Source organism: Mesorhizobium sp. LCM 4576 (assembly GCF_001854815.1).
Classification (GTDB): domain Bacteria; phylum Pseudomonadota; class Alphaproteobacteria; order Rhizobiales; family Rhizobiaceae; genus Mesorhizobium; species Mesorhizobium plurifarium.
Genome location: NZ_MDDT01000089.1, coordinates 1 through 57671, shown reverse-complemented (window position 1 = coordinate 57671; position 57671 = coordinate 1). Strand labels below are relative to the sequence as shown.

Below are 57671 nucleotides of genomic sequence, written 5' to 3'. Positions count from 1 at the left end.
CGAAAGCTACGAGCAGGCGATCGGCGCCGGCGGCCGTGGCGTCAAGGCGAGTCTCGCAGCCTTCGGCGCCGCATGCGACCGCGCGCGCGGCATCGCGGCAGCTTCGGCCGGCGAGAAGGCGGCGGAACCTGCCGCTGCCGAACCCAAGTCGACGGCGAAGGTCAGCGGCCCCGAAACCCTGCTGAAAGGCTGGCAGGAGCTTGCTGCCCGCGTCGCAGCACTGCCGGAGCCGCTGCGCGACATGGCCGAACGCGGCCTGAGAAAGGTCGTCGATTACCAGGACATCGCCTATGGCGGCGAATATCTCGACCGGCTGGATAAGGCCGTCGCGCTCGACAATGCGGAGCGCGGCTATGCGCTGTCGATCGCCGCGGCAAAGCATCTCGCCAACGCCATGTGCTACGACGACATGATCCGCGTCGCTGACCTCAAGACGCGTTCGACCCGCGACAGGCGCGTGCGCAGGGAAGTCGGGGTCAAGGAAGGCTCGGTCCTGCAGGTCACAGAGTATTTCCATCCGCGCATCGAGGAATTCTGCGGCACGCTGCCGGCGGGGCTGGGCAGCTACATCGAGAGCCGGCCCAGGCTCGCCGCCTTCCTCGACCGCCGCATCAATCGCGGCCGCCATATCCGCACCGACAGTTTCACCGGYTTCGCCATGCTGTGGCTCATCGGCGGCCTGCGTCGCTGGCGCCGCCGCCTGCTACGCCACAAGGTAGAGCTTGAGCATCTGGAGCGTTGGTACGGCCTAGCGCTCGGCTATGCTCGCCAAGACTACGCTTTGGCCGCCGAAGTCCTGAACTGCCGCCGCCTGATCAAGGGCTACAGCGACACCCATGCCCGCGCCCAGTCGAAATTCGACCGGGTGCTCTCGGCTTTGCCGATGCTCGAAGGACGCGACGATGCAGCCGACTGGATCCGCCGTCTGCGCGAGGCGGCTCTCAAGGACGAGAAGGGCGACATGCTGGGCGGCGCGCTGAAGACGGTGGYGACGCTCAATGAAGGCGTTGCTCGCTAACGAAGATGTGATCCGCACCGCTCCGACGGAATTCGGCCCGGTCCTCCGTTTCACGGAGGTAGGGATGAATTACGGAGACGAACCTTATGCTCACCAAGTATTTCCTGCCCATCGCCTTGGCCGCCGGTACATTGATGCTGTCCGGCGCCGGCTCGCAGGCTATGCCGCTTGTCAAGCCGAGCGCCGCGCCGCTGCCCATCGAAACCGTCGGCTGGCGCTGCGGCCCCGGCTGGCACATGAATCGTTGGGGCAGATGCGTGCCGAACGGCCGGGTGATCATCCGCCCGATGCATGTGCGCCATTGGCACCCCGGCTTCTGGTCTCACGGCCGCTGGCACCCCGGTTTTTGGAGCTGATGCTCCATCGAGGGGATCGACGCCCGCGCCGACAACGGCGCGGGCGTTTTCGTTCACCCTACCAGATCCCGCATCGGCTTCACCGCCGCCGACTCCGGAAACACCTTGTCGCCAAGCACCGCCGCCGACAGACCGAACTGATCCGCCAGCAATCCCTTCAGCACCGCGCGCACATCGCTGGTCGGCGCGAGGTCGCGGCCTTCGTAGAGTTGCGCCGGCTTCAGTCCCGGCCAGTCGGCGATGACGCGGCCGCCCTTGATCGCGCCGCCGGCGAGCAGCACCACCGTGCCGGTGCCGTGGTCGGTGCCGACGGTGCCGTTGATGCGCGCCGTGCGGCCGAACTCGGTAATGGCGACCACCGCCGTGTCCTGCCAGCGCCCGCCCAGCCCCTTCTCGAATTCCTCGAAGGCGCCGTCGAGGCCGCCGAGCAGATTGGCGAGCCGGCCGGTGGCGCCGCCTTCGTTGACATGCGTGTCCCAGCCGTCGAAGGCGAGCGCTGCGATGCGCGGCCCGTCGTCGGCCGCCATCAGCCTCGCCGCGCCCTGCGCCGACTGCCGCATGCCTGCGGCATTGTCGAGGCCGCCTTTCGGTTTCATGGTCTTGCCGTCAAGCTGATCGCCCAGCGCCATCCGATCGGCATCGAGCCCTTTCTGCAGTGCTGCCGCCAGCACCGGATCGCGGTGGTTGTAGAGGTCGAGCACGCGCTCCGCCAAGGCATCCCCGGGCGTCGGCAGGGCCTGCGGCGCCCAGCCGAGCACGGGGGCGCCACCGCGGATCACCAGCGGCGTCGAAGGCCCGACCGCCAGCCCGCCGAGCTTAGCCACGCGCTCGCCCGCCGGCAGGCTGGCCAAGGCCCGGTTGAGCCAGCCGGTGGTGGCGTTGCCGGGACCCGGAAGGCCGCTTTCCAGCACGTCCTGGCCGTCGAAATGCGAGCGGTCGCGATAGCCGGTCGCCGCCGCATGCACCACCGCCGCCTGGCCGGCCTTGAACAGGCGCRCAAACACCGGCATCGCCGGGTTGACGGCGAAGAAACCGTCGAGCGGCAATGCCGGGTTGGCGCCTGAGAGCGAAAGCGCGATGTCGCCATGCAGGCCGGCATAGTCTGGATCGCCGACCGGCCCGACGGTCGACAATCCGTCCAGCGCGCCACGCAGCACGATGACGATCAGGCGCGGGTCACTCTTGTCGGCCGCGCGCGCGAAGCGCGGCAGATAGGCCCAGGCAAACAGTGCGCCGCCGCTCATCAGCACCGCGCGGCGGGAGAGGCTGGGGGTTTCGCAAAGAAGGCTCATGGCCATATCTCCGTGTTGGATCACCGGCGTTGGAATTCCGGCGCCATCAACAGCAGCGCCAGGCCCTGCTGCTTGGACTCGGCGCGCGAGATCGCCTRCCGCGTCTCGGCCGAGACGGATGTGCCGATCAGCGACGCCAGCGTCTCGTCGGGATCGCCGATGTCGTCCGCCTGCTTCGCGGCCTGCCAGGCGATGTCCAGGCGCGTCTTCAGACCCTCGGCGGAGGCCCATGCGTCAGTCAGGTCGGAAAAGCCGTTCGGCCCCGGCGGCTGCCACAGAGGTTCGCCGAGCACGCTTAGCCAGCGGAGCGACCGCTGCGGTTCGTTGCCGGCGCTGGCGCCGACCGCCCGCCGCAGCGCCACGACATAGTCCAATGGCGAGCGCAGCTTGGTCAGCGGCGTCGACCAGGCCTCGGGCATGTCGATCAGCGTCAAGGCGATCGAGCGCAGGTCGCCGTCGGTCCGGCTGAAGACCGTAGCCAGACGGGCGACCGCCGCCGGCGGCGGATCGTCCGCGATGAAATGGCGGGCAAGCTTGCTGGCGATGTGCTGCGCCGTGGCCGGATGGCGGGCAATATCGTTGAGCGCGGCCTCCGCCTGATCCATGCCGCCGTCGGGATAGGTCTTGCCGAGCAGCACCGCCTGGCCCGGCTGGTGCGCATTGGCGTTGAAGACGAAGCTTCCCGGCTCACCCAGCTGCCCTTCGCGTCCGGCCATTGTCCAGCCGGTCAGCATGCCGGCGAAGCTGGTGACGTCGGCCTGGGCATAGCCGCTGCCGACGCCCAGCGTGTGCAGCTCCAGGATCTCGCGGGCGAGGTTCTCGTTGAGGCCGCGGCCGCGCCGCTTGCCGGCGCGGGAATCGGGGCCGATGGACTGCTGGTTGTCGAGATAGAACAGCATGGCCGGGTGGTGCTCGACGGCCAAAAGCATGTCGGCGAAGCGGCCAAGCACGAAGGGCCGGATCGCCTCGCGCTCGAAGGCGCCGGCGCAGGCCCGCACGACCGGCGCCTTGGCGACGGAGACGCAGAAATGGTTCGACCAGAAGCCGACAAGCCGTTCCACGAAACCGGGCGTCGCGGCGAGCGCCTTGTCGAAACGGGCCTGCGCTTCGTCGCGATAGATATCGGCCTCGACACGTGGCACCGCGGGTTTGGCCTTTGTAACGACCGGGCCGGCTGGATCATCCGCTGCCATCGGCTGCATGGCGGCCGACGCCTTCTCATAGCGTGCCGCCTTGCGCTCCATGGCTGCCGCCATGCTGGCCTGGATCGCCGCCGTGCTGTCCAGCAGCCCGGCATTCCGCGGGTCGTCGGGGGAAATGAGTGCGATGTCCTGCTGCTTGAGCTCGGCCTTGAGATAGCCGCGCGGATCGGCGGCGATCTTGCCGAGATCATCACCGGGTTTTGCGCCGAGGCCGAAGCGGTTGAGCGCGACCAGGGCCGGATCCGGCGAGGCGGAGTTTGAAACGGGTGCGGCCAACGAAGCCTCCGTCCGAAGCCGATGCAAATCGTGTCGGTCGACATGTTMCATGAGCGCAAGAGCGCTCACCACGCCGGCCGCAGCACCGGCGCCATGAGCGGGTCATCACCAGCGGCGCCAGTGGTGCCAGCGATGGTAAGGATGCCAGACCGGACCGATATAGACGCGCGGTCCGCCCCAGTAATAATAGCCGGGATAGATCACGCGGCGGTTGCGCACGCAGCGGCCCCAATAGTTGGGATGCCAGCCCGGACCGCAGCCCCAGGCGACGGGCTCTATCATTGCAGGCGCCGGCGCRACCGGCGCGACCGCCATGGCCGAGGCGGCGCTTGCCGCGACCGTTCCRCCGATGGCGAGCGCGGCCGCGAGCGAATATTTCGTCAGACTGTTCATGGGATACTCCCGAAGGTTCCGAGGTTGAAGAGAACCTGCCCGCCGCCAAAGGCGGTCACAGGTCTGTCCCTCTTTCCCTTGAACGGGGCGCGCCCGCTCTTTCCGTCGCCGCCTATGGCGATTTTTTTGCAGGCGGCGGCGGCCTGCCGGCGCGCCGAAGCAGCGCGTCCGCCAGCAGCTTCCGGTCCTCCGGCGATCCCGATGCAGCGAATTTGATGATGCGCTGTTCCAGCCGCGTGCGGACGGTGACATCGGCATTGCGCGCCCGCTCGAGCGCCGCGGCAAGCGCGTTGCTGTCAAGGGTCGGCTGCTGCAGCAGGTTCGCCGCCTCGCGCCGGGCGGCCTGTCCGTCGAGGACCACGTCACGGGACTCGCGGCGCACCTCGCGCAGCGCCTGGCGGAAGATCTTGCGGTCGGCGGCAGGCAGCCGGCCGCCCGCCGATTCCAGCGAAAAGCCCGGATTGGATTTGCCAATCATCCAGCCGGCACCGCCGGCCACCGCGCCGATCAAAAAGACATTGAGCACCAGGGATGCCGCGACGAGACGGGGGTTCATAGATCCTCCTCGGCCTGGTCGGCATCGGGTCCGGCGTCGCCGAAAGATGTCGCATTGGCGTCCATCACATAATGATCGGGTTGGATATCCGGGGCAACGACGGTCACCAGCGCCAGCCCGGCCACGGCCCCGGCGAGCCCAACGCCCGCAAGTCCGAAGCCCAGCCACCAGAACCGGCGGCGGCGCTCCTGCCTGACCTCGGTCGCGGCGCGGGCGACGATCGCGTGATACAGCGCCGGGCTGGGTGCTTCGACGCGATGCCGGTCGAGCATGGCGTCGAGCCTGCCGGCGCGCCGCAGGATGGCGCGGCCCTCGTCGGTCCCGGCAAACAGCATGGCGGCGGCCTGTTCGGCCGGCGGCCAGCGGTGCAAGGCGCTTCCATAGGCATCCGCCAGCGCGGCGAAGCGCCCGGCATCCATCGGCCCGTTCGTGGTTTTCTCAGCCATCTCGTTCCCCCTTCCGCCGTTTTGACATGGCCCCCCACGTCCTTGCCCGCGAAGCCGGCAATGCCCTTGCTGTCTCAGTCATTGCCATCGTCTCCAACGAGCATGGCCTGCAACGTGCGACGACCCCGCGCGAGCAGGCTTTCCAGCGCATCGACGCTGACCTGCATGGCGCCGGCGGCCTCGATGTTGGACAACTCCTGATAATACACCAGCACGATCGCCTCGCGCTGGCGCGGCGCGATGCGCAGCAAGGCCTGGCTGACCCTGCGCTCTTCGTCGCCAGGCATTGCATCGGGAAGCGGTGCGTCATCGGCCACCTCCGGCAGCTCGTCCGTCGTCCATTCGCGCCGGCGCCGCAGCCGGTCGTAGCAGAGGTTGAGCGCCACCCGGTGGATCCAGGTGTCGAAGCGCGCCTGCCCCTGGCGCCAGCCCGAGGCGTGGCGCCAGATGCGCACGAAAGTCTCCTGGGCGACGTCCTCGGCCTCCGCCGCGTCGCCGAGCATCCTTGTGGCCAAGGCCAGGATGCGCGGCAGCTTGCGCGCCACCATCGCCTGCACGGCTACCGCGTCGCCGGCGCCGATGCGGCGTACCAGTTCCTCGTCCGGATCGGCGCCCATCAATCGGGGCGCTCGCGACTGTCATTGTGCGGCATAACCTCTTGGTCATTGCTCCTGCTTGGGAGCGGATTTGTGGCCCGGCCTCTCGTCGGCGCCAAGCACGCCGTCGCCATTCTTGTCGAGCCTGGCGAAGCGCTTGGCCAGCAGGGCGTCGAGCTCGCCCTTGTCGACGAAGCCGTCCTTGTTTGCATCCATGCGCGCAAAGGATTTGGCCGGATCGCCCTTGGCCTTGCRCGCGGTCTGGAAAGCGGTCCATTCGGCGGGGCTGACCTTGCCGTCATTGTCGGTGTCGGCCCGCATGAACGCCTTTTCCCGGCGGGCCTCGAATTTTTCCAGCATCAGGCCCGATTTGGTTTGGTCAGCTTTGGCGGCAGTCGAGCTGTCCGGCGTCGTCTGYGCGGGGGCAGGGGTTGTCGTCTGGGCGACCGCGACAGCGGTCTGCAAGCCARGGGCTACGGCGAATAGGCGGATCATGCTCTCGTCTCCGGTTGGGCGCGGCCATTGGCGGCCACGCTTCAGCCATTGAACGCGGCGACGAGCAAAATCCGTCGGTCCTTTTTCGACCGGACAGAAATCCCCGGGATCGGGCGCGGCCGAACCGGAGGATTTCCAGGGCCAGAAGGCGACGACTATCTCGGCTGGTCGACGACCACTAACTGGTCCGGCTTGAAGCCTGCATGCTGCGGCGTCCAGACGTCGCCCTCGCGGTTGAACCAGTGGCACAGATACGTGCCGGAAGCCGCACCGTCGCTGACGGTCATTTCCGGGCCCCCGGATTTCAGCCTGACGACGTCTCCGGTCTTGAAACTATTGGGCATTTCGACCTCCCATGCTGACACAGGGAGTTTCCCACCAACATCGATTCCCGACAATGGCCGAGATGCGCATGTTAAGTGGTGCAGGACGGGAAGCCGTGGCCCGGATCATGCCGGGCTTTGGCGCYGAAACGAGTGGCCGATCGCTCCTTCGGTTCAATCGGTGTCGCGCGGGGGAGCGGCCGGCTGCGCCGATTGGCTGTCTTCTCTAGCCGGGCGGACGGTCATGGACATTTCATCGGGCCACAATGCCTGGGCCTTCGTCACCRCCGCCAAAAGATTGTCCGCCTCGACGCTTCCGATTTCAGTCAGAAGCGGGTTGCTGCCTCCTGCCTCGAAATCGAYGTGATAGACCGTCCAACGCCTCATTGCAGTTCCGACAATTTGCGTCTTCGCACGGGCACGCGGATGGAAGCCCGGCTCGCTTTTTGTGGGTAGGCTTTTGAGGTCCGCAAGCCGGGCATGCGCCGACCGATGGGCGGGGGGCTTGGGGTTATCAGCCGGCGCGATCGCGAGACTGTCTGATTTGCCCGCTAGCTCACAATCGACCGAGGTCCATCCTGCCGGGCKCATTGGTCTGAAAGAACCAAAGATATAGCCCCTTATTCCGTTGGGGCAGATTGCCTCCGCCGGTGATCTTTTGTCACCTGGCCCCATTGCCTATGGTTCACGGGCAGGCCGCTCAAGGCTCGGCCTCCGGTAACGGCTTGGTTCTCGTGGAGAAATTTGGTGCCGCTTGCGTGACTCGAACACGCGACCCCATCATTACGAATGATGTATCCAGATATCACTGTCGATAATTAGGCATAATCGTCTTCTGCATAAGTGATTGATTAAAGCGGATTTCTGGGATGGCTGGTTCGAAATGGATCGATATGCATACTTGTGCATAATCGCCGATTTTGTTACCCATTGTTACCCATAGCTTTAGAGGTAACGACCGTGCCGAAGAAGAAACTAACCGACGCTTTCATCCGCAACGTCGCACTGCCGGCGGGGGCTGGCCGTATCGACTATTTCGACACGCTGCTGCCGAGCTTCGGCGTGCGGGTTTCTGCCAAGGGGTTGAAGACATTCTTTGTTTTCGATCGCGTCGGCGGCAAGCTCCGGCGTATGGTGCTTGGGCACTACGTCCCCGACGCCTTCGGCCTGGCGGAAGCGCGCGACAAGGCCAGGGCCTTCAAGACCAGCGCGGAGCGTGGCGCCGATCCCGTCGCCGAGGCGAAGCACGAAGCGGCTGCCGCCGAGGCCAGCACGTTTAGCAAGGCGGTGGAGAGCTTTCTGGTCAATCGCCAGGCACATCTGGCGGACAACACGTATCGCGACTACAGCACGTTCCTCCAAGGCCCTGCCGTGGCCGATTGGAAGGACCGGCAGCTTGCCTCGATCAGCCGCGCGGACGTGACGGCGGTCCTCGACAACCTCGATGGGCAAGAGCAATTCGCAGCGAGCAACAAGGCGGTCGCTTATCTGCGCGTCTTCTTCAATTGGTGCGCTGACCCCGATCGCGGCAACCTGATAGACCGTGCACCGACTGATCGCCTGCGCATGCGCCACGACAACACGAAACGCGACCGCGCCCTGACCGACGAGGAATTGGCCGTCGTGGCGACTGCGCTCCACGACGACGACGCAACACTCCGCATCATGTACGGCCTCAACGACGCGCCCCCCTTGGCCGATCTTTGGCGTGATTTCTTCTTGGTGCTCGCTCTCACCGGCCAGCGACGCACCGAGGTCGCCGGCATGATGTGGAGTGAGCTTCGCGAACTGGACGGCAAGGCGCCGGTTTGGGAGCTGCCTGGCAGCCGAACCAAAAACGGTCTGCCGCATTCGGTGCCGCTGGCACCGGCGGTCGTCGCTATATTGCAGCGGCGTAAGGTGCAGGCCGTTGCCGAACGCGAGCTGGCGGAAGCGTCTGCGAAGCTCAACGGCGGCAAGGCGGGGCGCCTGCCGTTCGTCTTTTCGGGCAGCGGCGGCGAGGAACCGGTGTCCGGTTTCAGCAAGGCCAAGAGCCACCTTGACGCCCGCGTGTCGGCGATCTGCACGGCCCTTGGCCGTCCGGCCCTGCCGCACTGGACCGGCCACGATCTGCGGCGGACCCTGGTGACTGGACTTAATGAACTTGGCTTTCCGCCGCATGTGGTCGAGGCCGTCGTCAACCACGTCTCCGGCGCGGCCAGGGCCGGCGTTGCCGGTGTCTATAACCGGGCGCGTCACTTGCCCGAACGGCGGGCAGCCTTGAACGCGTGGGCGCTTCATGTGACTGCCTTGGAACCGACTCGCGCGAGCTGATCCTGGGCCGCGCTGGATTAAAGGCGCACGGCGGCGCAATTTGGCATGCATCTTGCTTCCGACAATTGACAGCGGCCTTTGTAATTCGATATAATGGAAGCTATAAAAGGTCTCGTGGGCTCCCGACGTATCAAAGGGATGCATGCTCATCGAGCACCTGAATAGAGAGTGGCCGACGACGATCCCGTGTGGCCACTGTCAATGCCCTCCGGCTGGGATGCAGCAGCAAAGCCGCGCGATCTCCCCCTAAACCAATCCACGGCCGAAGTGCGCCCAGCGTTTAAAACGCCCTCGCGCGCCTCCCCCGGCCGAACCGTAAAGAGGACGCGCCATGACTGCGCTCGAAATGCTTGACGATCCGTTGCTGACGACCGCCCAGGTCGCCCAGCGGTACAACTTCCATCCGCAAACCCTCCGCAATCTTCGTTGCTACGGCAAAGGCCCGAAGGCCATCACGCTGCCCGGCGGTCGCGTCCGGTATCGCGCCAGTGATCTCCTGGCTTGGGAGCTGTCGCTGGAGCCGACTGAGGCAGCCGCATGACCGAGATTTCCAACACCGAGATCGAGGCGGCGGAGCGCTGGCTCGCGAGCTATTTGATCGGCAACGGCAAGCCGATACGRCTCCCGAGCATACTGCGCAGCGCCGTGAAGGCCGGCCACAAGTGGCGTCACGTGCTTCGCGCTCGCTTCAAGCCGAGCAACGGCATTGTCGCGGCCCGGAACCGCGACGGCGAGTGGACCTGGACGCTCTCGACCGGCGAGCAGAAGGAGGCGGCATGACTACGCCCGACGAGATTATCGTGGATGCCATCTTGGCGGCCGAGCGGGACCGTCAGTTGAAGGCGATCGTCCACGCGGCTGACCTGCCGCTTGGCTACAGGGCGATCTTCCGGGGCGGCGGCACTCTCGACAGCAAATGGTCCATCGAGTGGCAGCCGAAGGTGCCCGACGACATCAAGAGTCCTCGCATGCGGCGGAAGCTCATGCGTGCTTACAAATCGGCTCGCAAAGTCTTCCTGGAGCAAGTTGCCGAAGTCGTCGGCAGCATGGCCGTCGTCGATCTCGACGGCAGCGAGCCGACAATCGTCAAGCCGTCGTGGTCGAGGGCGGCAGCATGAACTGGACACACATAAAGGCCACCGCGAGAGAGGCGCCCGCGATGGCCAAGAGTAACACCGAGAACATCACCCAACACGAAAGTTCAGGAAATGTCTGCCATTAAGTCTAATGTTTCTGCCCCCAATTTTCAAGCCTCACGCGTCGATTTCGCGTTGTGGTKCGCCAGCACCATCGGTCCGGTGTTCCGCTGCATCCGCAACGGCAAGCAGCCGGAGAAAGAGGGTTGGCAGYAAGACGCCACGACCGACGAGGCGACGATCCGCAAATGGTTCGATCGCCCCAATCCGCCGAACATCGGCATCGCCACGGGCGGCGCTTCTCGCGTCATCGTCGTCGACCTCGACCGCAAGGACGGCAAGGACGGCGGCAAGGCTCTGGCAGCCCTCGCCGAGGCGCGCGGCACGACCCTGGCCGGCACCAAGACGTTGACCGTGGCGACACCCTCCGGCGGCCTTCACCTGTTCTATCGCGTGCCTGCCGATGTGGCGGCCATGACGGGCAACGTCAGCGCTCTCGGCGAAGGGATCGACATCCGGGCTGCCGGCAATCTTGTCGTCGGTGCCGGATCGAAGATCGACGGCAAGCCGTATTGYGTCCACAACGGCGGCACCGTCCCGATTGCCGACATGCCGCAGTGGCTGGTCGACGCCTTCGTGGCCAGCAAAGCCAAGGCCGAGCCGCGCAAGGCGCCGGAGGCCCTGGAGCTGGACACGCAGGCCGCAATGGCCGCAGCGCTTGCCTACCTGGCCGACGCCCCGGCATCCATCCAGGGGCACGGCGGCAACGACAACGCATACAAGGTCGCCGCGCATGTCAAAGACCTTGGCCTGTCCGAGGCGGCCTGCCTCGACGCGATGGACCTCGACGGCGGATGGAACAGCCGTTGCGTGCCGCCGTGGGACCGCGACGAATTGGCCGATGGGCCGATCAAGAACGCTTATCGCTACGGCCAGAATGCGCCGGGCAGCTCATCCATCGAGGCGGACTTTGGAGACTTGGACCTGCGCACTAACGCTGAGATATTTGCCGACATCTTCGACGAAGCGGCCAATGACAACGACGAGGCATTCATCGACGCCGCGCTCGCCGAGGTCAGCAAGYCGCCCGTCATCACGTTCGATGAAGGCAATGTGCCGGAGATCGCCCACAAGGCGGRAAGCGCCCTGATAGCCGCCGGAGCGCCGTTCTATGACTATGCCGGCGGTCTGGTCCGCCCGGTGACGGAAATCGCACCTGCTTCYGGCGGTCGCCGGACGGTCACGACGCGCCTTTCGCCCGTCTCGACCATCAACATGATCGACCACATGGCGCGCGCCGCGACCTGGAAAAAGCCGGACGCCCGCAGCGCGAAGAAAGTGCGCCGCACGACGCCGCCGAAGCTTATCGCCGATATGGTGCTGGGACGCTCCGGCGAATGGCGCTTCCCCAAGCTGGCAGGCATCATCACGGCGCCGACGCTTAGGCCGGACGGCAGCGTCCTGGACCGTGAAGGCTACGATGCGGCCACCGGCCTGTTGCTGGCCTCTCCGCCGGCAATGCAGCCGATCCCGGAGCATCCGACCAGGGCCGCCGCCCTCGCCGCCCTCGACATGCTCGACGACCTTCTGGACGAGTTCCCGTTCGCCGATGCGGCCAGTCGGTCGGTCGCGCTCTCGATGCTGATCACGCCGGTCGTGCGCGGCTCGATGGCCGTTGCGCCGATGCATATCGCCAGGGCTCCGGCGCCTGGCACCRGCAAGAGTTACATGATCGATCTGGCCAACGGCATCGCCTGTGGYGACAGGGCGCCGGTCATCAGCGCGGCGCACGATGGCGCGGAGCTGGAGAAGCGTCTCAGCGCAGTGTTGATAGCCGGACAGCCGATCATATCAATCGACAATGTTAACGGCACGCTCGGCGGCGATTTCCTCTGCCAGGCGGTCGAGCGGCCGAGGGTGCAGCCGAGGGTGCTCGGAGAGAGCAGGACTGTTACGATCACCAACAGCGCGACGATCTATGYGACTGGCAACAATCTCACTGTGACGGATGACCTTGTGCGGCGTGCCATCGTCTGCACRCTGGATGCCGACATGGAGCGGCCGGAGACGCGGAAATTCAAGGCCGATCCGTTCAATGCCGTGGCGGAGGATCGCGGTCGCTTCATCGCGGCGGCGCTGACGATTGTGCGGGCCTATCAGGAGGCCGGTCATCCTCGGCAGCTTCCGTCGTTGGCATCCTTCGAAGACTGGTCGCGCAACGTCCGTTCGGCGCTTGTCTGRCTCGGCAAAGCTGATCCGGTCGAGACGATGGCCACGGCCTWTCAGGAAGACCCGAACTCAGCGGCCCGGCGGGCAATCGTCGCCRCATGGCGCGAGGTGGTGGAGCCCGGCCGGTTTGTGTCGGCACGGCAGTTGATCGACACTGYCAATGGCGACATCGACATTGGCGTTGAGGCCAAGGAAGAACTCAAGCGCGCATTGCTGGCCGTCGCCGCCGATCCGCGTGGCCGCGACATCAGCGTGGAGCGCTTCGGCAAATGGCTCAGGGGGAATAACGGCCGGATCGTCRATGGCTACAAGATCGCATCCGTTTTCAGCGGGAAGGCGAAAACGCAGACTTGGGGACTGCAATCGCTGATGAAGAAAGCCGCCTGAGAGGGTGTTTGGCGGGGGATAGCGGGGGATGGCGGGGGATGTTCTCACTCTAGATAGGAAACTGTCAGTCTACTAATCTTGTAGACATTAGGGCTGACTGACACTTTCTAGGGTGGAGTTGGAAAATCCCCCGCCATCCCCCGCTATCCCCCGCCAAGCCGCCCGCAAAGCTTTGCGGAGCATAGGTTTGCGAGGTTTTAGCCGTTCCGGCTTAACGGCGAAACGGCGATCCGGTAAATCCATAACTCATGGCTTATATGTCTCACCCTGTTCGACACCACAGCATATCCCGCGCACCCAGGAACAGTGCCCCGCCGCCCGTACCGTTCTGTACCGTCGCCAGCGCACCTATTGTTGCTCGCGCTCCAGCGCCGCTCGGGCACCGGGAAATGCCTCTGTGCAAGCCTTCGGCTCGGCTATGTTGTGAAGGGCGTATAGCAGGCAGCGTGTTGCCTTATCTCGCCGGGCGCTAAGATGATCGATCCAGGCAGTAAGCGCTAGGTTGGCGATGAGTAGTGCGATGGCGATTTTCATGGTCTTTCCCCCCCGTGGCCGGCGCAGCCCCTGCACCAATCCCACGAAATGCCCGCCAGCGCCACAGGCAGCCCCGCCAGCGCGTTCGGAGGCATTCCGCCGCTCTCCGCACGGCCGATGCGCGCAACGCGCATCCCGTGGCCTAGCCCGCGTCTTCCGCCTTCACGATGGCAGCAAGCCGAGCGACTGTTCCGCGAGACGCCTTCGTTGATGCCTCCACCTCTTTCCACGGCTTGCCCTCCCGCAACAGCCGCTTGACCAATTCGTTGCGCTTCGTGTCCTCCTGCCGGCCGCGATAGGCGCCCTTGRCTTTCCCCTTCACGATGCCCTCGGCCTGYCGGCGGCGGCGATCGTCGTAATCTTTGCGGGCGATGGCTGCCAGYATGTCCAGCAACATGCCGTTGATGGCTTCGAACATCCTGGCCGTGAAGTCGTCGGCATCGCCTCGCGCCATCAGCCACGACGTTGGTAGATCGAGCGCGACGACGCGCACTTGCTTGGCCTTGATCTCGGCTTTCAGCCGATTCCAATCGGCGGCATTGAGGCGGGACAACCGGTCCACCTGCTCGATAAGCAGGATGTCGCCGGGCCGGCAATCGTCCAGAAGTTCAAACAGCTTGGGACGCGCGAGCGACGCGCCGCTTTCGTTTTCGATGTAGCGTTTCGCGATGGTCAAGCCGTGTTCCGCCGCGAAGGCGTCGAGCGAGCCGGCGGCGCGCATGGCGTCCTGCTCGTTGGTGGAGGCCCGCAGGTAAGCGCGAGTGAACATGTTGGTTCTTTCCGGTTTGGGGTTTAGCGGGATCGCCGCGCCGTTGCCAGCGCGGCGGGAGTGCGATCACTGGCCAAGGGCGCGCTTGGCTTCCGTCCAGTTCATGACGCGCTTGTCTGGCGTGACAATGCATGCGGCGAAGTCGTCGCGACGATAGAGCTTGCCGCGCGTGCTGTCGGCGACACTGCCGAGCTTGCGGAAAGCGGCCTTTAGCGTGCCGTGCAAGAACACGCGGGAGCGTGTCCGGTCATAGGCTAGCGAAACCACGGCGAAACTGTCCTGGTGCCAGTAGTTGCGCTCGGCAAGGACGACCATTTCGGCCGCTATGCTCGGGCCGTTGCGCTCCAGCATGTAACGATCGTCTGTCCAGATGGCTGTAGCGGTCATGGCCTCACCTCCCGGCCGCCTTGCGAGCGGCAGCTAGGCCGTATTCAGGCTCGATACAGTCGACGTTGCGCCAATTATCGTCGACACTGCATGCGGCAATGAAGCGCTCGCGATCAAAGTTCGGATTGGAGCTTGCCAGCTTGCCCGCGAAGCTCCTGGCAACGGTCAGACGGTTGACGCGTTCGGGCAAGTCGCGGACCATTGCCGCGATTGCTGCAAAATGGCGATGCTGCATAGCCGGCATCGTTGCGCGCATGTCTTTCCGGTTAGCTGTGGTAAGATTAGTGGTCATGATCCTCGGCCCTCCTGCGGCCTTGGTTTGTGAAGGCATCGCTTTGGCGGGTTCCAGCCGCCGAGCGATGCCGCCCTAAAGTTCAATTAGGGTAGGTCAATTAAAAAACACCAATTAGGGTATGTCAAGAATTATTTTTCAGACCGGTTTCGGGCGGTCGTTTGGCGCATACTCTATTTGACCGGGCTTGCCGGCCGGCTCGCCATGTRCCGGCCCGCACACTGCACCAGGCACTGCATTGCCATTGCTGGAAACGACAAGCAGCCCGCGATAGGCCGCGTTCAAAGCCAGTGAATGCGTGGCGAGCTTGACCACCAGGGCGACGGCAAGCGTCAGTCTGTCGGTGACGATTGTCCAGCAACCAGGCGCAAAGCCGATCCCTTGGCTAGGCAGATGTGCGGTTGTTGCGCGTCTCAAATGATCCGGCAAGCATGTTTAATCGGAGGGTGGGGGTGGCCGGCGCCCGTACCCCAAGCTTTCGATCYGGCCGTCAAAAGCCGGCATACCTCGATAAAAAATAGCGCGCCTCGCGCGCGGGCCGCCGCTCCTCCTCCAAGGCGMCCCGCCTCGTGCGCGGCAAGTAGGTTACCTCCGATCGACCGCATTGGACGCCTTCAACGCTTCGACGTTGGCGGGGTTGAGACAACGATAGATGCCGTCGGGAATTCGGATTCGGTTTTTTATGTACTCCGCCCAACCTCGTGCTCAYGATCAGAATCTCTGTCGTCTTTGCCGTCGCGGCCATGCAGGAGCAATGCCTGCTTGAGATTRAGTTTCCCCTGTTAGACCGAAATTTCTACTTGCCAGGCGCGGARGCTCAATCGTGCAACGCCTTCCTGAGCGCATCAGGCGCGTCGGCGTAAAACAAGACCTGTATTTTCGTCGCCACATCGTCCGACAGATCGTTTAGCGCTCGTCGGCAAGAAACCGGCATCATCACGGTCACAGCCCCCTTTTCGAGCGCTAGCTCGACAACATCGATTGGGTTGTGGACCGGCTCGATGGAGCCGCCGAGATTAATACCGCCTACGATGATCAGTCCGCCTTTTAACGTTTTTCCCAATAGCGCGGAGCAAAGCGAGATCAATATTCCAACCCCAGTCTGGGATCCGCTGCGGGCTGCGTCGAAGGAGCGGATTTGAACCGCGAATTCGTGCTCACGTGGGTTCCTGTCCCCGACAAGCTCGCGCGCCCTCGAATAGAGATTTTGTTCCGCTATCTTCACGCTTTCGCGGAAAGGGGCCGGCGGCGACTGGTTGAGAATGYGTACCCCGCCACCCGGGCTTTCCGTCACCTCGATGCGAAAGAGGCCGATGCCCTCATCTTGGCCGCCAGGGCTGATCGCCCAAACTTGGCCTGCCGGAAGTGGGTCGGAGCCGATGCTGTCTTCGCTCTGGAGTTCCGGCGTAGCTACGAACTTTTCCACGCCGTCCATACCCATCATGTAGCTGAACTGGGTATTTCGAAACTCCRCCGAGCCGATGCGCTTCTGCTGTTCTTTTACCCGGCGCCGGACTTCCAAACCAAGACGGACCRCCCACTCCAAATCCTCGTCGGAAACCTTCATGGCCGAGTCGGGATAGAGCAGCTTCRAAAGTCCCGATACCGTCTTGTTGACTGCGTTCTGGTCGCGACCCGAAAGCGCTCCACCAAAATGCACGCGGCCCGGTAACACGTTCACGCGCGTCTGCGCCCGCAATCGTGAGAAGCATTCCRCCAACACATCACTCACCATGCCGAAACGGCTGGTGAACAGGTCCTTGTTGACCTTCGGAATGTCCCAGCCCGGCAGATAGCAATGAATTCGATCCATGAAGGCGGTGTCATTGCGCATCTCGGGCGGCATGGGCCCGAACAGATGGCCGACGCGCTGCTGGTGCTGCACGTCGACATCGAAATTGCCCACCATGACTATGCTGCCCTCCGCGCGGATGCTTTCGCGGCCGCGCGAAAACTCGCCGGATTCCATGTAGCCTTTCATGATGTTGACGCCGTCCTTCTGGTCGAAGGAAATGCCCGACACCTCGTCGAAGCAGACGACATCATATTGGCAAACGAGACCACGCTGCGCGTTTGCCATGTTCACGAACATACGCGCGACGGTCGCTTTGCCACCGGAGACGAGGTGCGCGTAAGGAGAAACCTGCTGGAAAAGATGGCTCTTGCCAGTGCCGCGCGGTCCGAGCTCGACCATGTTGTAGTTGCTTTCGACGAACGGAACCATGCGCAACAACATGGCATCTTGTGCCCGTGCCGACAGTGTGCCCGGTTCCAGCCCAACACTGCGTAGGAGGAAATCCCGCCATTCGGCGGTGGTCAACTTCGCTCGGCCCTCGGCGATCTTCTGCAAGATGTCGCGGCTGGAAAGCTGGATTTCCCGCATGCTCAGAATCTGAAAGGGCCGGCCGCCTTTTTCCTGGGCTATGCTTGCGTCATAGCCCAGTTCGATCTCGGCGTAGAACCCTCCGGTGAGCATACGCTCGTGCGTTTGGACCAGCTTGTCGTCGATGCGCACATCGGTCAGTCGCAGGCTCGGMAGCGTGGCAAGGTAGCTGTCGGTCTTCGCATCCAGCCGTGCCGTGACGATGTCGATAATGCGAACCGAACCGCGCTCTCGCGCCCGGGCCTTAAACAGCTCTTCCTCGCCCGCTCTCACAGTGCGGTCGGCAAGCTGCGACTGCACCATCTCTAGACCTTCTTCGATCTCCTTCGCGTCTGTGCTGGCGGCGTATCGCCCAAGCATGAATTCGACGACGTAGGTCGGGACAGGAAATTGCCCGCGGAAGCGCCGCACTAAATCCTTGCGCACAATGTGGCCTGGAAAGRCCTCTGCTGCCTTGCGATCGAGAGCGTCCAGCTCCAGCATCATTCTCCCCCGACAGTCAGCACGCGGTGCGCGAGAATTCGTCCGTTATCGTCCAGTAAGACCAGGCAGACAGTCTGATTTTCGTGATCGTCGCCTACCAGAAACGAAGTCTTGCCCTTATCGTCCAGAACCCGTCCACCCTTGATCAGGCTCGGCCCGCTGGTTTCTGATCCCAAGCGCAGATCAACATGGAGATCGGACCCGCCAGGTGCTTCGACACGGAGCCTGAGACCCTCCCAACGTGTCTTCAGTTCCGCGATATTGCTTTTCTGAGCCCCACTGGCGGCTACGTTCAGTACGGGCAAGACGCATTCCTGTGGGCTCACGCCACCATGGGCGTACTCCTGGCCAACATAGAAGGAATGCGCGCCGGTCGCGGCCGCCACGAAGACATCACTATTCCAGCTCCAGGGGATCTGGAGATAGGAGGTCTGTGCCTTCGGTTTGACCATCGCGCAGCGACTCCGTTTCCCTTGGGGTTCGGCGAGACCGGTCTCCAACGCAGCCTTTGGGAGCCCGCCTGGCATCAACAGCCAACCGTGATCAGTGACGATGCGCACATGCCGTCCAGTCCGTACGAGCTGAAYGACGCAATCCGCTACATCGCGAATCCCTGTCGCAAGCTGTCCTGCGAGTCGGGCGCCAAGCGCGTGGCCGTCCTCATCGAAGCGGCCGGCCTCTGTCCAGAGCTTGGTATCGGCCAACAATGAATCGCCCGTCTCCCAGCCTTCACTCTCCAGCAGCTTGTAGAGGACCGGTTTTGTGACGGGCTTGCCATCTTCGGTCCAGGGAAGCAAGTCGGATGTGCTTGGCGGGCCGCTGAGTAAGGATGCCACCGGAGAGGCTAGTGCCTTGCAGGTTGCCGTCACTGTGGGAAATCCAGACCAGCACCAGGACAGGTCGGCATTTAGTCCCTCGGCGGTGAGTAAGCGCAGTAGGGCTTGCGCCAAGTCCATGCGCAACCCGTCGACGAAGAGGACTGTAACCGCATCGTTATTGTCCGCCGCCGGCGCAGACAGCTTCACGTTACCCGTGCGGATCAGCTCCTGCAGCGTGTTCGCGCTCTCTTCGAGCCAGGGCAGATAGATTGCCCGCAGCGCCACCGATACGGCGTTGCGGTCAACGTCGCGCGGCACGGCGGCCAGCGCCTGCATCGCAGCGCCATCCACGGCCGCGCCATCCTCGACATAAGCGTCCGCGAGCGCCTTGCCGTCGTGCGAGGGAAGCGCTTTTGCCTTGGCGACTTCGACCAGCATTGCCAGAGCCCGCGCCAATGGCGCTTTGCCGCGCTTGGCCCAGACCGTCTCGCGGCGCCAGGCATGTTTGGCTTCAAGTTCAAGAATTTGCGCGCGGGCTTTGACCGCCGACAGGTCAGACAGCTTCAAAAGGCTGTCCCTAAGTTCGTTCTCGCCCCTCAGATTCTCCGTCGGATAGGCCTCTTTATTCTCAAAGAGAGTTGAGGGCTCCTCCGCTCCAAGCAGGCCGACGACACCGCCATATCCGATCCCTGCGGCAAAGCGCGACCAGACCTCAGCCCACTTCCCTTCGCGCCGTGCCAGGCGTTTCGCAGCGTCCTGTGGCGAGAGTTTTCGAGGATCGAATTTGAGCTGCTTGTCGGCAATGTTGGCGAACGCCGAGAAGCGAGCCGGGTCTGCGGTCGCGTCGAAAGCACCATCCATCCAGTCCAGCATATCGGCAGCAAGGTCGGGCGCGAGCAATGCATTCAGCGCGTCCGCATCCCATCGTTTTGATCTCAACTCGTCGACCGGCTTGGCGCAAAGACGCAACGCCGCGTCTGAAAGAGCTATGCGGGTTACAGCGTCGTCGGCGATGCTGAGTTTCAGYGGTCCCCGGTCAGAGGTCAGGAAGGCGCGCAGCGTCCAATCCTTGCCATTGACATGGCCGAAAAGGTTTCCAGCGACAGTAAACCAGACTAGGGGCTGCAAGAGCGTCGGGCAGTCCTCGGCCCCTTTCAGCACCTCGCGGCCAACGCCAGGAAGGTAAAGGATCGGCGTCACGTCTTCGGGCAATGGAACGGCTGGAAGCGCTCGGGCAGTCGCGGCGCGCAGCCAGACGGCGGKGCCGGTTCGGGTCTGCAAATCGTGCTCGCCATAGGTCAGCAATTCGGGCATCCGTTCACGCAGTGGCGGGACCAGAGACAGGAACTCCGAATTTGGATCRCACCAAAGAACCGCCTCAGGAGGCGACTCCGCTCCTGGATTGTAACCGGCCGCATCGCGCAGTGCCGCGACCAAAGCATCGATAGGGGTAGTCACCGCGCCGCCACCATCTGCGGATTGCTCGCCCGAGCCGCGCGCTTTTCTTCCAACGTCGTATGGTAGTCGTTGATACGCTCGCCCTTGAAGACCGGATACCATGGTGCCGACGGCACAYCGTTGCCCCGGTCCTTCGTCCATTTGATCCCTTTTGGCTGCTCACGCAGAATTCCCGCTTCAATGAAAGGACGAATGTTCATGCGCACGCCGTCGTCGAGATCGGGGTCCCAACCGAGCGGCTGTTCGACTAGCGATTTCCAGCGGACGAAGATGTCGAAAGGCGCTTCGCCCTCCAACACCTTCTCCAGCATTTGCTGCAGCTCGCGGCCTTTTTCGTAGCGGAGATCGTTGTTCTCGGCCTTGGCGCGCGCCAACCAATCGCCCAGCACGGTGTAGACCAGCTTGCGCAGGTTCGATTGAGTGAAGCGGTGATAATGGACGAAAACCGAGAACCCATCCTTCAGCCCATCCCAGATGTGCCATAGGAAGGGCCGCTGGTGAAAGAGCGTGCAATGCTGGCGGAAGGCACGGTCGCGCAGCCAAGCCTCAAGCGATCCGTCCTTGGCCTGTTTTTTGTCCCAAACCTCGTCAGCCTCAGCGATCAGGCRCCRCTCCAACGCGTCGGACCAATCCGCGCCGAATGYAGCAGCGAGATACGCTCGAAGTCGGTCGGCAAGCGGCTTCTCGCCGGCGACTCCGGCTGTAGCGAGCAGGCCGTCCTCGTCGCCCTCCGGGAGGGCCGCCACTTTCGCCGCCCACTCGCGAGCTTCCGGCGAGAGACGCATCTTCTTATCTGTCTCCGCAGGCCAATTGTAGCCACATAGTCGGGCGAGGGCTACAAGAAGGGCTGTACCTCGTTCGGCATTAGCTGGATGGCCGTGGAAGAGCCATTGAGTAGGGTCGTCGGAGTACGGCTCAGGGAGACCGTCAGGATACCGCTCAGTAGCGATCTTTTTCCATTTTGCTAAATCGAAAAGCACCTTCGTCAGAGTAGAGTTTGTGACTTTCAGCGCTTGATCAATCTCCCGGACACCTTTTGCATACTCTGTGGAAGAGCAGAACGCCCAAACAGCCGCGAGATTCTGCTCGTCATGAACGACCATGGCGGAACTGTTATTGTCGAAGAAATGACCCTCAAAMCTCGTGACAGGAATTTGACCCATTTGGGAGATGCACACGCCTCTTTTCCCCACGGCGCCCAAGCCTTGAATGCGGGCCTGCGACGATGTTGCCAATTCACCCTTTCCCTCCTTCCAGTGGATGACATGGTGTAAGCCGCCAAAGTTAATCGTCCTCTCGACCGTCCCCGCTTGGTAAGACCATTCCGGGAAAAGCTGCCGTGGTTCCCAAAATTTCCGTCCAAATCGCTCATAATCTGCCGTTGCAATGCCTTGGTAAGAAGAAGCGTACTCACTCAGCAATTTTCCCACCGAGCCGCTTTTCAACATGATTCTGTGATCTGGATTTTTCAATTGGTCTTCTTGGAGCGGCGTCTCAAATGAACTAGAAAAAAGAATATTATTCTTATCTCGGGCGCTTGAGCCAGAGTTCGCGTCCAAGGCGGAGAACGCAGTCGTTCGTCCCATTTTCTTATTAGTGAAGGCTGTCAGGGAAACATTGACAATCTCGCCGCTGATCGTTTCGAATGCTCTGGACCCGAGCGCTGCAACAATGTTAAGCTCCGTCTCTACAAGTATTTGTGCGCGAAAATGCTTGTAACTCGACAGAAAGAGCCAGTGCTGGGGGGATACGGCTGCTACAGTCCCACAGTGTGCTGAGAGTAATGTCATGCGGGCTAGCATGGCGGTGCTGAGATCGGCCTTAGCCGTATCRAAGCGTCGAGCGATGTGCCTCGACAGCTCGYCCCCCTGTTTTCCTCTTCCCAAAAAGGGAACGTTCGTYGCTTGGAAAGTATATTTTCGGGCAAGAAGTCCCACGGCATCGGCCATCCCTCTCGCCGCAACTACACCCTCTGCCTGCTCAGGTTCCGCCCTACGCGCCCTAGCCAGTAGCGGCTCCAGTAGTTGCTCTAGTCGTGCGATACGCATTGGATCAACGAGGTCGCCGCCGGTTGGCTCCAAGAGGCTGCCGAGAATCGGTGCTTGCACGAAGAGGGCATGYAGAGCCGCCAGTGCGCGTTCGAGTTCAACTTCACCTTCTGCGAGCGCGACAAATTCGGCCTTTGGCAACGGCGGCGGCGCGCCGACCCAAGCGATATGAGGCAATGGGAGAATCTGCCAGCCGCCGATACGCCAGGCGGTCAGAGCCACAGCGAACGCAGCAATCTGTACACATCGACCGTCGATCTCCAGGCCATGGAGATTGTCACGCAGTGCGGCAGAAACAGCGTCTGCTGGCGACAGCTCGTTCTCAGCCCGCCGCATGGCGGAGAGGATCGTCAACGTCTCGGTYAGGAAGTGGCCAGACCCACAGCATGGGTCGAGCATGGTGATGTCCTTCGCATCTTTGGGCCAGCCGGGGAAAACGCCCGCTGCCGGCCGCCAGCGCGCGTCGTCTCCTTCGCTGGCTTTGACGAAACGCAGCATATCGAAAGAATAGCCGGGGAGGTGGCACGCTGTCCGCAGCACGTTTTCGTCTGCGGCATTCGCCAATTCGGGATTAGTGGAGAGAACTTTGCCTGCCCACCAGGCGCCTAGAGTGTTGTGCAGCAAGAAGCGCACCATATACGGCTCAGTGAACAGCTGGGTGACGGCAGAAATCTCGTCTGCGCCGATCTTGTCGCCTTTCTTGTTGACCGCGTCCTTCTCCGCCGCCCGCCAGAACTGATATGTCCAACCGAGGCTGTCCTCGGCCTGGAAAACATCATCGTCGAGATCGGTCACGAGGCGATGCAGCGACTGGTTCTGTGYCGCGTCCAACATCAGCAAAAGGACCGGATCGTCGATGCGGAAGACTGCAGGCAGCATCGAGGCGGCGTAGCGCTCAGCAACCGCCCATGCGTCGGCAGCACCTTCCTCCTGTGCGATCTCGCGACAATCTTCAAGCGTCACTGGCACATCATGTTCCGGATGTCTGAGCAGACCACGCTCAGCGAGGAAACGGGCGAACAGCATACGGTGCCAATGGGCATAAGCTGCAGCCTCGACGAGACGCTTCACCTCCTGTTCCCCGGAAGCCCTATCCAGCCGGTCGCCCAAACTGCGGGCATGCGCGCGAAGACGACGGCGCAGCTCCTGCTCATCGTCCGACAGGTAGGCGGGTGCCTTCCCCTCCGAGACGCCAAGGCGACGGACTGCATCGGCAGCCCCAGCTTCTGCTACGATGCGGGCTTCCTTGATGATTTTTTCCAGCGCGCGTCGAAGCGGCGTGGTGAGGTAATGCTGGCTCATGTCRTCAAACTTTCGGTATCACGGGGCCAGYGGCGAGTGCATTCATTAGTGCTTCGCGGGCGGCTTGAATCCATGCATCGAGGTCCTGTTCGCTCTTCAACAGGCTGCCTGGAAGACTGATGGTTTGGGCTTTGGGTTCGAGCTGGATCGCCGCGCTTGCCAAGGCTTCGTCGATCCGCGTTGGCAGTGCCTTGGTGGCGTTCTCCCAGCCCACGAAACTACGCTGGTTGAGGGATTCCGATATCGAAGCRGGCGTATCCACCTCGGGTTTTGTCAGCGGCAGGATTTTCTCCTTTTCCCGGATAGAACGCTTCTGTTCGGGTAACAGGTTGTTCCAGGTTTCGCTGTTCGCCAGCCTGGCTTCGCCCGCGTCCCAAGCCTTTTTCCAAGCGTCGAACGCGGCGTTGAGCCGCCCACGTAGCGCATCTGCCGCAGCGGATATGACCGGAGGAACAGGATCAGGATCGGCGAGAAGCTGTCTGTTGCTTCTAATCGTATCCAACTCGGCCTTCTGATCCTCCGCGCCGAGTTGCACCAACCGCTCGGCTGCACGGAAATTAGGAAGCCGCAAGCCGATCTTGGACGAGGCCGTCTTCCAAGCTTTCAGCTTGTCACGCAGCAACGTCGCTTCTTTCGCTACGGCCGCTAGGAGGTCGTTGCCGGRAAGCGATTTCATGATATTGAGGTTCGGCACGCTATCGGCCGCCGGAGCGGGCGCCTCGCCTCCAGAATCCTTTGCCGCGTTCTCCAGTTTCTCAAGGAGAGCCGAAAGCGCATACGCTTCCTGGCCATTTTCGAAATGCAGACCGGCCTCAGTCAGCAGTCCACGCGCCRCCATTCGCTGCGTCACCGTAATGACTGTTGTCTCGGCGCGATAGGTGCAGGTTCCGATCTTCTGGCGCGGAAGATCGGGCAAGGAAACCTGCTTTCCATCCTCTCCAGTGGCCTTGATCAAGCCTTGGTTTGCTAGCACCACCAGGGTGYCGTCGACAGCGTCTTGCGGCCAGCCATATTCAGGTTCGGTGAACTTCGATCGAAGGTATGAGCCCTTTCTGCCCGGCCCTAGTTCGGCAAGGATTGCCTTGCAAACCGGGTGAGTTTCTGGCGCACCGGAATGATCCACAGCCTTCATGGCATCCGGGTCCTTCTTCATCGCCTTTTCGTAGACTTTGCTCCAACCAGCGTTGTCCCCTTCGGCAAACTTTGGATAAAGCCTTGCAAGTGCATTTGACGCCGCTTCTTTGACGGCGTCGGCGAGCGAGCCGGTCACCACCTTCCCGCCAGCTTGCACGACCTTGGCCTGGCGGACTGCCTCCCGGACGAGTTCGTTCGCTTGCGCTAGCGCCTTTGACGAGCGGGACTGCATCGCCTTCTGGRCCTCAATGCCCGCATCCGTCCTAGGCACACCTTTTAGTTGCAGAACGCTATCTGCGGCACGCCAAGCGGCAATCTCTCGTGTCAGTTCCTCAGGTCGATGTCGGGGTAGAAGGAGATGGACCGTCGGATCGTTKGGTGAAGCACCGGCGATCTCTTTCTCGACTGAAGACAGGTCCTCGTCCCAGCCCATGCGGAGCCTGAGTGGCACGCCGTCGGTCGGAGCTTTGTCACCGGTCTCTAGCCGATGAATCTTGCGCTGCTGCTTGCTCGTGCCTTGCGCGATGCTGGATGCTCCCGCGAGAGCGGTGTCGATTGCCCCGCTCAAGAGCTGGCGGCGCCTACCGGAAAGRCTCGCCTGATCTGCGAGAACGGATTTCACCTCGGTCCGATAGGTGTTTTCCCAGTCAGCGCTTTCCTTGGTTTGCAGCCGCCACTCGCCGTGAACATCGATAGCCGCGCCGTCCTCGAACAGTTCCTTGAGCAAGTTAGGGATGTGCTTGCGGAGTCCCTCGTCACCGCCGAGATCGACGACCATTAGGTCGGCGATTGTTTCCGGCGTCGCACGAACGCCGTGCCGATCGGCTTCGCCGGAGATTCGGCCGAGCATATAGACCAACATAAGGACGCGTGCCTTGAGCTGATCCTTCGCGTCGYCGCCTCTAAGGGCCTCGATCCGATTGCGGGTCTCGCCGGGTAAGAGACCGGCGTTGTAGGCTTCGGTTGAGAACCGCCCGTAGAGAAAGTCGACGGGTACAGCGTGTCCGAGCGGCTTATCACCATAAGTCTTGGCTGCGTCCAGCGTGGTGCGCAATTGCCCACGCAACGTCCCGCCGAGTCCAGTGCGGTCGAGTTCCCGCAAGATGTGTTCCCATACACGCCGGCGCGATGGCAAAAGCGGCCAGTCAAGGACGGCTTCGTCATCATCGCGGACGGTGTGCGCAAGTTTGCTGCCGTGAAGCTGGCGGCTGATTTCACCTGCGTTCTTGCCAAGCATGGTCTTGATGTCTTTTTCTGCGCCTGACCTCTTGCGCAATACCGTCTTGCGGATGACGGTGTCGATATCGGCTTCGCCAAGCGCAATCTGTACAGGGAACCGGTCGAGGAGCCTTTGCAAATCGGGCACGTCGCTCAGCGCCTGCTGGCCTGTCGCCACTACGAGAATCCGGCCATTGAAACGGCCGGACAAACGCTCAACCAACGTCTGAATTTTCAAAGTGAGATTCGGGTCTTGACGTATGAACTGTTGCACTTCGTCCAGTACGACGAGGGTAAGCGGTAATTCGTTGCGACCGATCAGCAACGCCTTGCGCACCATTTTTTCTAGGAGGTCGACGGTAACAGGCGGCGGTTCAGGAAAAAGTGCTTGGAGTTTCGAGCCTAATTCGCGCGACGATGCAGCTAATTCCGGCTTTGCCTTCAAGACAGATGCACCGAATCTCGGCGACAGGATAAAGTTGCGAATGTCCGTGTCGAAACTGTCACCGAGATCGTTGCGGACGGCATCGAGAATTCCTGTGTCGTCCAACCAGAATGCGACTTGGGCCGCCCGCAAATCGCTCGGAAGACCGACTGCGCGCAATATGATACCAAGGGTTGCTTCTGCGGGATCAGTCGCGCCTCCGCCAAGAGTATCGCCAGCCGCAACAATACCACCGACCCGCTTGGCGGCGATCCGAAGTTCTTTCAATGGCGCGGCCACCTCCGGCGGGAGCGATGCCAACCCCTCAGCTGTTGCCCCGTCTGAGAATTCAAGGTTGGTCCACAGCGCCGCAAGCATGCTGGCAAGATGCGATTTGCCCGAACCATAAAAGCCGGAAATCCAAACTGCCGGCGCCGCGCCATTTTTGTCGATGGAGCCTAGGAATGATTCGAGTATGCGCGAAAGTCCGTTTGCATAAGCGCCGTCGCACACGAATGTCTCCAGTTCGCCGCGAAGCGTGGCCAGAGCCTCCATTGACGGAGGAAATTGGATCTTGGCGACGCCTTGGTTTGCGAGCCGGTAATCGGCCGGGTCCTTATAGAAAGTGTCTTTGTTCAGCATTTAGTACCCCCCTCTGTCTTATTCACCCGTCACAATGCATGGTCCGGCGGTATCGGTATCGCGTGATAATTCCAACCATCCCGCGCATCCAGCAGGCGGTAGATTCCAGCAGCGTGTTTTCCCGGAAACGTCACCAACAATCTGCYGGGGATCACATCGGCAAGCTTGCTGATGAGGGTTGCCACGCTGACGAGACCAAATAACGAACCACATCCGTCGAGGGTGAAGATATCGTTCRGCGTACAGGTGCTGAGTTCTGCCTTGAGATGAGCAATCAGAGCTTGTTGGGCATCTGGCAGCAGGCCCCTAATTTCCTGTGGATGATCTAACAGCCCGTCGAAAAACTCATGCTTGGCGATCCACTGTCCGAACCATGGAGCCAGGTTAGCGTACCGCCAGCCGCGTCCAGCCTTAATGGTTGCATGCTCGAATTCGCCGATTCGCCMAGTGATCTTCCGCTGCATGGACTTGTCGAACCAAAGCAGCCAGACGCGCCCAGCCGGCGGCGCATCRCTCAGCCAGGGTAATTGAATCTGCCGCRTATAGGCATCCAGCAGATCGTCAAAGGTGTTCAAGTTCAGGTATCCCCAACGTCGTCGCCATTTGCTGCCGGACCGAAATCTCGATCACGCCGCCCGCCGCCCTTACCCTTGCCAATCCCCGCGCCTCCGCTGACCTTAGTGCATCGAGCGCGGCGTCCGGTTTAAGGTCCAGAATCCTGAACCAGGCCGAGGACAGGATCGCTGGGCCGCTGAAGCCGCACAACGTCGCGATCAGCGCAGCAAGCGCCGCGACAGTCGCGGCTGCCTGGACTCTACTTCTCTTCTTCTCATACCGACCTTCTAAGTGACCTGTCTGCGTCCAAGTAGATGCACAATTCTGAGCCAGCGATCGCAACATTTTTTCGCTGAAACGACCAGCATGCGCCGCGTTGATGGCGTCGGCGAGGGCTGGCCATTTCACTGTTTGGCCAAATGGCGCATCGGCGACAATTTGTGCAGTGTCCCGAAGCAGAGGATCGCGCGCAAGCGCAATTAGCAGTGACAACAACGGCTGACTTTGGGGATCTTCTCTGGCCAGTTCGAAGAACACCTGTGTCAATGCAGGGGAATTGGACAGACCGTAAAGCGAAGATAGATTCCGATAGCTAGAAGCGCGAGCACTGGCCGTCGCCTTCCCAAGGAGATTCTCTTCCAGAACCCTCGCTCGAAAATCTTTGTTCACATCAGATTTGGTGGCGACGAGAGCGCCAATCTCGGCGAGCATGAGCGTCYTTGATTGGTGCGCGCCGCCGCCATTTGGGCGAAAGCCAAACCGAATCAGGCGGTCATCGTTTCGAGTAGGGCCGTACCATGGAAAAGTCGTAGCTTGGTTCGTCAAAATCCTGCCGCCTACCGTTGTCCTAGCCCACGCCAAACCAGGTGAACGCGCTCGAAAATCGCGCCGTGATCATGCTCAAATTTGCCGACGATGTCAGGGAGCCACGCAGATATTCTTGTTGCAATGATTCCCGGTGCCGTCAAATACCMCATGCCGTGCTGTGCAATCCCATCCTGCCGGTGCATCTGGACCGGGAGATTTGGCATTTGTCGAGCTTGCGGGCTCCCGGCGGTGGGAGGAGCGTCAAGTTTCCGGCTGGTATAGCGTTGGGCAGTGCTACCAGACTGCCTCACTTGTACCGCGTAGCTTATAGGCCGGGCGGTTACCACAGGCTCGGCTGACAATTCCGCTGGGGCCGTCCTAACGGCCTGCCAGACCAGGATTGTTGCCTTGAAACCTTGCTACTGAGAATTTTGTTACCCGTCCTGTTACCCATTTCCACGCGATAGGCCGCACGATCAAGCGTCAGAAATCTGGTAAGGTGTTTGATTTCACTGAGATAATTTTGGTGCCGCTTGCGTGACTCGAACACGCGACCCCATCATTACGAATGATGTGCTCTACCAACTGAGCTAAAGCGGCCCGGGAAGCGTCAGGCTTCCAGAATGGGCTGCGTGATAGACTCAACCGCTCGCTAATTCAAGATGGGCAGCGGTGAATTCCGGCCTCGCCGGCGGCAATTCCGATCTACGGTTACCGCGCGACGGGGTGAGGCGCGGCCCGCGGCGGCGTGCGGGCCGGCTGTCCTTCGCGCCCGRCTGGCCGGCGCGGCCGTGCCGGCGGTGACGAAAAATGTTGATTCTTCAACAAAAAATGCCGAAATGACTTTGGCCGGCAAGGCAGCCGCTCGCCGTTGATTGATTGGTCGTCCGCGGCTAACGATCAGACAACCGGGAGCGAACGCGCAGAGGGAGCTCGCTTGGACCCCATCGAGAAAGCGATCCGCAATGCCTTCGAGAAAGGCAATGCCGAGGACCGGGCGTTCCGCGAGAAGGTCTATCGATCGGCCTTTGCCGCGCTCGACCGCGTTCTGCAGGCCAATCCGAACGTCACCGTCGAGGCCGCCATCGGCCGCCGCAAGGCGGTGCAGGCCAAGATCACCGAGATCGAATCGGAGTTCCTGCCGGCCGTCCCCGATGTGACGCTGCCGCCGGAAAACATTGCGCCGGCCGGCAATCGCGCGCCGGATCYCCGCGTCGAGGCGCCGGCCGTCTCGGCCGCGCCGTCGGTCGACGCGCCACGGCCGCCGTCGCAATCAGCACCCTCGCCCTCGATCACCGTCGACGGCCCGGTGCAGCCCGATGCCTCGGATCAGCCGCGGTCTCGCGTGCTGCCGCGTGTGCCCGACATCATGCCGGACGAGACGGCGCTTCCGGACGCGCCGACGCTCGATGATTCGCCGGGCGCTCCCGTCGGCAATGGCGCCCAGGTCGCGCCCGACCGCGACGAGCGGCGGATCAGGGGCCGGCGCCTGCCGCTCACCGCGATCTTCGTCGTGGCGACGCTGCTCGCGGCCGCCGGCATCGGCCTCTATTTCGCCAAGCAGAACGGGGTCTTCAAGACGGCAGCCGAGCTCGACACCGGCCCGCCGGAACCGACGCCGACGCTGGACGACGAGGACTCCTCGCAGCCGACCGAGCCCGGCTCGCCGCAGAAGCCGGGCGAGGCGGACCAGTCGAAGAACTGGATCAACGTCTTCTCGCCCGCCGATCCGACCCATGTCAGCGCGCCTTCCGATGCCGCCGCCGAGGTGATGAAGGACGATACCGGCCAGTTCCTGCGCATCCGCTCGGGCGCGTCCGGTTCGGCCATCGCCTTCGATGTCGGCCAGGGCGTGCTGGAGAAGCTTGCCGGCAAGCATGCCATGTTCGACATCGTCGCCCGCTCGGAAGAAGGCAAGGAGACGCAGATCTCGGTCGACTGCAATTTCGGCGATTTCGGCGATTGCGGCCGCAAGCGCTATGCGGTCGGCCACGAGCGTAACGAATATCTGTTCGACGTGCAGTTCCCCGACAAGCACCCCGGCGCGGCCGGCACCATCGCCGTCAATTCCGACTTCGACCAGAAGGGCAAGTCGGTCGATATTTACGAGATCCRCGTCTCGATCGCGCAGTGATCGCGCCTTTACCTGTCGACGCAGGCGCAGCACCCCACCCGGCGCTTCGCGCCGACCTCCCCATCAAGGGGAGGTAGGGGTTGGCGCTACGCCCTACCTCCCCTTGATGGGGAGGTCGCGCCGAAGGCGCGGGGTGAGGCGCCGACGTCGAACGACTACCGATCCAGCAACGCCTGCAGCGTCTCGATGCGGTCGGCTTCCGCTGCCGGCTTGTCCCAGCGCAGCCGTGAGATGCGGGGAAAACGCATCGCCACGCCCGATTTGTGGCGGGTCGAGCGGTTGAGGCCTTCGAACGCTACCTCCAGCACCAGCCCGTTCCTGCGGTCGGCGCGCACCGAGCGTACAGGCCCGAAACGCTCGATCGTGTTGTCGCGCACATATTTGTCGATCTCTCTCAGTTCCTCGTCGGTGAAGCCGAAATAGGCCTTGCCGACGGGGACCAGCTCCTCCGATCCCTCCGGACCGGACCAGACGCCGAATGTGTAGTCGGAATAGAAGCTGGAGCGCTTGCCGTGGCCGCGCTGCGCATACATCAGCACCGCATCGATGGTGTGCGGATCGCGCTTCCATTTGAACCAGGGCCCTTTCGGTCGGCCTGCGAGGTAGGGCGAGTCCCAGCGCTTCAGCATCACCCCTTCGATGATCGGATGCGGCGGCGCCTGGCGTAGCCGCTCCAGCGTCTCCCAGTCGGCGAACGCGACCAGCGGCGAGAGGTCGAAGCGGCTGGGATCGAGCGTCCCGACGAAGGCTTCGAGCCGCTTGCGGCGCTCGGCGAAGGGCAGCGCGCGCAGATCCTCGCCGTCGATCTGCAGCGCGTCGTAGCAGCGCATGAACGCCGGATATTGCTGCTGGATCCTTGGCGACACGCTCTTGCGGTTCAACCGCTGCTGCAGGTCGGAAAAGGTTCCGGTCGCCTCGCGCGGGTCGCCCACCAGGAGCTCGCCGTCCAGTGTCGCTTCGAAATTCATGGCGGCGGCAAGGTCCGGAAAGGCGCCGGACACGTCGTCGCCGGTGCGCGAATAGAGCCTGCGGACGCCGCCTTCGCACACCGCCTGCACGCGGATGCCGTCCCACTTCCATTCCGCCGCATAATCGGCCGGGTTGAGCTTTTCGAGGTCGTTGTCATCGACGGCATTGGAAAGCATCACCGGCCTAAACAGCGCGAGCGCCGCGCTCTTCGGCTTTTCCGCCCGGCCCTCCAGCCAGGCGAACAGCGCGGTGTAAGGCGGCGTCAGGCCGTGCCAGAGCTCCTCGATCTYGGCGACGTCGACTTGGCCGAGGTCGGCCAGCGCCTGCTTGGCGAGCCGCGCCGACACGCCGATGCGCAAGCCCCCGGTGACCAGCTTGATGATGGCGAAGCGCGCCGAGATGCTGGCGTCGTCGAGCAGCCGCRCCAGCACTTTGGGCCCGTCCGAGCGGCTTGCCGCCTGCATCCTGCCGACCACCTCGGCAAGCGTCGGCACATGATTGGGGATGTGCCCTTGCGGTTGCGGCCAGACCAGCGACACGGTCTCGGCGAGGTCGCCGACATAGTCATAGGAATAACCGAACAGCACCGGGTCCATGCGCTCGACCACCAGCGCGCGCAACATCGCCGGCTTCACCGCCGCGATGTTGAGATCGCCGGTGATCGCCGCCAGCGCCAGTCCGCGATCGGGGTCCTCAACGGCGCGGAAATAGTCGGTCAGCAGCGTCAGCTTGCCGTTGCGCGACGGCGTCAGCACGAGACGGTCGAGGAGCTCGGCGAAGCGGTTCATGGGGATGAGGACCAGGCCAATGGCCAAACTCGGCCCGAGGCACCCCCCTCTGTCCTGCCGGACATCTCCCCCGCAAGGGGGGAGATTGGCAGTTTCGGCCTTGCCGCACATCCTGCAACGCTGGTAGTTGGCGAAACCCGTCGCGACATCCGATCTCCCCCCTTGCGGGGGAGATGGCCGGCAGGCCAGAGGGGGGTGTGAAGGATCGCGGCGGTGGCGATTTCTGGATCAAAAAACACCATCAATCGCCCTCGTCCTCGTATCCCACGAGATGCAGCGGCCTCGCCGCGATGCCCTCCAGCTCGCACCAGCGCACCAGCGCCTCCTCGCGGCCATGCGTGACCCAGATTTCCTCAGCGCCGGTTTCCTTGATCGTGACGATCAGTTCGTCCCAGTCGGCATGGTCGGAAATGATCAGCGGCAGCTCGACRCCGCCCTGCTTGGCGCGCTGGCGGATGCGCATCCAGCCCGAGGCGAAGCAGGAGATTGGATCGGGAAAACGCCGCGCCCAGCGGTCGGCGAAGGCCGAGGGCGGCCCGACGACGATGGCGCCGGCGAAATCGGCCTTGCCGCCGCTTTCAACCGTCGCCGGCTCGAGATGGCCGAGATCGACGCCCTGGCTTTGATAATAGTCGCTGAGCTTCGCCAGCGCGCCGTGGATGTAGATCGGCCTGTCGTAGCCGGCGTCGCGCAAAAGCCGCATCACGCGCTGCGCCTTGCCGAGCGCATAGGCGCCGATCAGATGCGAGCGTTCGGGAAATTGCGCCGCCGATTTGAGCACGCGCGCGATCTCGTCGCGGTCCGGCGGATGGCGGAACACCGGCAGGCCGAAGGTCGCTTCGGTGATGAAGACATCGCACCGGATAAGCTCGAACGGCAGGCAGGTGGCGTCCTTCTGGCGCTTGTAGTCGCCGGAGGCGACGATGCGCATGCCTTGGTGCTCGACGCAGATCTGCGCCGAGCCCAGCACATGCCCGGCCGGATGAAAGGTGACGGCGACGCCGTTGATGTCGAGTGTTTCGCCCAGGCTTGCGGCCTGCGTCGTTCCGGCGAAATCCTCGCCATAACGCAGCCCCATGATGTCGAGCGTCTCTTGCGTGGCCAGCACCGAGCCATGGCCGGAGCGTGCATGGTCGGAATGGCCGTGCGTGATCAGCGCCCGCTCGACGGACCGCACCGGATCGATGAAGAAATCGCCGGGCGGGCAGTAGAGGCCCTCCGGCCGGGATTTGAGCAGGTCGCTGGCGCGCATGGCTTTGAACATAGTGACTAAATTGGCCGCGGGAAGCCCGTTGCAAGAGACTGCTGACTCGTCTTGGGATGGCGCGCCATCACGATCCAACTCCTTGTTGGAGCATGATCTCTCTCCGAAAGCCGGTTCCCATTTTTCGGGTCGCTGACCTTCGGTTCGGGATCATGCTATGGAACACTTCGCCGGCCAGCCGCGCCGGTGGGATTCTTCACGAATGAAACCGCTCCAGGCCTCGTCGGGCGATTTGACTGCTGACCRTCGCGCCGATTTCGCCGAGATGCTGCTCGCGTCGGGCGAGCCCGCGCAGGCGGCGGAACTTCTGCTTGGCGCGCTGGAGCTGGCGCCGCGATGGGCCGCTGGCTGGTTTCGCCTCGGCGAGATGCAGGAAGCGGCTGGCCTGCCCGACCAGGCCGCGCAAGCCTGGGCCATGGCGCTGAAGGTGGAGCCCGCGGACCGTCTCGGCGCTGCGCTGAAGCTCGAGCTGATCGGCAAGGCGCCGGCGGCCGCAACTCCGCCCAGCGCCTTTGTCGAGACCTTGTTCGATCATTATGCCGACAGTTTCGAGGACTCGCTTGTTGGGAAGCTCGGCTATGGGCTGCCGGATTTCCTCTGGCGCGCCATAAGCAAGGCAAGGCCCGGCCGGTTCCGTCTGGCTCTCGACCTCGGCTGCGGCACCGGCCTGCTGGGCGAAAGGCTGCGCCCTTTCGTCGACCGGCTGGAGGGCTATGATATATCGGCCGGCATGCTGAGGAAGGCGAAGGCCAAGGGCATCTACGACCGGCTGGCCAAGGTCGATCTCCAGAATTTCTCCCACACCGGCGACAGGGCCGACCTCGTCGCCGCGRCCGACGTGTTCATCTATCTCGGCGCCCTCGACCGAATCGTCGGCGCCGTTGCTGGCATGCTTGCCGAGGACGGCCTGTTCGCCTTTTCGCTCGAGACGCTTGCCGGCGGCGGCGATTTCGCCCTTCTGCCGTCGCGGCGTTATGCCCACTCCGAGGCCTATGCGCGGCGTCTGCTTACGRCAAACGGGCTCGCGGTCCTGTCGCTGGAGAGCGTGATTATCCGGCACGACCGGCGCGATCCGGTCGAAGGCCTGGCTGTCGTGGCTGGCTTCCTCGAGGTGAGGAAGCCGGCACCCRCATGATCCGGACCTTGCTGCGAAAAAGCCTGAATGGCATGGTCGGGGTAGCGCGGGGCGGTGACCCAAGTGTTTTGCGCAATTCCGAACGGAAAGCCCTTTCCTGGAATTGCCCTAAGGAGGGATCCATGCGCTGGACCATGGTTGTGTTGGCGTCCTGCCTGACGGTTGCCGGCTGTGTCGGCGGCACGTCGATGGCCGAGCGTCAGGACGAGGACGTCCAATCCTCATTGCAATATGACGATGTGCCTTGCGACCAATTGCTGGCGCAGCGCAATCAACTGGCGCGGCAGAACAATCTGCCCGTCACCGCCAAGCCGAGCTTCTCCAATCCGGCGATGGGCTTCGGCCCGTTCATTCCCGACACGCGCTCCAAGACGCAGCGCGCCAGCAACAAGGCGAGCGGCGAGATCGACGCCATGAACCGCTCGATCGAGCGCCGCGACTGTGGCAAGCCGAAGAAGAAGGAGACGTTCGGGCTGCCCGGCGCGAAGCCTTCCTGAGAAGCCGACATTCGATATTCGTTTGGYGCTTGAGCGGATCGCCGAGCGTTTGACCGTGCGTGAAAGTCTCCTCGATGAATCTCTCGGAYCTCGGCGACCGCATCTGTATCCTCGGACCGTCCAACAGCGGCAAGTCCACCCTTGCCAACGCGATCGCGCGCAAGCGCGGCCTGGAAGCCGTTCACCTCGACGTGCTTCACCATCTGCCCAATACAGACTGGGAGCCGCGTTCAAGGGATGAATTCATCGCCCTGCACGATGCAGCCATCGCCGGCGAGCGCTGGGTGATGGATGGCAACTACTCGATTTGCATACCGCAGCGCTTTCGGAGGGCGACGGGCCTGATCCTGCTGGATGTCTCCAYGCCCGTCAGTCTGCTGCGTTACTTTCGCCGGTCCCTGTTCGAGACCGGCCGGCTCGGCGCCTTGGAAGGCGGGCGCGACAGCATCAAATGGGACATGATCCATCATATCGCCGTGGTGCAGCCGAGAAATCGCAAGCGCTATAGCGCCATGTTCGACGAGCTCGATCTGCCGAAGCTGAGGCTATCCTCTGTGACTRCAATCAAGCAGCGCTTCAATGCTTGGGATTTGACCAGATGATGGAGTCTGCAATCAGTACCCAGCCTCGCGGTCGACCAGGTTCTCGAGCTTTTCGCCGCGCTCGAATGCATCCATCTGCCGAAGCATGGCCGGCACCAGATGGGCCGGGTCCGAGGTGGCCGCCGCATGCGGCGTGACGAACACTTTCGGATGGCTCCACAGCGGGCTGGTCTTCGGCAGCGGCTCGACTTCGAACACGTCGAGGCTCGCTTCCTTCAGCGTGCCGTCGTCCAGCGCGCGCACGATGTCGGCGTCCTTCTGCAGGCGTCCGCGCCCGGCATTGATCAGCACGGCGCCGCCAAGGCCGTTGCGCCGGYGCAGTTCCTTGAGCAGCCCGTAATTCACGATGCCCCGGGTTTGCGGCGTCAGCGGCAAGAGCACGACGAGGATGTCGGTGGCGTTGAGGAACGGGATCAGCCCCGCCTCGCCGGAATAGGTCGAGACGCCCTCCATCGGGTGCTCGGTGCGCGACCAGCCGTTCACGGCGAAGCCGAGCGACAAGAGCACCGAGGYGGCCGCGCGGCCGAGATGGCCGAGCCCCATGATGCCGACGGAGATGTCCCCGGCCGGCCGCTGTAGCGGCTCGTGCCAGGTCTTCTTCGGCTGCTGTGCCCGGTAGAGCATGCCGTGCCGATGGTGATCGAGCACCCGCCAGGCGACATATTCGGTCATGTATTGCGTGAGATTGTCGGCGACGACCCTCACGATCGGCACGTCGGGCAGGCCGGGATCGGCGAAGATGTGGTCGACCCCGGCGCCGACCGAGAAGATGGCGCGCAAATTGGGCAGCCCGGAGAGCAGGTTCGGCTTGTGCTTCCACACCACTGCGTAGGCGATCGAGGGGTCGCTGGCGCCGGCCGGCTCCAGCACCACCTCGCGCTCGGCCGCCAGCAGCTGGTGCCAGCGCTGCGGGTGGAACGCCGTCACGGCAAGCAGGATTTTGCCTTTTTCCATTCTCGGATTTTTCTTCCCTGTTTCGCCAATGCGGGTCCGGTTACTCGCTGACCACGCCGGTCGGTGCGGTTTCGATCTTGAAGGCCGCCGCCATCAGCGCCCGCGTATAGTCGGTTTGCGGGCTGCTGAAAATCTGCTCGGAAGGTCCCGCTTCGACGATCTGGCCATTGCGCATGACGATGACGTCATTGGCAAGGGCGCGGACGACCTTGAGATCGTGGCTGATGAAGAGATAAGCGAGGTTATGCTTGGCCTGCAGGCCGCGCAACAGGTCGACGACCTGCGCCTGCACGCTCATGTCGAGCGCCGAGGTCGGCTCGTCGAGCATGACGAAGCGCGGGTTGAGCACCATGGCGCGGGCGATGGCGACGCGCTGGCGCTGACCGCCTGAAAATTCATGCGGGTAGCGGTGGCGCGTTTCGGGGTCGAGGCCGACCTCCTTAAGCACGGCGACCACCTTGTCGTCGCGCTGGTCGGCCGAGAGCTTCGGCTCGTGGATCTTCAGCCCTTCCTCGATGATCTCGGAGACCGAGAGGCGCGGGCTCAGCGATCCGAACGGATCCTGGAAGACGATCTGCAATTCGCGTCGCAGCGGCCGCATGGCGCTGAAGGAGAGGTGGTCGATGTTGCGTCCGTTGAAATTGATCGTGCCAGTCGAGGAGATCATCCGCGCGAGCGCCAGGCCCAGCGTCGTCTTGCCCGAGCCGGATTCGCCGACCACGCCAAGCGTCTGGCCGGCGCGCACCGTGACGTCGATCCCGTCGACCGCCTTCACATAGTCGACCGTCTTGCGGAAGAAACCCTTCTTGATCGGGAACCAGACCTTAATGTCCTCGCCCATCATGACGGATTTGGCGCTTGGGTCGGCCGCGGGCGGCTTGCCCTTCGGCTCGGCTGCCAGCAGATGCTTGGTGTAGTCGTGCTGCGGGTTGGCGAAGATTTCCCTGGTTGGACCGCTCTCGACGATCTTGCCCTTGGTCATGACGCAGACGCGGTCCGCGATCCTGCGCACGATGCCGAGATCATGGGTGATGAACAAGAGCGACATGCCCTTGCGGGCTTTCAGCTTAGCCAGCAGTTCCAGGATCTGCGCCTGCACGGTGACGTCGAGCGCGGTCGTCGGCTCGTCGGCGATCAGAAGCTCCGGCTCGTTGGCCAAGGCCATGGCGATCATGACGCGCTGGCGCTGGCCGCCGGAGAGCTGATGCGGATAGGCGTCGAGGCGTTTTTGCGGATCGCGGATGCCGACCTCGGTCAGCAGCTCGAGCGTGCGCGCACGGGCGGCTTGATCGCGCATACCCTGGTGGAGCTGCAGCACCTCGACGATCTGCTGCTCGATCGTGTGCAGCGGGTTGAGCGAGGTCATCGGCTCCTGGAAGATCATGGTGATCTTGTTGCCGCGCACGCCGCGCAACGCCTTCTCGTCCATGGCGAGCAGGTCGGCGCCGCTGAACAGGATCTTGCCCGAGGGATGGCTGGCGGCGGGATAGGGCAACAGCTTCAGYACCGACAGYGCCGAGACCGATTTGCCGGAGCCGGACTCGCCGACTAGGGCAACCGTCTCGCCCTTGGCGATGTCGAATGAGACATGGTCGACGGCGATCGATTGATTGCCRCCCTGCGCGAAGGCGACGCTCAGATCTTGGACGGACAGCAGGGCTTCGCTCATTTGAACGTCTTGCGCGGATCGAAGGCGTCGCGCGTCGCCTCGCCGATAAAGACCAGCAGCGACAGCATCAGCGAGATGACGATGAAGCCGGAGATGCCGAGCCAGGGGGCGTTGAGGTTGCGCTGCGCCTGTTTCAGTAGCTCACCCAATGAGGCCGAACCGGGCGGCAGGCCGAAGCCGAGATAGTCGAGCGAGGTCAAGGTCGAGATGGAGCCCGAGAGCAGGAAGGGCAGGAAGGTCAGCGTCGCCACCATGGCGTTCGGCAACRGGTGCCGGAACATGATGGTGAGGTTGGGCACGCCGAGTGCGCGCGCCGCGTTGACATATTCGAAGTTGCGGGCGCGCAGGAATTCGGCCCGCACCACGCCAACCAGCGCCACCCAGGAAAACAACAGCATCAGGCCGAGCAGGATGAAGAAACCGGGCGGCAGGATGGCCGAGACGATAAGCAGGAGGTAGAGCACCGGGATCGCCGACCAGATCTCGATGAAACGCTGGAAGAGAAGGTCGGTCCAACCGCCGAAATAGCCTTGCACCGCGCCGGCCGCGACGCCGATCAGCGACGAGCCGAGCGTCAGGATCAGGCCGAACAGAACCGAGATGCGGAAGCCGTAGAGCACCCGCGCCAGCACGTCGCGGGCCTGGTCGTCCGTGCCCAGCCAGTTCCAGTTGCCGATGGCGCAGTTCTCGTCGGCCTCGCCTTGCGGATACTGGCTGCAGCGGGTCTTCTTGTCGTAAAGCCAGGACGGTTTTGCCGGCGCCGGTTCCGGAATGGCGTTGTTGACCGTCTGGTAGGAGTAGCGGAYCGGCGGCCAGATCATCCAGCCATTGGACTTGATCTCGTCCTGGATCACCGGATCGCGATAGTCGGTGACGGCATAGAAGCCGCCGAACTTCTCTTCCGGWTAGGCGACCAGGACCGGGAACAGGATCTCGCCCTTGTAGGAGGCGATGATCGGCTTGTCGTTGGCGATCAGCTCGGAAAACAGCGACAGCACGAACAGGAACAGGAAGATCCAGAGCGACCAGTAGCCGCGCCGGTTGGCCTTGAAATTCTGCAATCGTCTCTGGTTGAGCGGCGACAGAAATGGCCTGCGGGGCCGCGCCGGCGCGCTTTCGATCGCGGCCTCGGCCATCAGATGTCTCTCCGCTCGAAGTCGATGCGCGGATCGACCCAGGTGTAGATCAGGTCGGACAGAAGGCCGACGAACAGGCCGAGCAGCGAGAAGATGTAGAGGGTGGCGAACACCACCGGATAGTCGCGGTCGATCACCGACTTGAAGCCGAGCAGGCCGAGGCCGTCGAGCGAGAAGATGTTCTCGATCAGCAGCGAACCGGTGAAGAAGGCCGAGATGAAGGCGCYGGGAAAACCGGCGATCACGATCAGYATGGCGTTGCGGAAGACGTGGCCGTAGAGCACTTTGYGCTCCGACAGGCCCTTGGCGCGCGCCGTCACGACATATTGCTTGCGGATTTCCTCGAGGAAGGAGTTCTTGGTGAGCAGGGTGGTCGTCGCGAAAGCCGAGAGCACGAGCGCCGTCAGCGGCAGCGTCATATGCCAGAAATAGTCGGCGATCTTGGCGGGCCAGGAGAGCTGATCCCAATTGTCCGAAACGATGCCGCGCAGCGGGAACCAGTCCCAGAACGACCCGCCCGCGAACAGCACCATGAGCATGATGCCGAACAGGAAGCCGGGAATGGCATAGCCGACGATGACGACGCCGCTCGTCCACACGTCGAAGGTCGAGCCGTCCTTCACCGCCTTGCGAATGCCGAGCGGGATCGAGATCAGGTAGGACAGAAGCGTGATCCACAGGCCGATGGAGATGGAGACGGGCATCTTCTCCAGGATCAGGTTCAGCACCGAGATATCGCGGAAATAGCTGTCGCCGAAATCGAAGCGGATATAGTTCCACAGCATCATCCCGAAGCGCTCGAGCGGCGGCTTGTCGAAGCCGAACTGCTTTTCCAGCTTCTTGATGAATTCGGGGTCGAGCCCCTGCGCGCCGCGATATTTCGAGCCGACATCGCCGGCAACGTCGAAATTAGCGCCGCCGGCGTCRCCGCCACCGCTGCCGAGGCGATCGTTGCCGCCCTGGTTGGTCAGCCGGGCGATCACCTGCTCGACCGGGCCGYCCGGCGCGAACTGGATGACCGCGAAGGAGATCGCCATGATGCCGAACAGTGTCGGGATCATGAGAAGAATGCGGCGCAGGATATAGGCGCCCATCAGGCGACGGGCCCCGCGCGAACAGTCATGTCAGGCTTTGCCAATCTTTGCCGCCTTGCCCTTGTCGAACCACCACAGCGCCTCGACCGGAAAGCCGAAATCGGGTTTCTGTTCGGGGAAGCCGAACATGTCCCAATAGGCGCTTCGGTGATTCGCCAGATACCAACTTGGAATCCAATCGCGCCGGGCGCGCAAGGCCCGGTCCAACGCGCGCATGGCGGTGGTCAGGCTTTCACGGTCCTTGGCGGCGCCGACGGCATCGATCAGCGCATCGATCGCCGGGCTTGCAACGCCCGACAGGTTGCGCGAGCCCGATACGGCGGCRCTGCGCGAGTGGAAGAAGATTTCCAGATCGTCACGAGTCGGCGTGGCGCTGAAATTGAAAGCGGCCGAGAGCAGGTCGAAATCGAATGTCGATTGCCTGAGCTGGTACTGCGCTGAATCCACCAGACGGATCGAGGCATCGATGCCGATGGCCTTCATGTTGGCGACCCAGGGCGAATAGACCTGCACGAATGTCTCGTCGTCGACCAGGAATTCGGCGGCCAGCCGCCCGCCCTTGTCGTTGACCACGAAATCGCCGGAGCGTTTCCAGCCGGCCTGTGCGAGCAGCTTCAATGCCGCGCTCAGTTGCTTGCGGTCCCGCCCGGACCCGTCCGACCGCGGTTGCGCCACCGCCTCTCCGAAGGTCTCCGGCGGCAGTTGGCCCCGCAGCGGCTCAAGCAGGGCCAACTCCTGCGGCGTCGGCATGCCCTCGGCCCGGAAGTCGGATTTTTCGAAGCAGGACTGCGAGCGCTCATAGGAACCATAGAAGAAGTTGCGCCGTGTCCATTCGAAATCGAAGCAGAGCGCGATCGCCTGCCGCACGCGCGGGTCCTTGAATTGCTCACGCCGCTGGTTGACCGCGGTGGCCTGCATCGAAGGCGTGGTTTCGGCCGGGAACTCATGCTTGATAACCTTGCCGGTGGTGAAGGCCGGAAAGTCGTAGGCCGTTGCCCAGACGCGCGAGGTGAACTCCTCGCGGTAGAGGATCTCGCCCTTCTTGAAGGCCTCGAAGCCGGCGGTGCGATCCTGGTAGAATTCGATGCGGATGCGCCCGAAATTGTTCTGGCCGCGATTGACCGGCAAGTCGTTGCCCCAATAGTCGGCCACGCGCTCATATTCGATCCAGGCGCCCGCCGACCAGCGTCCGACCTTGTAGGCGCTTGAGCCGAGCGGCGGATTGAGCTGCGAGGAATCGAACGGATTGGCGGTAAAGAAGGCCTTCGAAAGGATCGGGAATCCGACCACGTTGAGGATGGTGCGGGCCGACTGCTTGCCGGAGAATTTGAGCTCGACCGTGTGGGTGTCCTTCGCCGCCGCGTCATCCAGATGCGTCAGCGACAGCGCGTAGTCCGGATGCCCTTTGTCCTTCAACAGCTTGAAGGTGAAGGCGACATCGTCGGCTGTCAGCGGCGTGCCGTCATGGAAGCGCGCCTCGGGACGCATCGAGAAGGTGAAGACGTTCCGGTCATCCGAGATCGTGACACCGTCCGCGATCAGCCCGTAGACCGCGTCCGGCTCGTCCAGCGCCCGCACCATCAGCGAGTCGAAGCACATTTCCATGCGCTGCGGGGAATCGCCCTTGGGGACGAAGGAATTCAGCGTGTTGAAAGTCTGCGGGCTCTGGTTGGCGCCCCAGTTGGGCGGCGAGAAGTTGAAGGTGCCGCCTTGCGGCGCATCGACATCGACATAGTCGAAATGCGTGAAGTCGGGCTTGTATTTCAGGTCGCCGAAGGCTGACAGGCCATGCAGCTTGACGCCGGTCGGGGTGTCGGCAAAGGCCCGGCCCGGCAGCAGCGCCGCGGCAGTGGCTGCGGCGCCGAGCGCGAGGAAGTCGCGGCGAGGAAGCAAAGTCCGCCGCTCCATCAATTGAGGCCTTTGTATTTGGCGGCCAGCGCCTTTTCCTTCGCCGTGTCGATCCACCAGGAATCGATATCGGCGCCGCGGTAGCTGGGCTGCTTATCCGGCATGCCGAATTTGTTCCAATAGGCCATCCAAATGACCGCGCGATAGTATTGCGGAACGACGTAGTAGTTCCACAACAGGATACGGTCGAGCGCATGGGTCGCGGCGACGAGGTCGTCTCGATCGGTGGCGAAGATGATGCGATCCACGAGAGCGTCGACGACCGGATTCTTTATCCCGGAATAATTGCGCGATCCGGGCGTGTCGGCGGCCTTCGAGCTCCAGAAATCGCGTTGCTCGTTGCCGGGGGATTCCGACTGCTGCAACTGGCTGATGATGACGTCGTAATCGAAATTGTTGACGCGGTTGATGTACTGCGTCTGGTCGATGATGCGCAAATTGGCGTCGACGCCGATCTTGCGAAGGTTGGCGATCCAGGGGCTGGAGATCACTTGATCGGTGTCGTTCCAGCCGAGGATCTCGAACTTGAAAGGCGCGCCGGTCTTGGCGTTCACCATCTTGCCGCCCTTGATCACCCAGCCCGCCTGGGCAAAGAGATCGACCGCCTGCTTCAGGTACTTCCGCTCCGCCTGYGGCGAGTCATAGACCGGCAGCGTGAATTCCTGCGTGAACAACTCGGGCGGGAGCTTGTCGCGGTATTTTTCGAGGATTTCCAGCTCCTTGCCCTGCGGTAGTCCGCTCGACGCCAGCTCCGTGCCCTGGAAATAGCTATGGGTGCGCGTATTCGAATTATAGAACAGTGTGCGGTTCATCGTTTCGAAATCGAACGGAAGCGTCAGCGCCTCGCGCACGAGGCGGTCTTGGAACAGCGGCCGCCTCTGGTTGAGTATGAAGGCCTGCATGGGTTCCGGCGAGGTGGTCTTGAACACCTGCTTGACCACGTCGCCGGCACTCACCGCCGGAAAATTGTAGGCCGTATTCCATCGCCGAGAGCTGTTTTCCGGCTTGATGTCGTCAAGCCCGCCTTTGGTGAAGGCCTGCCAGGAGGCGTTGTCGTCCAGGATATAGGTAAAGCGCTGGGTATCGAAATTCTCGCGACCGATCTTCACCGGCAGCTTTGCACCCCAATAGTCGGGCACGCGCTGCCAGACGATTTCCGAACCCGGTTTGAAGCTGGCGATCTTATAGGCGGCGGAACCCAGCGGCGGCTCCAGCGTCGGCCTGGTGATGTCGCGCTTCTTGCCGCTGGCATCGGTGCCTTCCCACCAGTGCTTCGGCAGCACGACGAGATCGCCGAGAATCCGGGRCAGTTCGCGGTTGCCCTTCTGGTTGAACTGGAACTCGATCTCGCGATCCGAGATCGCGACCGCCTTGGTCACGTTCTCGAAATAGCGGTTGTACATCGGGCTGTTGGTCTTCAGCACCTGGAACGACCAGATCACATCGTCGGCGGTGATCGGCTGGCCGTCATGCCATTTGGCGCGCGGATCGAGCCTGTAGGTAGCCGAGGAATAATCTGGCGGATATTTGTAGGCTTCGGCGATCAGGGGGTGATAGGTGCTACCCTCGTCAGTCGCCTGGTCCATCAGCGTATCGTAGAGCAACCCGCCGCCAAATTGAGCGAAGCCGGAGGCTGGCGATCCCTGAACGATATAGGGGTTGAAGCTGTCGAAGGTGCCGACGACGACACTATTCAACGTGCCGCCCTTGGGCGCATCGGGATTGACGTAATCGTAGCGTTGGAAGTTGTCGCCGTATTTGGACTCGCCCATCAGCGAGGAGGTCGTGTGCCACTCATCGGCGAAGCCGGCCTGCAGGCTGGYGGCGAAGGCGAAAGCGAGCGCCGATGCGAAAAGCGTGCGAAAGCGGCCAACCTTCATGCGTTCTCCTCGTCGCGAAATCTACTCACCGGCAATCTAGATCATTTGACGCCGGTGGAAACCGCAAGGGACGGCCTTTGTCGCCGTCCATGCAGCTTTCCTAACAGAAAAGCCGGGACGAACCCGGCTTTTCCAAGGAAGTCTCTGTGACAAATTGTTTATTGAGCGGGCGCCGCCGGCTTGRCCGGAGCGGCGCCCTCGGCCGGCTTGGCAGCGCCATCCGCCGGCTTGGCGGCATCGGCGGGCTTGGAAGCGTCGGCGGCGGCACCCGGCTGCGGCAGCGGCTTCGGGTTATCCGACAGGGTGCGCAGATAGGCGATCACATTGGCGCGGTCTTCTTCCTTCGGCAGGCCGGCAAAGCCCATCGCCGTGCCCTTCACGAACTTCTTCGGCGAGGTGATGAAGTGGTTGAGGTTCTCGTAGGTCCAATGCTCCTGGCCGCCCTTGGAGAAGTCCTTCATGCCGGCCGAATAGGCAAAGCCCGCGTGCTCGGCGACGGGGCGGTCGACGATGTCCCAAAGGTCCGGACCGACCTTGTTCGGGCCGCCCTTTTCACCGGAATGGCAGGCCTGGCACTTCTTGAAGATGGCCGCGCCCGCCTCGGCATTGGCGCCGGCGAGCAGGTCGGCGATCGGCTTGGCTTCCGCAGCGGGAGCAGCCGGGCCGCCTTCGGTCGGCTCCTGCGCCTCGATGGCGAAGCCGGGCTTTTCGGGCGCCGGCGAGGCGAACAGCCCGTCCGAGACGAGGCCTATTGAAAACACGATGAAGCAGGTTCCCAGAAATCCGCCGAGCAGCTTGTTGACTTCGTTGGAATCCATACGCCCCTTGCTCCCYTTTCCGGCGGACCGTCCCGTCCACTCCGTCCGTCGGTATCGCGAACTGCCCTGAAAGGCCAGTCAAATCGGGCGGAAACTAGGTCTTTTGCTCTGGCGTTGCAACACCTATAAGGGCGCTTCCAGTGAGACCTTTTGCCACTTTTCCATCCGCGTTTTTCGACCGCCCAAAAATCCGATGTCAACCTTGATCCTGATCCCCGCCCGCATGGCCTCGACGCGCCTGCCGGGCAAGCCGCTGGCCGACATTGCCGGCGCGCCGATGATCGTCCATGTCGCCCGCCGCGGGGCCGAGGCCGGGCTTGGCCGCGTTGTGGTGGCGACCGACACCGAGGCCGTCGCGCAAGCCGTGCGGACGCATGGCTTCGAGGCGGTCATGACCCGCACGGATCACGAATCGGGCTCCGACCGCATTTTCGAGGCGCTGACGGCGCTCGACCCCGAAAAACGGGTGGAAACGATCGTCAACGTCCAGGGCGACCTGCCCACCATCGATCCCGAGATCATCGGCGCGTCGCTGCGGCCGTTCGAGGACAAGTCGGTYGACATCGCCACGCTCGGCGTCGAGATCGTGCGCGACGAGGAGAAGACCAACCCGAATGTCGTCAAGATCGTCGGCTCGCCGCTTTCGGCGACACGGCTGAAGGCGCTCTATTTCACCCGCGCCACCGCGCCCTGGGGCGAGGGGCCGCTCTACCATCACATCGGCCTATACGCCTACCGCCGTGCGGCGCTCGAACGCTTCGTGGCGCTCAAGCCGTCGCCGTTGGAGCGGCGCGAGCGGCTGGAGCAGCTGCGCGCGCTGGAAGCCGGCATGCGCATCGACGCCGAGATCGTCAAATCGCTGCCGCTCGGCGTCGACACGCCGCACGATCTCGAACGCGCCAGGCAGATCCTTTCGAAATGAGACATGAGCATGCCTGAAAAGACCAACAGAATTTCCTTCCAGGGTGAGCCCGGCGCCAATTCCGACACGGCCTGCCGCAACATGTTTCCGTCGATGGACCCGTTGCCGTGCCCGACCTTCGAGGACGCCTTCAACGCGGTCGAGACCGGCAAGGCCGAGCTCGCCATGATCCCCATCGAGAACACGATCGCCGGGCGCGTCGCCGACATCCACCACCTCTTGCCGGAATCGAAGCTGCACATCGTCGGCGAATATTTCCTGCCGATCCACTTCCAGCTGATGGTGCTGCCGGGCGTGAAGCGCGACGAGATCAAGACCGTCCAYAGCCATATCCATGCGCTGGGACAGTGCCRCAAATACATCCGCAAGAACGGCTGGAAGCCGGTGATCGCCGGCGACACGGCAGGCTCGGCCAAGATGGTGTCGGAGGTGAAGGACCGCACCATGGCTTCGCTGGCGCCGGCTTTGGCCGCGGAGCTTTATGGGCTCGACATCATCGAGAAGAATGTCGAGGACACCGATTCCAACGTCACTCGCTTCGTCGTGCTGACCAAGAACAAGCAATGGGTGGAGCGCCCCGCGCCGGACGCCAAGATGATGACGACCTTCATCTTCCGTGTCCGCAACGTGCCTGCCGCGCTCTACAAGGCCATGGGCGGCTTCGCCACCAACGGCATCAACATGACCAAGCTCGAGAGCTACCAGCTCGGCGCCTTCACCGCGACGCTGTTCYACGCCGACATCGAAGGCCATCCGGACGACCCGCTGGTCAAGCTGGCGCTGGACGAATTGCGCTTCTTCTCACGCGAAATGCGCATCCTCGGCGTCTATCCGGCAAGCGCCTCGCGCGAACAGTGGAAGGTTGCGGATTGACCGGCTAGTGGCCGTCAACCGACGGTTCGGATCTCACGACCTTCGAGATTGGCGGGAGCCTTCGTGTTTCGTCATCCACGGGCGGAGCGACGCGAAGCGGAGCGCGCAGACCCGAGGATCCACGCCGTTACCTCAGCCGAGGGGCGCAGCGGAGCAGAATTCTGGACTGTCGCAAAGCGTCGAAGTCACGGCATGGATCCTCGGGTCTGCGCGCGTCGCTTCGCTCCTTGCTTCGCCCGGGGATGACGAAACACGGAGGTCTGCGCCAATCTCCGACGTATGCGCTCGAACCAATCTCAGCCGAACCCCAACGGCACGTAGTCGATCTCCATGAACGTCTCGACCTCGGGCACCCAGCGGTCGCGCACGAAGGCGACGTGGTCGGGATGCTCGTTGTAGCGCGTGTAGGCTGCCTGGTCGGCGAACTCCATCGAGAAGCCGAACTGGTAGTCGTTCTTGGGGCTCACCTGCCGCAACTGCTCGAAATGAGTGACGCCCTTAATCCCGGTCAGGATCTTCTTCGCGTCGTGGAGGAAGCGCTTCGTTTCCAGCGAATGCGGCTCGTGCTTCAAGCTGAACACCACGGTATGACGGATCATTCTTGCGCTCCTATTCGCTGTCGACCCAGGCGCGGATGAGGTGATGGGCGATCGCCCCTTTCGGCGGCGTGATCAAGCCGTCGGCATGCTGCCTGTCCAGCATCGTGCGCACTTCGTCGCGATTAAACCAGCGGCAGTCCTCGAGCTCGTTGAGGTCGGCCTGGATATCCTCGTTGAGCGGCTCGCCGAAGCAGCCGATCATCAGCGAATAGGGGAACGGCCATGGCTGGCTGGCATGATAGACGACGCGTCCGAGCCGGATGCCGGCCTCTTCCAGCGTCTCACGCCGCACCGCCGCCTCGATCGTCTCGCCCGGCTCGATGAAGCCGGCAAGCGCGGAATACATGCCCGGCGCGAAATGCCGGCCGCGCCCCAGCAGGCATTTTTCGCGCGTCGCCGTCAGCATGATCGCCACCGGGTCGGTGCRCGGGAAATGGTCGGTGCCGCAGGCGGGGCAATGGCGCCGGTAGCCGCCGGCCCGCATCTCCGAGCGGTTGCCGCACTTCGAGCAGAAGGCGTGGCTGGCGTGCCAGGCAAGCAGCGCGGCCCCTTGCGCCAGCGCGCCGGCGGCCGCCTCGTCGATCAGCCCCTGCATATAGACGGAGCGATAATCGATCGCCTTGATCGTCTCGGGCAGCTTTTCCGGCTCGACGCCGGCGGGCACCGCCAGCACCGGGCCTTCCTCGGAAAAGCCGAGCAGCACGCCCTGATCGAGCGAAGCCTCGAAGGCCTGRCTTTCATCCGCCTTGAACCATGGCTCGAACGTGCCGTCCTTCAATTTGAGGTAAAGCCGGCCGGCATGCATCAGCATCAGCCGTGCGGTCCGGTCGGCCAGCGCCTTTTCRACCACATCGTCGGCGCGGTTCTCGGACTGCCGGTCGATCCGGTTGCCGGCGAACCCGACGAATTGGCTCGGCTCGCGCAAGGGCGCGTCAAACAGACGAAAGCTCATGGGGACTCGGGCGGGCTGGGGACAAGGGGTGATGCCGAATGGATACTGGTCAGCTTATAGCGCCGCCTTGATCGTCTCGGCAAACCGTCTGATGTCGGAGCGCTGATAGGGCTCGCGCATGCCGTGCCCCCAGACCGGTCCCGGCCAGCCGGGATCGCCCTCGGAGCGGGCGACGACATGGACATGCAGCTGGCGCACGATGTTGCCMAAAGCGCCGGTGTTGATCTTGGTGCAGCCGGTCACCCGCTTCAGCGCCTGCGCCACCATGTTGGTCTCGAAGGTCAGCATCGCCTGGTCGAGCGGCGTCATTTCGTGGATTTCCTCGACGCCCGGCCGCTGCGGCACCAGCACCAGCCATGGCCAGCGGCGGTCGTTCATCAATCTGAGCTCGCAAAGGCCAAGCCACATAAGCTGCTCGCTATCCGCCTCCAATCGGGCGTCCAGCGTGAATCCGGCCTTGAGGCCAGGCAGCATGGGCGTTTCCTTTGTTTTTTGTAGCATTCTTCAAACCAAGGAACGCTAGAGCGGCGGCAAGGTGGCTGCAAGCGATTCGTTGACCGCTATTGGCGTTTTGAAGGACTTTCCAGTCGCGATGTGGCTGCGGGTTCCGGCTCTGCCCTTGCATTTCGCCGCCGAATTGCCGATATGGAGCGCGGGAGGTTGGTGGTGGACGATCCACTCGCCAACCGGGTCAGGTCCGGAAGGAAGCAGCCCTAACGAGCCCGGAACGGGTCATTGTTCCAGCCTCCCGCCTCTTCGCCTTTCTCCCGCGACATTGACGGCGCCAAGCCGTGCGGGCGAGATTATGCGCAGGAATCGGCCGCCCTCCGTCGCGGTCCTGGGAGCTTTTGACGGCGAATGAGCGAAGCCGGAAACTTGGGGACGGGAAGCCTGGAGACCGGTAAGGCCGGCGTCTATCGGGTCCTGGCGCGCAAATACCGCCCTTCGAATTTCTCCGAGTTGATCGGCCAGGAGCCGATGGTGCGCACGCTGACCAATGCGTTCGCCACAGGCCGCATCGCCCAGGCCTGGATGCTGACCGGCGTGCGTGGGGTCGGCAAGACCACGACCGCGCGCATCCTGGCGCGGGCCTTGAACTACAAGACGGCGACCATCGACCAGCCCTCGGTCGACCTTTCGATCCCCGGTGAGCATTGCCAGGCGATCATGGAAGGCCGCCATGTCGACGTCATCGAGATGGACGCCGCCTCGCATACCGGCATCGACGACATCAGGGACATCATCGATCGCGTGCGCTACGCGCCGGTCTCGGCCCGTTACAAGGTCTACATCATCGACGAAGTGCACATGCTCTCCACCCAGGCCTTCAACGGCCTCTTGAAGACGCTTGAAGAGCCGCCGCCGCACGTCAAATTCATCTTCGCCACCACCGAGATCCGCAAGGTGCCGATCACGGTCCTGTCGCGCTGCCAGCGCTTCGATCTGCGGCGCATCGATGCCGGCGCGCTGGTCGGGCATCTGTCCTCGATCGCCGCCAAGGAAGGCATTTCCGTCGATGACGAGGCCCTGGCGATGATCGCGCGGGCCGCCGAAGGCTCAGCGCGCGATTCGCTTTCCATCCTCGACCAGGCGATCGCCCATGGCAGCGGCACCGTCAGCGCCGACGCGGTGCGCGCCATGCTCGGCCTTGCCGACCGCGCCCGCATCATCGACCTGTTCGAGCATGTCATGAAGGGCGACGTGGCGGCTGYGCTCGCCGAGTTCCGCGCACAATACGACACTGGCGCCGATCCGGCCGCGGTGCTCACCGATCTTGCCGAGTTCAACCATCTCGTCACCCGCCTGCGCTTCGTGCCGGCGGCGGCCGACGACGCCTCGCTTTCCGAGGACGAGCGCCGGCGCGGCGCYGAATTCGCCGGCACGCTTTCGGTGCGCGTCCTGTCGCGGACCTGGCAGATGCTCTTGAAGGGCATTCCCGAGGTGCAGTCCTCCAATCGCCCTGTCAGCGCCGGCGAAATGGTGCTGATCAGGCTGGCGCATGCCGCCGACCTGCCGACGCTGGACGAGGCGCTGAAATCGCTGGAAGGCGCGGGACCGCTGCCGAATGGCGCGCCGCGCGCCAATGGCGCACCGGCAAATCCAGGCAATGGCGGCGGCGCAAGCGCCGTGGCGCAGGCGCGAATGCCGGCTTCCACCGGTGGCGGTGCGCAGACGATGCGCCTGGTCGAAACGCAGCCCGTGCCCGTCACCTTTGCTCCTGCGCCGGAGCCGGTTGCCGAAACCCCTGTCGTTCCGGTGAAATCGCTAGCCGACATCGTCGCGCTTGCCGACGCCAATCGCGACATGGCCTTCAAGGTGCTGCTGAAACGCTGCGTGCGGCCGGTGCGCATCGAGCCCGGTCGTCTCGATGTCACCTTGACCGACGACGCGCCGAAGATGCTGCTCAACGACCTGACCTCCAAGCTGCGCGCCTGGACCGGCCGCAACTGGCTGGTGTCGCTGTCGAAGGAGGAGGGCGGCCAGACACTGGCCGAGATGGAGACGACCAAGCGCGAGAACGCCTTCTCCGACGCCAAGGCCGATCCGACGGTCGCARCCATCCTCGCGCGCTTCCCCGGCGCCAAGATCATCGACGTGCGCATTCCGGACGTGCCGGACGTGGAAGACGCCGAAGCCGAAGTGCCGGTCGAGCCCGCCGCCGACGACGACGAAATCTGAAACAATCTTAGAGGACCATCCGATGAAAGATCTTCTCGGCCTAATGGGCAAGGCGAAGGAAATGCAGGCCAAGTTCCAGGCCATGCAGGACGAGATCGCGACGCTTGAAGCCACCGGCCAGGCCGGTGGCGGCCTGGTCAGCATCACGTTGACCGGCAAGTTCGACATGAAGGCGCTGAAGATCGATCCCTCGCTCATCAAGGCCGACGAAGCCGAGATCCTCGAGGACCTCATCCTGGCYGCCCACAATGACGCCAAAAATAAGGTCGAGCAGGTGATGCAGGAGAAGACCAAGGCGTTGACGGYAGGCCTGCCGATTCCGCCCGGAATGAAATTGCCGTTCTGAGGTGGCCTCCACCAGTTAATTGATTATGAACGGAAATTGAGCCCGGGCCGCAATATTAACCATTTTGCCGGCAATGCTCACGGGCTCATTTCGCGGCTTTCATAAAGTTTTACCCAAGTCCAGAAGTTGCTAACCTTCTAGCCATCTTTTTGCCCGAAAGAGTCTCATTCTTGCCACATCTCGGGGCGGGCTGGCATCTGGACATGAGGCTTTTTTGGTGATCGCGACGCGATGGRAGACGCCGCTGCTGCTTATCGGCATCGTCACTTCCCCCTTGCTCCTGGCCGGTTGCAGCCAGACCACTTCCTCCCATGGCATGTCGGTGTCGGGTTTGACCAACGCCCTCACGCCGAGTTTCCTCACCACGCGTACCAGTCACTCGCCGAAGGACAAGGAATGCCTGCAAAGGGCGATGTTCTTCGAGTCCAACCGGTCGAGCCGCGACGGCATGATCGCCGTCGGCACGGTCGTGATGAACCGGCTGCGCTCGGGTCAGCATGGCAACACCATCTGCGAGGTCGTCGGCGAGAGGGGGCAGTTCGCGCCCGGCGTGCTGACGCGGCCGATGAACTCCAAGGCGCTGCCCGACGTCGAGGAAGCCGCGGACGCGGTGCTGAGAGGCGAGCGCAAGGCCAAGCTCAAGAACACGATGTATTTCCACACCGCCGGCCTGCACTTCCCATACAAGAACATGCACTACACCATGGTGGCCGGTGGCAACGCCTTCTACGAGAAGCGCGGCCGCAACTGGCAGCCGCTGCCGGATGAGCCGATGGTCGCCATGGCGGCCGAAAAGTCGCAGAAAATCGATCCTACCGCGCCCGTTCTGGTGGCTTCCGCCGAGCCGGTGGTCAAGACGATCGTACGGCAGGATCCCGCCAAGCAGGCCGCAATGAATGCGGCCGAACCGACGCTTCCGGCCAAGGCGGCAATYGTTGYGGCCGAGGAGACCTATGTGACGGCCGCTGCTGCCCCGTCGCAGAAATCCGGCCGCCTCGCGCAGAAGCCGACGGTCGTGGCGATGCAGGAGCCGATGGCCGAACCGGACGCCTCGCGTTTCGGCGGCACGCTCAAGGGTCGCTACGTCACTTCGGTGCCGAATGCGCCGCAGGAAGCGGCGATGGGTTTCCAGTCGACGCCTGAGAACACCGACGCCATCGGCGCGATGATCGTCAGCCAGGACCGGCCGCTCGAAACCAACTGAACCCGATTGCATCCACAAGGCCCGCCATGGCAGCATGGCGGGCCTTGTGCCGTTGCTGGCTGTTCTGAAAAATCCTAGATCAAGGCGATGTCGAAGAGAATCGCCGGTCCGGAAATCGAACGCCTGATTCAGCTCCTGGCCAAGGTGCCGGGGCTCGGGCCGCGTTCGGCCAGGCGCGCAGCGCTTCATCTCATCAAGAAGAAGGAACAGCTGCTCGAACCTTTGGCCGCCGCCATGGGCGAGGCGGTCGACAAGGTGCGCATCTGCTCGACCTGCGGCAATGTCGACACCTCCGACCCTTGCATGATCTGCACCGACCCGCGCCGCGACGCCGGCACGCTGATCGTCGTCGAGGACGTCTCGGACCTTTGGGCGCTGGAGCGCGCGGCGGCCATGAACGTGCGCTACCATGTGCTTGGCGGCACGCTGTCGCCGCTCGACGGCATCGGCCCAGATCAGCTTAACATCCGCTCGCTGGTCGATCGTGTCGCCGGCGGCGAGGTGAAGGAAGTCATCCTCGCCGTCAATGCCACCGTCGAGGGCCAGACGACGGCGCATTATCTGACGGACCAACTGTCAGGCTTCGAAGTGAAGGTGACGCGGCTCGCGCACGGCGTGYCGGTCGGCGGCGAGCTCGATTACCTCGACGAAGGCACGCTGGCCGCGGCGCTGAGGTCAAGGACGGCGTTTTGAGGGGATTTTGGGGGGCAACCTAGAGATGACAGCATTCCTTCGCGCCCCCCTCTGTCCTGCCGGACATCTCCCCCACAAGGGTGGAGATTGGCAGCTTCGCTCCCGGCGCTCTTCCGGCAACGTTGGCGATTGGCGAAAGCCGACGCGACATCTGATCTCCCCCCAAGTGGGGGAGATGTCCGGCAGGACAGAGGGGGGCGTGACAGAACGCGGCTTTCACAAGCTTGCTCTCGCATTTCTGTTGCTCACACTGATCGGGCTTTTCACCGCACCCACCCACGCCGCTCCCATTGACGACCAGTTCCAAGCCTGGCTGCAAACAGACCTCTGGCCCGAAGCCAAGTCCAAGGGCATTTCGAAGAAAACCTTCGACGCCGCCTTTCTCGGCGTGAAACCGAACCTGAAACTGCCTGATCTCGTCCTGCCCGGCRAAAAGCCGACGACGCCGCAGAAGCAGCACCAGGCCGAGTTCGGCCCGCCGGCCGATTACTTCGCCGAGAAGATCATCCGCGCCGTCACCACCGGCGGCCGCGCGCGAGAGAGCGCCAACGCCAGGGTGCTCGAGCTGATCGAGAAGCGCTACGGCGTGCCGGGCGAGGTCGTGCTTGCGATCTGGGGTCGCGAAACCGGCTTCGGCGCGGCCAAGATGCCTTACGACGCCTTCGAGGTGCTGGGCACCAAGGCGTTCATGTCGACGAAGAAGGATTTCTTCCGCACCGAGGTGCTGGCGGCGCTCGAGATCGTCGAGCGCGGACTGGCGCCGGTCAACGCGATGAAGTCGTCCTGGGCCGGCGCGCTCGGCCAGCCGCAATTCATGCCGACATCGTTCCTCAAGCACGCCGTCGACTTCGACGGCGACGGCCGGCCCGACATCTGGAACTCGACGCCCGACGTGCTCGCCTCGATCGCCAATTACCTTGTGCATTATGGCTGGGTGAGGGGGCGCGGCTGGGGGACCGAGGTGACGGTTCCGGCCAACGTCTCCTGCTCGCTCGAAGGACCCGACCAGGGCAAGAAGATTTCCGATTGGGTGGCGATGGGCATCACGCGCGTCGACGGCAAGGCGTTTGCGGCGAGCGAATTGAAGGCGGAAGGTTTTCTGCTGATGCCGGCCGGGCGCAGCGGCCMGGGCTTCATCGTCACGCCGAACTTCTACGTGATCAAGCAATACAACAACAGCGATCTCTACGGCCTGTTCATCGGCCATGCCGCCGACCGCATCGCCAACGGCGACGCCACCTTCGTCGGCGCCTGGGGCGCGGTCGGCGACCTGCACCGCTCCGACATCGCGGCCCTGCAACGGGCGCTGGAGGCCAAGGGCTATGATGTCGGCAGCGCCGACGGCCTGCCCGGTTTCAAGACCCGCCGCTCGATCGGCGTCTGGCAGGCCAAGAACGGCAAGCCCGCCACCTGCTTTCCCGATGYGGGTCTGGTCGCGCAGCTGAAATAGCGGCTGGCCCCCAAGGCACGGACCCTGGTAAATTTTTGCGGACCGGCGGCTTCAAATAGCCGGCGCATGCGTCGACTCACGGCGTCCCGTCCGGTTCGATATGGTGTCCGGCAAGATGCCCGTTGCCGGTTCGAGAACCGCTGAATAGGGTGTTGACCAACTGGACAAAAAACACGACGGTAAGCGGTCAAAGCCGCAGCCGGCCTTGCCAAGAATAATAGAGCCCTGAGCCGGGAACTCAGGTCAACAAGACAGGGAACGATCACCATGATGCTCGAAAAGTTTGCTCACCGCTCTCGCGCCTTGCTCGCGGGCGCCGCGCTGTCCGCGCTGCTCGTCGCGCCCGCCTTCGCGGTCACGCCCGCCGATACGCTGGTCGAGGGCTTTGCCATCGACGACATCATCTCGATGGATCCGGGCGAAGCGTTCGAGCTGTCGACGGCCGAAGTCACCGGCAACACTTACGACCTCCTGGTCCGCCTCGACCTCAGCGACACGTCCAAGGTCAAGGGCGACCTTGCCGAGAGCTGGACGGTCTCCGACGACGGCCTGACCTACACGTTCAAGCTCAAGCCCGGCATGAAATTCGCGTCCGGCAACCCGATCACCGCGGCCGATGTCGCCTATTCCTTCGAACGCGCCATCAAGCTCGACAAGAGYCCAGCCTTCATCATCAACCAGTTCGGCATCACCGGCGACAATGTCACCGAAAAGGCCAAAGCCGTCGACGACACCACCTTCCAGTTCGTGGTCGACAAGGCCTATGCGCCGAGCTTCGTGCTGAACTGCCTGTCGGCCACCGTGGCCTCCGTCGTCGACGCCAAGCTGGTCAAGGAACATGTCGCCGCCGTCACGCCCAGCGCCGACTACAAATGGGACAACGATTTCGGCAATGCCTGGCTGAAGACCGGCTATGCCGGTTCGGGGCCATACAAGCTGCGCGAATGGCGCGCCAACGAGGCCGTCGTCCTGGAGCGCAACGACAATTACAACGGCGAGAAGGCCAAGCTCGCCCGCGTCATCTACCGCAACATGAAGGAAAGCTCGGCGCAGCGCCTGGCGCTCGAAGCCGGCGACATCGACGTCGCCCGCAACCTCGAGCCGAACGATCTCGACGCCATCGCCAAGAACGCCGATCTCACCAGCACAAGCGCGCCGAAGGGCACGGTCTACTACATCAGCCTCAACCAGAAGAACCCGACCCTGGCCAAGCCAGAGGTGCGCCAGGCGTTCAAATATCTGGTCGACTACGATGCGCTGGGATCGACCATCCTCAAGGGGATCGGCGAGATCCATCAGTCCTTCCTGCCCAAGGGTGACCTCGGCGCCATCGACGACAATCCCTTCAAGCTCGATGTCGCCAAGGCCAAGGAGCTTCTGGCCAAGGCCGGCGTGCCGGACGGCTTCAAGGTGACCATGGACGTGCGTACCGGACAGCCGACCACCGGTATGGCGGAATCGATCCAGCAGACGCTTGGCCAGGCCGGCATCCAGCTCGAGATCATTCCGGGTGATGGTAAGCAAACGCTGACCAAATATCGCGCCCGCAACCACGACATCTATATCGGCCAGTGGGGTCAGGATTATTTCGATCCGAACTCCAACGCCCAGACCTTCGCCTCCAATCCCGACAATTCCGACAACGCCAAGATCAAGACGCTGGCCTGGCGCAATGCCTGGGACATTCCGGACCTGACCAAGGAGACCGATGCGGCACTCTTGGAGAAGGATTCGGCCAAGCGCGCCGACATATACAAGGATCTGCAGCAGAAGATCCTCGACACCAGCCCCTTCGTCATCATCCATCAGCAGCTGGAAGTGGCCGGGCTGCGCAAGAACCTCCAGGGCTTCAAGCTCGGACCGAGCTTCGACACCAATTTCGTCTGGTCGGTCTCCAAGCAGTAAACCCGGCGGACGCGACGGGTGAGCGTAGCTGAAAACCAGGCGGCGGCGGGGCGCGGCAGCGCCCGCGCCGTTGCCATTCTGTCGTCGCTCGGCCGCTTTCTCGTCATCGCGGTGACGACCTATCTCGGGCTTCTCGCGGTGACCTTCTTCATCGGCCGCGTCATTCCGATCGATCCGGTGCTGGCCGTCCTCGGCGATCGGGCGCCGACCGCCGTCGTCGAGCGCACGCGCCGCGAGATGGGCCTCGACCTGCCCTGGATCGAGCAGTTCTATCTCTATGTTAAAGCCGCCCTGAGAGGCGACTTCGGCACCTCGGTGCTGACCACCAATCCGGTGATGTCCGACATCCGTCGCGTCTTTCCGGCGACCATTGAGCTGGCGACGCTGGGCACGATCATCGGCGCTGTCATCGGCGTGCCGCTCGGCGTGTTGGCCGCCGTCAAACGCGGCAGCCTGATCGACCAGGTCGCGCGCATCGTCGGCCTCATCGGCTATTCGGTGCCGATCTTCTGGCTGGGGTTGCTCGGACTGGTGCTGTTCTACGCCAAGCTGCAGTGGATCGCCTTCCCGGCGCGGCTCGATGTGGTCTTCGAATATACCTTCACGCCGATCACCGGATTTTACCTGCTCGATGCCGCGATCCAGGGGCAGTGGGACGTCTTCTACGACGCCTGGCGCCACATCGTCCTGCCGGCCGCGCTGCTCGGCTATCTGTCGCTCGCCTATATCAGCCGCATGACCCGCTCCTTCATGCTGAACGAGCTGGCGCAGGAATACATCGTCGCGGCACGCGCCAAGGGCCTGTCGGAAAGCCGCATCATCTGGGGCCATGCGCTGCGCAACGCCGCAGTGCCGATGGTCACCGTGATCGCGCTTTCCTATGCCAACCTGCTCGAAGGCTCGGTGCTGACAGAGACCGTCTTCTCCT

Annotated in this window: 49 protein-coding genes, 1 tRNA gene and 1 other RNA gene (1 of these 51 running past the window's edge); 21 read left to right on the top strand and 30 right to left on the bottom strand. The window is 63.1% G+C overall.

The window, feature by feature from the left end:
* Positions 1-1018: the 3' portion of an indolepyruvate oxidoreductase subunit beta family protein gene (locus LCM4576_RS31980; RefSeq protein WP_071036323.1), read on the top strand. 566 nt of this gene lie to the left of the window's left edge; 1018 of the gene's 1584 nt are visible here — the last part of the coding sequence; its start codon lies off the left edge, out of view; the stop codon is at positions 1016-1018.
* An 86-nt stretch (positions 1019-1104) separates the two neighbouring features.
* A complete protein-coding gene (locus tag LCM4576_RS31975) occupies positions 1105-1374 on the top strand; it encodes a GCG_CRPN prefix-to-repeats domain-containing protein (protein ID WP_071036322.1) in 270 nt (89 codons plus the stop codon).
* Positions 1375-1427: 53 nt separating this feature from the next.
* On the opposite strand, the gene LCM4576_RS31970 is transcribed toward LCM4576_RS31975, so the two are convergent.
* The 8 genes from LCM4576_RS31970 to LCM4576_RS31935 form a co-directional block, all read right to left on the bottom strand.
* Positions 1428-2666, bottom strand: coding sequence for a DUF1501 domain-containing protein (locus LCM4576_RS31970; protein WP_071036743.1), 1239 nt, complete (start codon positions 2664-2666; stop codon positions 1428-1430).
* 20 nt (positions 2667-2686) lie between these two features.
* Positions 2687-4144, bottom strand: a complete 1458-nt coding sequence (locus LCM4576_RS31965; RefSeq protein ID WP_071036321.1) for a DUF1800 family protein — start codon at positions 4142-4144, stop codon at positions 2687-2689.
* Between the two features lie 105 nt (positions 4145-4249).
* Positions 4250-4537 carry a GCG_CRPN prefix-to-repeats domain-containing protein gene (locus LCM4576_RS31960; RefSeq protein ID WP_071036320.1) on the bottom strand — a complete coding sequence of 96 codons (288 nt, stop codon included), beginning with the start codon at positions 4535-4537 and terminating at the stop codon, positions 4250-4252.
* 112 nt (positions 4538-4649) lie between these two features.
* On the bottom strand, positions 4650-5063 hold the full coding sequence (locus LCM4576_RS31955; protein WP_244510976.1) for a periplasmic heavy metal sensor: 414 nt from the start codon (positions 5061-5063) through the stop codon (positions 4650-4652).
* A gap of 26 nt (positions 5064-5089) precedes the next feature.
* Positions 5090-5539, bottom strand: a complete 450-nt coding sequence (locus LCM4576_RS31950; protein WP_071036318.1) for a hypothetical protein — start codon at positions 5537-5539, stop codon at positions 5090-5092.
* Between the two features lie 74 nt (positions 5540-5613).
* Complete coding sequence (locus tag LCM4576_RS31945; RefSeq protein WP_071036317.1) at positions 5614-6156, bottom strand: RNA polymerase sigma factor; 543 nt, start codon at positions 6154-6156, stop codon at positions 5614-5616.
* A gap of 45 nt (positions 6157-6201) precedes the next feature.
* The gene (locus tag LCM4576_RS31940) at positions 6202-6630 is read right to left on the bottom strand and encodes an EF-hand domain-containing protein (RefSeq protein WP_071036316.1); all 429 of its coding nucleotides are present in this window, start codon (positions 6628-6630) and stop codon (positions 6202-6204) included.
* A 155-nt stretch (positions 6631-6785) separates the two neighbouring features.
* On the bottom strand, positions 6786-6974 hold the full coding sequence (locus tag LCM4576_RS31935; protein WP_040986255.1) for a YodC family protein: 189 nt from the start codon (positions 6972-6974) through the stop codon (positions 6786-6788).
* Positions 6975-7913: 939 nt separating this feature from the next.
* Between LCM4576_RS31935 and LCM4576_RS31920 the strand changes: the two genes are divergently transcribed.
* The 5 genes from LCM4576_RS31920 to LCM4576_RS31900 all read left to right on the top strand — a co-directional run bounded on the left by LCM4576_RS31920 (position 7914) and on the right by LCM4576_RS31900 (position 13018).
* Positions 7914-9266 (top strand): site-specific integrase, encoded by a 1353-nt coding sequence (locus LCM4576_RS31920; RefSeq protein ID WP_071036314.1) that lies wholly within the window; start codon positions 7914-7916, stop codon positions 9264-9266.
* Positions 9267-9597: 331 nt separating this feature from the next.
* Entirely contained in the window at positions 9598-9807 is a 210-nt protein-coding gene (locus LCM4576_RS31915; protein WP_083361597.1) for an AlpA family transcriptional regulator, read from the top strand.
* Positions 9804-10046, top strand: coding sequence for a hypothetical protein (locus LCM4576_RS31910; protein ID WP_071036312.1), 243 nt, complete (start codon positions 9804-9806; stop codon positions 10044-10046). The genes LCM4576_RS31915 and LCM4576_RS31910 overlap by 4 nt, the downstream gene beginning before the upstream one ends.
* Entirely contained in the window at positions 10043-10384 is a 342-nt protein-coding gene (locus tag LCM4576_RS31905; RefSeq protein WP_131803338.1) for a hypothetical protein, read from the top strand. Before LCM4576_RS31910 ends, LCM4576_RS31905 begins: the two co-directional genes overlap by 4 nt.
* Positions 10385-10537: 153 nt before the next feature.
* Complete coding sequence (locus LCM4576_RS31900; RefSeq protein WP_071036310.1) at positions 10538-13018, top strand: bifunctional DNA primase/polymerase; 2481 nt, start codon at positions 10538-10540, stop codon at positions 13016-13018.
* 676 nt (positions 13019-13694) lie between these two features.
* Here LCM4576_RS31900 and LCM4576_RS31895 read toward each other — a convergent pair.
* From LCM4576_RS31895 to LCM4576_RS31850, 10 genes are all read right to left on the bottom strand, one after another.
* Positions 13695-14321, bottom strand: coding sequence for a recombinase family protein (locus tag LCM4576_RS31895; protein WP_071036309.1), 627 nt, complete (start codon positions 14319-14321; stop codon positions 13695-13697).
* A 66-nt stretch (positions 14322-14387) separates the two neighbouring features.
* A complete protein-coding gene (locus LCM4576_RS31890) occupies positions 14388-14708 on the bottom strand; it encodes a hypothetical protein (RefSeq protein WP_131803337.1) in 321 nt (106 codons plus the stop codon).
* Between the two features lie 4 nt (positions 14709-14712).
* A complete protein-coding gene (locus LCM4576_RS31885) occupies positions 14713-15000 on the bottom strand; it encodes a hypothetical protein (RefSeq protein WP_131803336.1) in 288 nt (95 codons plus the stop codon).
* 817 nt (positions 15001-15817) lie between these two features.
* A complete protein-coding gene (gene brxL, locus LCM4576_RS31880) occupies positions 15818-17866 on the bottom strand; it encodes a protease Lon-related BREX system protein BrxL (RefSeq protein ID WP_244510975.1) in 2049 nt (682 codons plus the stop codon).
* Positions 17866-20244: a BREX-1 system phosphatase PglZ type B gene (pglZ, locus tag LCM4576_RS31875; protein WP_244510988.1), complete on the bottom strand. Its 2379-nt coding sequence runs from the start codon at positions 20242-20244 to the stop codon at positions 17866-17868. Before pglZ ends, brxL begins: the two co-directional genes overlap by 1 nt.
* Entirely contained in the window at positions 20139-23492 is a 3354-nt protein-coding gene (locus LCM4576_RS36700) for a hypothetical protein (RefSeq protein WP_071036305.1), read from the bottom strand. The genes pglZ and LCM4576_RS36700 overlap by 106 nt, the downstream gene beginning before the upstream one ends.
* Positions 23493-23496: 4 nt before the next feature.
* Positions 23497-26910: a BREX system P-loop protein BrxC gene (gene brxC / locus LCM4576_RS31865; RefSeq protein ID WP_071036304.1), complete on the bottom strand. Its 3414-nt coding sequence runs from the start codon at positions 26908-26910 to the stop codon at positions 23497-23499.
* Positions 26911-26939: 29 nt separating this feature from the next.
* Positions 26940-27485, bottom strand: coding sequence for a hypothetical protein (locus tag LCM4576_RS31860; protein ID WP_071036303.1), 546 nt, complete (start codon positions 27483-27485; stop codon positions 26940-26942).
* Positions 27472-28176, bottom strand: a complete 705-nt coding sequence (locus LCM4576_RS31855) for a hypothetical protein (RefSeq protein ID WP_071036302.1) — start codon at positions 28174-28176, stop codon at positions 27472-27474. Before LCM4576_RS31855 ends, LCM4576_RS31860 begins: the two co-directional genes overlap by 14 nt.
* 620 nt (positions 28177-28796) lie before the next feature.
* Positions 28797-28872, bottom strand: a tRNA-Thr gene (locus LCM4576_RS31850).
* Positions 28873-29209: 337 nt separating this feature from the next.
* Between LCM4576_RS31850 and LCM4576_RS31845 the strand changes: the two genes are divergently transcribed.
* Positions 29210-30406: a hypothetical protein gene (locus tag LCM4576_RS31845; RefSeq protein ID WP_071036301.1), complete on the top strand. Its 1197-nt coding sequence runs from the start codon at positions 29210-29212 to the stop codon at positions 30404-30406.
* Positions 30407-30561: 155 nt separating this feature from the next.
* On the opposite strand, the gene LCM4576_RS31840 is transcribed toward LCM4576_RS31845, so the two are convergent.
* Complete coding sequence (locus tag LCM4576_RS31840; protein WP_071036300.1) at positions 30562-32163, bottom strand: cisplatin damage response ATP-dependent DNA ligase; 1602 nt, start codon at positions 32161-32163, stop codon at positions 30562-30564.
* Positions 32164-32404: 241 nt separating this feature from the next.
* A complete protein-coding gene (locus tag LCM4576_RS31835) occupies positions 32405-33415 on the bottom strand; it encodes a ligase-associated DNA damage response exonuclease (protein WP_071036739.1) in 1011 nt (336 codons plus the stop codon).
* A 214-nt stretch (positions 33416-33629) separates the two neighbouring features.
* Between LCM4576_RS31835 and LCM4576_RS31830 the strand changes: the two genes are divergently transcribed.
* The 3 genes from LCM4576_RS31830 (at position 33630) to LCM4576_RS31820 (ending at position 35661) form a co-directional block, all read left to right on the top strand.
* Complete coding sequence (locus LCM4576_RS31830) at positions 33630-34562, top strand: class I SAM-dependent methyltransferase (protein ID WP_071036299.1); 933 nt, start codon at positions 33630-33632, stop codon at positions 34560-34562.
* Positions 34563-34684: 122 nt separating this feature from the next.
* Positions 34685-35059: a hypothetical protein gene (locus LCM4576_RS31825; protein WP_041008289.1), complete on the top strand. Its 375-nt coding sequence runs from the start codon at positions 34685-34687 to the stop codon at positions 35057-35059.
* Positions 35060-35133: 74 nt separating this feature from the next.
* Positions 35134-35661 (top strand): AAA family ATPase, encoded by a 528-nt coding sequence (locus tag LCM4576_RS31820; RefSeq protein ID WP_071036298.1) that lies wholly within the window; start codon positions 35134-35136, stop codon positions 35659-35661.
* 12 nt (positions 35662-35673) lie between these two features.
* Here the strand turns inward: LCM4576_RS31820 and LCM4576_RS31815 are convergent, their stop codons facing one another.
* The 7 genes from LCM4576_RS31815 to LCM4576_RS31785 form a co-directional block, all read right to left on the bottom strand.
* Positions 35674-36615, bottom strand: coding sequence for a glyoxylate/hydroxypyruvate reductase A (locus LCM4576_RS31815; protein ID WP_071036297.1), 942 nt, complete (start codon positions 36613-36615; stop codon positions 35674-35676).
* 40 nt (positions 36616-36655) lie between these two features.
* Positions 36656-38284, bottom strand: a complete 1629-nt coding sequence (locus tag LCM4576_RS31810; protein WP_040986006.1) for an ABC transporter ATP-binding protein — start codon at positions 38282-38284, stop codon at positions 36656-36658.
* Complete coding sequence (locus tag LCM4576_RS31805; protein WP_071036296.1) at positions 38281-39420, bottom strand: ABC transporter permease; 1140 nt, start codon at positions 39418-39420, stop codon at positions 38281-38283. Before LCM4576_RS31805 ends, LCM4576_RS31810 begins: the two co-directional genes overlap by 4 nt.
* Complete coding sequence (locus LCM4576_RS31800; RefSeq protein WP_071036295.1) at positions 39420-40514, bottom strand: microcin C ABC transporter permease YejB; 1095 nt, start codon at positions 40512-40514, stop codon at positions 39420-39422. The genes LCM4576_RS31805 and LCM4576_RS31800 overlap by 1 nt, the downstream gene beginning before the upstream one ends.
* A 30-nt stretch (positions 40515-40544) precedes the next feature.
* Complete coding sequence (locus LCM4576_RS31795) at positions 40545-42422, bottom strand: extracellular solute-binding protein (protein ID WP_071036294.1); 1878 nt, start codon at positions 42420-42422, stop codon at positions 40545-40547.
* Complete coding sequence (locus LCM4576_RS31790; protein ID WP_071036293.1) at positions 42422-44302, bottom strand: extracellular solute-binding protein; 1881 nt, start codon at positions 44300-44302, stop codon at positions 42422-42424. Before LCM4576_RS31790 ends, LCM4576_RS31795 begins: the two co-directional genes overlap by 1 nt.
* A 158-nt stretch (positions 44303-44460) precedes the next feature.
* Positions 44461-45120 (bottom strand): cytochrome c family protein, encoded by a 660-nt coding sequence (locus LCM4576_RS31785; RefSeq protein WP_071036292.1) that lies wholly within the window; start codon positions 45118-45120, stop codon positions 44461-44463.
* 193 nt (positions 45121-45313) lie between these two features.
* Between LCM4576_RS31785 and LCM4576_RS31780 the strand changes: the two genes are divergently transcribed.
* Together LCM4576_RS31780 and LCM4576_RS31775 are read left to right on the top strand one after the other, a co-directional pair.
* Positions 45314-46042 (top strand): 3-deoxy-manno-octulosonate cytidylyltransferase, encoded by a 729-nt coding sequence (locus LCM4576_RS31780; RefSeq protein WP_040986000.1) that lies wholly within the window; start codon positions 45314-45316, stop codon positions 46040-46042.
* Between the two features lie 9 nt (positions 46043-46051).
* Positions 46052-46915 carry a prephenate dehydratase gene (locus LCM4576_RS31775; protein WP_071036737.1) on the top strand — a complete coding sequence of 288 codons (864 nt, stop codon included), beginning with the start codon at positions 46052-46054 and terminating at the stop codon, positions 46913-46915.
* A 296-nt stretch (positions 46916-47211) separates the two neighbouring features.
* On the opposite strand, the gene LCM4576_RS31770 is transcribed toward LCM4576_RS31775, so the two are convergent.
* The 3 genes from LCM4576_RS31770 to LCM4576_RS31760 are packed head-to-tail and all read right to left on the bottom strand — an operon-like array spanning position 47212 to position 48940.
* Positions 47212-47514 (bottom strand): Dabb family protein, encoded by a 303-nt coding sequence (locus LCM4576_RS31770; RefSeq protein WP_071036291.1) that lies wholly within the window; start codon positions 47512-47514, stop codon positions 47212-47214.
* A gap of 10 nt (positions 47515-47524) precedes the next feature.
* A complete protein-coding gene (nudC, locus tag LCM4576_RS31765; protein WP_071036290.1) occupies positions 47525-48466 on the bottom strand; it encodes an NAD(+) diphosphatase in 942 nt (313 codons plus the stop codon).
* A gap of 54 nt (positions 48467-48520) precedes the next feature.
* Complete coding sequence (locus LCM4576_RS31760) at positions 48521-48940, bottom strand: HIT domain-containing protein (protein ID WP_071036289.1); 420 nt, start codon at positions 48938-48940, stop codon at positions 48521-48523.
* Between the two features lie 181 nt (positions 48941-49121).
* On the opposite strand from LCM4576_RS31760, the gene ffs reads away from it, so the two are divergent.
* The 8 genes from ffs to LCM4576_RS31720 form a co-directional block, all read left to right on the top strand.
* An RNA gene (ffs, locus tag LCM4576_RS31755) (signal recognition particle sRNA small type) lies at positions 49122-49218 on the top strand.
* 106 nt (positions 49219-49324) lie between these two features.
* Positions 49325-51145: a DNA polymerase III subunit gamma/tau gene (locus LCM4576_RS31750; protein WP_071036288.1), complete on the top strand. Its 1821-nt coding sequence runs from the start codon at positions 49325-49327 to the stop codon at positions 51143-51145.
* Between the two features lie 22 nt (positions 51146-51167).
* Entirely contained in the window at positions 51168-51491 is a 324-nt protein-coding gene (locus LCM4576_RS31745; RefSeq protein ID WP_071036287.1) for a YbaB/EbfC family nucleoid-associated protein, read from the top strand.
* Positions 51492-51708: 217 nt separating this feature from the next.
* Positions 51709-52695, top strand: a complete 987-nt coding sequence (locus tag LCM4576_RS31740; RefSeq protein ID WP_071036735.1) for a cell wall hydrolase — start codon at positions 51709-51711, stop codon at positions 52693-52695.
* Positions 52696-52782: 87 nt separating this feature from the next.
* Positions 52783-53388: a recombination mediator RecR gene (gene recR, locus LCM4576_RS31735; RefSeq protein ID WP_071036286.1), complete on the top strand. Its 606-nt coding sequence runs from the start codon at positions 52783-52785 to the stop codon at positions 53386-53388.
* 175 nt (positions 53389-53563) lie between these two features.
* Entirely contained in the window at positions 53564-54838 is a 1275-nt protein-coding gene (locus LCM4576_RS31730) for a lytic murein transglycosylase (protein ID WP_071036285.1), read from the top strand.
* A gap of 267 nt (positions 54839-55105) precedes the next feature.
* On the top strand, positions 55106-56743 hold the full coding sequence (locus LCM4576_RS31725; RefSeq protein WP_040985993.1) for an ABC transporter substrate-binding protein: 1638 nt from the start codon (positions 55106-55108) through the stop codon (positions 56741-56743).
* Positions 56744-56761: 18 nt separating this feature from the next.
* The coding region (locus LCM4576_RS31720; protein ID WP_071036284.1) for an ABC transporter permease at positions 56762-57671 on the top strand (910 nt) is incomplete at its 3' end.

What these genes read in the sequence shown, in the direction of transcription:
- LCM4576_RS31945 (WP_071036317.1), bottom strand. Translation starts at nt 6,156, where the DNA reads ATGGGCGCCGATCCGGACGAGGAACTGGTACGCCGCATCGGCGCCGGC.
- LCM4576_RS31855 (WP_071036302.1), bottom strand. Translation starts at nt 28,176, where the DNA reads ATGCTCGCCGAGATTGGCGCTCTCGTCGCCACCAAATCTGATGTGAAC.
- LCM4576_RS31950 (WP_071036318.1), bottom strand. Translation starts at nt 5,539, where the DNA reads ATGGCTGAGAAAACCACGAACGGGCCGATGGATGCCGGGCGCTTCGCC.
- LCM4576_RS31975 (WP_071036322.1), top strand. Translation starts at nt 1,105, where the DNA reads ATGCTCACCAAGTATTTCCTGCCCATCGCCTTGGCCGCCGGTACATTG.
- LCM4576_RS31935 (WP_040986255.1), bottom strand. Translation starts at nt 6,974, where the DNA reads ATGCCCAATAGTTTCAAGACCGGAGACGTCGTCAGGCTGAAATCCGGG.
- LCM4576_RS31915 (WP_083361597.1), top strand. Translation starts at nt 9,598, where the DNA reads ATGACTGCGCTCGAAATGCTTGACGATCCGTTGCTGACGACCGCCCAG.
- LCM4576_RS31890 (WP_131803337.1), bottom strand. Translation starts at nt 14,708, where the DNA reads ATGACCGCTACAGCCATCTGGACAGACGATCGTTACATGCTGGAGCGC.
- LCM4576_RS31885 (WP_131803336.1), bottom strand. Translation starts at nt 15,000, where the DNA reads ATGACCACTAATCTTACCACAGCTAACCGGAAAGACATGCGCGCAACG.
- LCM4576_RS31825 (WP_041008289.1), top strand. Translation starts at nt 34,685, where the DNA reads ATGCGCTGGACCATGGTTGTGTTGGCGTCCTGCCTGACGGTTGCCGGC.
- LCM4576_RS31905 (WP_131803338.1), top strand. Translation starts at nt 10,043, where the DNA reads ATGACTACGCCCGACGAGATTATCGTGGATGCCATCTTGGCGGCCGAG.
- LCM4576_RS31770 (WP_071036291.1), bottom strand. Translation starts at nt 47,514, where the DNA reads ATGATCCGTCATACCGTGGTGTTCAGCTTGAAGCACGAGCCGCATTCG.